Source organism: Alcaligenes sp. AB3, from assembly GCF_031844565.1.
GTDB classification, from domain to species: domain Bacteria; phylum Pseudomonadota; class Gammaproteobacteria; order Burkholderiales; family Burkholderiaceae_B; genus Alcaligenes; species Alcaligenes faecalis.
The window spans coordinates 1-56,654 of the sequence record NZ_JAUZVM010000008.1 but is presented as its reverse complement, the minus strand read 5'-3'; the positions used below and the strand labels follow the sequence as shown (position 1 = coordinate 56,654).

Annotated in this window: 51 protein-coding genes and 1 tRNA gene (1 of these 52 running past the window's edge); 26 read left to right on the top strand and 26 right to left on the bottom strand. The window is 56.9% G+C overall.

Features of this window, described 5'->3' with window-relative positions; all coding sequences use genetic code 11:
• The 4 genes in view from Q9R35_RS15035 to Q9R35_RS15020 are tightly spaced (at most 55 nt apart) and all read left to right on the top strand, a layout consistent with a single transcriptional unit that may run on beyond the window.
• Positions 1–659 carry the 3' portion of a tripartite tricarboxylate transporter substrate binding protein gene (locus tag Q9R35_RS15035; protein ID WP_086061529.1) on the top strand. Its footprint begins 340 nt before the window's first position, so the window shows 659 of its 999 coding nt (coding positions 341–999); its start codon lies off the left edge, out of view; its stop codon occupies positions 657–659.
• A 34-nt stretch (positions 660–693) separates the two neighbouring features.
• Positions 694–2,796: an acetate--CoA ligase family protein gene (locus Q9R35_RS15030; protein WP_311220068.1), complete on the top strand. Its 2,103-nt coding sequence runs from the start codon at positions 694–696 to the stop codon at positions 2,794–2,796.
• 43 nt (positions 2,797–2,839) lie between these two features.
• Positions 2,840–3,592, top strand: a complete 753-nt coding sequence (locus tag Q9R35_RS15025) for an enoyl-CoA hydratase/isomerase family protein (RefSeq protein WP_045929736.1) — start codon at positions 2,840–2,842, stop codon at positions 3,590–3,592.
• A 55-nt stretch (positions 3,593–3,647) separates the two neighbouring features.
• Positions 3,648–4,214 (top strand): cysteine dioxygenase, encoded by a 567-nt coding sequence (locus Q9R35_RS15020; RefSeq protein WP_086061527.1) that lies wholly within the window; start codon positions 3,648–3,650, stop codon positions 4,212–4,214.
• 1 nt (position 4,215) lies between these two features.
• Here Q9R35_RS15020 and Q9R35_RS15015 read toward each other — a convergent pair whose 3' ends face one another.
• The 5 genes from Q9R35_RS15015 to Q9R35_RS14995 all read right to left on the bottom strand — a co-directional run bounded on the left by Q9R35_RS15015 (position 4,216) and on the right by Q9R35_RS14995 (position 8,344).
• The gene (locus Q9R35_RS15015) at positions 4,216–4,977 is read right to left on the bottom strand and encodes a S9 family peptidase (RefSeq protein WP_063693326.1); all 762 of its coding nucleotides are present in this window, start codon (positions 4,975–4,977) and stop codon (positions 4,216–4,218) included.
• Entirely contained in the window at positions 4,974–6,098 is a 1,125-nt protein-coding gene (locus tag Q9R35_RS15010; protein WP_311220067.1) for a DUF3182 family protein, read from the bottom strand. The genes Q9R35_RS15015 and Q9R35_RS15010 overlap by 4 nt, the downstream gene beginning before the upstream one ends.
• A gap of 45 nt (positions 6,099–6,143) precedes the next feature.
• Positions 6,144–6,938: a trehalose-phosphatase gene (otsB, locus tag Q9R35_RS15005; RefSeq protein ID WP_052695585.1), complete on the bottom strand. Its 795-nt coding sequence runs from the start codon at positions 6,936–6,938 to the stop codon at positions 6,144–6,146.
• 1 nt (position 6,939) lies between these two features.
• Positions 6,940–7,911 (bottom strand): SDR family oxidoreductase, encoded by a 972-nt coding sequence (locus Q9R35_RS15000; RefSeq protein ID WP_045929738.1) that lies wholly within the window; start codon positions 7,909–7,911, stop codon positions 6,940–6,942.
• 85 nt (positions 7,912–7,996) lie between these two features.
• Entirely contained in the window at positions 7,997–8,344 is a 348-nt protein-coding gene (locus tag Q9R35_RS14995; protein ID WP_063693338.1) for a KGG domain-containing protein, read from the bottom strand.
• Positions 8,345–8,481: 137 nt separating this feature from the next.
• On the opposite strand from Q9R35_RS14995, the gene Q9R35_RS14990 reads away from it, so the two are divergent.
• A complete protein-coding gene (locus Q9R35_RS14990) occupies positions 8,482–9,543 on the top strand; it encodes a mechanosensitive ion channel domain-containing protein (RefSeq protein ID WP_311220066.1) in 1,062 nt (353 codons plus the stop codon).
• Here Q9R35_RS14990 and Q9R35_RS14985 read toward each other — a convergent pair.
• Together Q9R35_RS14985 and rpoN are read right to left on the bottom strand one after the other, a co-directional pair.
• Positions 9,488–10,888, bottom strand: a complete 1,401-nt coding sequence (locus Q9R35_RS14985) for a trehalose-6-phosphate synthase (protein WP_311220065.1) — start codon at positions 10,886–10,888, stop codon at positions 9,488–9,490. The two genes, Q9R35_RS14990 and Q9R35_RS14985, sit on opposite strands and share 56 nt — an antisense overlap.
• 63 nt (positions 10,889–10,951) lie before the next feature.
• The gene (rpoN, locus tag Q9R35_RS14980) at positions 10,952–12,322 is read right to left on the bottom strand and encodes an RNA polymerase factor sigma-54 (RefSeq protein WP_311220064.1); all 1,371 of its coding nucleotides are present in this window, start codon (positions 12,320–12,322) and stop codon (positions 10,952–10,954) included.
• A gap of 235 nt (positions 12,323–12,557) precedes the next feature.
• On the opposite strand from rpoN, the gene Q9R35_RS14975 reads away from it, so the two are divergent.
• Complete coding sequence (locus Q9R35_RS14975; protein WP_226348433.1) at positions 12,558–13,094, top strand: DUF4142 domain-containing protein; 537 nt, start codon at positions 12,558–12,560, stop codon at positions 13,092–13,094.
• Between the two features lie 40 nt (positions 13,095–13,134).
• Here Q9R35_RS14975 and Q9R35_RS14970 read toward each other — a convergent pair whose 3' ends face one another.
• Positions 13,135–14,163 (bottom strand): sigma-54-dependent Fis family transcriptional regulator, encoded by a 1,029-nt coding sequence (locus Q9R35_RS14970; protein ID WP_270117082.1) that lies wholly within the window; start codon positions 14,161–14,163, stop codon positions 13,135–13,137.
• Between the two features lie 353 nt (positions 14,164–14,516).
• On the bottom strand, positions 14,517–14,993 hold the full coding sequence (locus tag Q9R35_RS14965) for a YbaK/EbsC family protein (RefSeq protein ID WP_042486285.1): 477 nt from the start codon (positions 14,991–14,993) through the stop codon (positions 14,517–14,519).
• Positions 14,994–15,110: 117 nt separating this feature from the next.
• On the opposite strand from Q9R35_RS14965, the gene Q9R35_RS14960 reads away from it, so the two are divergent.
• Both Q9R35_RS14960 and Q9R35_RS14955 read left to right on the top strand, forming a co-directional pair.
• Complete coding sequence (locus tag Q9R35_RS14960) at positions 15,111–15,530, top strand: DUF411 domain-containing protein (protein ID WP_026485376.1); 420 nt, start codon at positions 15,111–15,113, stop codon at positions 15,528–15,530.
• A gap of 116 nt (positions 15,531–15,646) precedes the next feature.
• Complete coding sequence (locus Q9R35_RS14955) at positions 15,647–16,030, top strand: DUF4168 domain-containing protein (RefSeq protein WP_026485377.1); 384 nt, start codon at positions 15,647–15,649, stop codon at positions 16,028–16,030.
• 124 nt (positions 16,031–16,154) lie between these two features.
• On the opposite strand, the gene Q9R35_RS14950 is transcribed toward Q9R35_RS14955, so the two are convergent.
• Both Q9R35_RS14950 and Q9R35_RS14945 read right to left on the bottom strand, forming a co-directional pair.
• The gene (locus Q9R35_RS14950; RefSeq protein ID WP_081251563.1) at positions 16,155–17,108 is read right to left on the bottom strand and encodes a DUF3829 domain-containing protein; all 954 of its coding nucleotides are present in this window, start codon (positions 17,106–17,108) and stop codon (positions 16,155–16,157) included.
• Between the two features lie 211 nt (positions 17,109–17,319).
• Positions 17,320–18,423 (bottom strand): metal-dependent hydrolase, encoded by a 1,104-nt coding sequence (locus Q9R35_RS14945; protein WP_311220063.1) that lies wholly within the window; start codon positions 18,421–18,423, stop codon positions 17,320–17,322.
• 212 nt (positions 18,424–18,635) lie between these two features.
• On the opposite strand from Q9R35_RS14945, the gene Q9R35_RS14940 reads away from it, so the two are divergent.
• The gene (locus tag Q9R35_RS14940; RefSeq protein WP_311220062.1) at positions 18,636–19,643 is read left to right on the top strand and encodes a rhodanese-related sulfurtransferase; all 1,008 of its coding nucleotides are present in this window, start codon (positions 18,636–18,638) and stop codon (positions 19,641–19,643) included.
• Positions 19,644–19,791: 148 nt separating this feature from the next.
• Complete coding sequence (locus tag Q9R35_RS14935; protein ID WP_311220061.1) at positions 19,792–20,475, top strand: glutathione S-transferase; 684 nt, start codon at positions 19,792–19,794, stop codon at positions 20,473–20,475.
• A 73-nt stretch (positions 20,476–20,548) separates the two neighbouring features.
• Here the strand turns inward: Q9R35_RS14935 and Q9R35_RS14930 are convergent, their stop codons facing one another.
• Positions 20,549–21,940: a dicarboxylate/amino acid:cation symporter gene (locus Q9R35_RS14930; RefSeq protein WP_311220060.1), complete on the bottom strand. Its 1,392-nt coding sequence runs from the start codon at positions 21,938–21,940 to the stop codon at positions 20,549–20,551.
• 268 nt (positions 21,941–22,208) lie between these two features.
• Between Q9R35_RS14930 and Q9R35_RS14925 the strand changes: the two genes are divergently transcribed.
• Both Q9R35_RS14925 and Q9R35_RS14920 read left to right on the top strand, forming a co-directional pair.
• Positions 22,209–24,065 carry an ATP-binding protein gene (locus Q9R35_RS14925; RefSeq protein WP_042486835.1) on the top strand — a complete coding sequence of 619 codons (1,857 nt, stop codon included), beginning with the start codon at positions 22,209–22,211 and terminating at the stop codon, positions 24,063–24,065.
• 2 nt (positions 24,066–24,067) lie between these two features.
• A complete protein-coding gene (locus Q9R35_RS14920; RefSeq protein WP_042486267.1) occupies positions 24,068–25,408 on the top strand; it encodes a sigma-54 dependent transcriptional regulator in 1,341 nt (446 codons plus the stop codon).
• Positions 25,409–25,461: 53 nt separating this feature from the next.
• On the opposite strand, the gene Q9R35_RS14915 is transcribed toward Q9R35_RS14920, so the two are convergent.
• The 10 genes from Q9R35_RS14915 to gloB form a co-directional block, all read right to left on the bottom strand.
• A complete protein-coding gene (locus Q9R35_RS14915) occupies positions 25,462–26,022 on the bottom strand; it encodes a MarR family winged helix-turn-helix transcriptional regulator (protein ID WP_042486265.1) in 561 nt (186 codons plus the stop codon).
• 369 nt (positions 26,023–26,391) lie between these two features.
• Positions 26,392–27,186, bottom strand: a complete 795-nt coding sequence (locus Q9R35_RS14910) for an SRPBCC family protein (protein WP_311220059.1) — start codon at positions 27,184–27,186, stop codon at positions 26,392–26,394.
• Between the two features lie 15 nt (positions 27,187–27,201).
• Positions 27,202–29,562, bottom strand: coding sequence for a xanthine dehydrogenase family protein molybdopterin-binding subunit (locus Q9R35_RS14905; protein WP_042486262.1), 2,361 nt, complete (start codon positions 29,560–29,562; stop codon positions 27,202–27,204).
• On the bottom strand, positions 29,555–30,064 hold the full coding sequence (locus Q9R35_RS14900) for a (2Fe-2S)-binding protein (RefSeq protein ID WP_063693373.1): 510 nt from the start codon (positions 30,062–30,064) through the stop codon (positions 29,555–29,557). Before Q9R35_RS14900 ends, Q9R35_RS14905 begins: the two co-directional genes overlap by 8 nt.
• The gene (locus Q9R35_RS14895) at positions 30,057–30,932 is read right to left on the bottom strand and encodes a xanthine dehydrogenase family protein subunit M (protein ID WP_042486256.1); all 876 of its coding nucleotides are present in this window, start codon (positions 30,930–30,932) and stop codon (positions 30,057–30,059) included. Before Q9R35_RS14895 ends, Q9R35_RS14900 begins: the two co-directional genes overlap by 8 nt.
• Positions 30,933–30,944: 12 nt before the next feature.
• The gene (locus Q9R35_RS14890) at positions 30,945–31,937 is read right to left on the bottom strand and encodes an ABC transporter substrate-binding protein (protein WP_311220058.1); all 993 of its coding nucleotides are present in this window, start codon (positions 31,935–31,937) and stop codon (positions 30,945–30,947) included.
• Positions 31,938–31,946: 9 nt separating this feature from the next.
• Positions 31,947–32,918, bottom strand: coding sequence for a tripartite tricarboxylate transporter substrate binding protein (locus tag Q9R35_RS14885; RefSeq protein ID WP_052695592.1), 972 nt, complete (start codon positions 32,916–32,918; stop codon positions 31,947–31,949).
• 266 nt (positions 32,919–33,184) lie between these two features.
• A complete protein-coding gene (gene fabI, locus Q9R35_RS14880; RefSeq protein WP_045929754.1) occupies positions 33,185–33,970 on the bottom strand; it encodes an enoyl-ACP reductase FabI in 786 nt (261 codons plus the stop codon).
• Positions 33,971–34,003: 33 nt separating this feature from the next.
• Entirely contained in the window at positions 34,004–35,413 is a 1,410-nt protein-coding gene (locus Q9R35_RS14875; RefSeq protein ID WP_045929755.1) for a transglycosylase SLT domain-containing protein, read from the bottom strand.
• A 10-nt stretch (positions 35,414–35,423) separates the two neighbouring features.
• On the bottom strand, positions 35,424–36,233 hold the full coding sequence (gene gloB / locus Q9R35_RS14870; protein WP_063693438.1) for a hydroxyacylglutathione hydrolase: 810 nt from the start codon (positions 36,231–36,233) through the stop codon (positions 35,424–35,426).
• A 23-nt stretch (positions 36,234–36,256) separates the two neighbouring features.
• On the opposite strand from gloB, the gene Q9R35_RS14865 reads away from it, so the two are divergent.
• From Q9R35_RS14865 to Q9R35_RS14840, 6 genes are all read left to right on the top strand, one after another.
• Positions 36,257–37,018: a class I SAM-dependent methyltransferase gene (locus Q9R35_RS14865; protein WP_045929756.1), complete on the top strand. Its 762-nt coding sequence runs from the start codon at positions 36,257–36,259 to the stop codon at positions 37,016–37,018.
• Complete coding sequence (gene rnhA / locus Q9R35_RS14860) at positions 37,015–37,458, top strand: ribonuclease HI (protein ID WP_022983314.1); 444 nt, start codon at positions 37,015–37,017, stop codon at positions 37,456–37,458. The genes Q9R35_RS14865 and rnhA overlap by 4 nt, the downstream gene beginning before the upstream one ends.
• A gap of 99 nt (positions 37,459–37,557) precedes the next feature.
• Entirely contained in the window at positions 37,558–38,604 is a 1,047-nt protein-coding gene (locus tag Q9R35_RS14855) for an efflux RND transporter periplasmic adaptor subunit (protein WP_311220057.1), read from the top strand.
• Positions 38,605–38,613: 9 nt separating this feature from the next.
• A complete protein-coding gene (locus Q9R35_RS14850) occupies positions 38,614–41,691 on the top strand; it encodes an efflux RND transporter permease subunit (RefSeq protein WP_311220056.1) in 3,078 nt (1,025 codons plus the stop codon).
• Between the two features lie 86 nt (positions 41,692–41,777).
• Positions 41,778–42,503, top strand: a complete 726-nt coding sequence (dnaQ, locus tag Q9R35_RS14845) for a DNA polymerase III subunit epsilon (RefSeq protein WP_045929759.1) — start codon at positions 41,778–41,780, stop codon at positions 42,501–42,503.
• A 94-nt stretch (positions 42,504–42,597) separates the two neighbouring features.
• A tRNA-Val gene (locus tag Q9R35_RS14840) sits at positions 42,598–42,672 on the top strand.
• A 20-nt stretch (positions 42,673–42,692) separates the two neighbouring features.
• On the opposite strand, the gene Q9R35_RS14835 is transcribed toward Q9R35_RS14840, so the two are convergent.
• Both Q9R35_RS14835 and Q9R35_RS14830 read right to left on the bottom strand, forming a co-directional pair.
• Positions 42,693–43,673, bottom strand: coding sequence for a tripartite tricarboxylate transporter substrate binding protein (locus Q9R35_RS14835; RefSeq protein WP_042486230.1), 981 nt, complete (start codon positions 43,671–43,673; stop codon positions 42,693–42,695).
• Positions 43,674–43,699: 26 nt separating this feature from the next.
• Entirely contained in the window at positions 43,700–45,187 is a 1,488-nt protein-coding gene (locus Q9R35_RS14830; RefSeq protein WP_311220055.1) for a chlorohydrolase family protein, read from the bottom strand.
• A 117-nt stretch (positions 45,188–45,304) separates the two neighbouring features.
• Between Q9R35_RS14830 and Q9R35_RS14825 the strand changes: the two genes are divergently transcribed.
• Positions 45,305–46,207, top strand: a complete 903-nt coding sequence (locus Q9R35_RS14825) for a LysR family transcriptional regulator (RefSeq protein WP_042486224.1) — start codon at positions 45,305–45,307, stop codon at positions 46,205–46,207.
• Positions 46,208–46,267: 60 nt separating this feature from the next.
• Here Q9R35_RS14825 and Q9R35_RS14820 read toward each other — a convergent pair whose 3' ends face one another.
• A complete protein-coding gene (locus tag Q9R35_RS14820) occupies positions 46,268–47,581 on the bottom strand; it encodes a short-chain fatty acid transporter (RefSeq protein ID WP_086069147.1) in 1,314 nt (437 codons plus the stop codon).
• Between the two features lie 357 nt (positions 47,582–47,938).
• On the opposite strand from Q9R35_RS14820, the gene Q9R35_RS14815 reads away from it, so the two are divergent.
• The 4 genes from Q9R35_RS14815 to Q9R35_RS14800 are packed head-to-tail and all read left to right on the top strand — an operon-like array spanning position 47,939 to position 52,880.
• On the top strand, positions 47,939–49,984 hold the full coding sequence (locus Q9R35_RS14815) for a TonB-dependent receptor (RefSeq protein ID WP_311220054.1): 2,046 nt from the start codon (positions 47,939–47,941) through the stop codon (positions 49,982–49,984).
• Positions 49,985–50,023: 39 nt separating this feature from the next.
• Positions 50,024–51,103 (top strand): ABC transporter substrate-binding protein, encoded by a 1,080-nt coding sequence (locus Q9R35_RS14810; RefSeq protein WP_311220053.1) that lies wholly within the window; start codon positions 50,024–50,026, stop codon positions 51,101–51,103.
• Entirely contained in the window at positions 51,100–52,116 is a 1,017-nt protein-coding gene (locus tag Q9R35_RS14805; RefSeq protein WP_311220052.1) for an iron ABC transporter permease, read from the top strand. Before Q9R35_RS14810 ends, Q9R35_RS14805 begins: the two co-directional genes overlap by 4 nt.
• Complete coding sequence (locus Q9R35_RS14800; RefSeq protein ID WP_311220051.1) at positions 52,113–52,880, top strand: ABC transporter ATP-binding protein; 768 nt, start codon at positions 52,113–52,115, stop codon at positions 52,878–52,880. Before Q9R35_RS14805 ends, Q9R35_RS14800 begins: the two co-directional genes overlap by 4 nt.
• A 15-nt stretch (positions 52,881–52,895) precedes the next feature.
• Here Q9R35_RS14800 and Q9R35_RS14795 read toward each other — a convergent pair whose 3' ends face one another.
• A complete protein-coding gene (locus Q9R35_RS14795; RefSeq protein WP_042486210.1) occupies positions 52,896–53,456 on the bottom strand; it encodes a MarR family winged helix-turn-helix transcriptional regulator in 561 nt (186 codons plus the stop codon).
• Positions 53,457–53,746: 290 nt separating this feature from the next.
• Between Q9R35_RS14795 and Q9R35_RS14790 the strand changes: the two genes are divergently transcribed.
• The 3 genes from Q9R35_RS14790 to Q9R35_RS14780 all read left to right on the top strand — a co-directional run.
• Positions 53,747–54,718: an amidohydrolase family protein gene (locus Q9R35_RS14790; protein WP_042486206.1), complete on the top strand. Its 972-nt coding sequence runs from the start codon at positions 53,747–53,749 to the stop codon at positions 54,716–54,718.
• Between the two features lie 2 nt (positions 54,719–54,720).
• On the top strand, positions 54,721–55,545 hold the full coding sequence (locus Q9R35_RS14785; RefSeq protein ID WP_063693415.1) for an alpha/beta fold hydrolase: 825 nt from the start codon (positions 54,721–54,723) through the stop codon (positions 55,543–55,545).
• An 83-nt stretch (positions 55,546–55,628) separates the two neighbouring features.
• On the top strand, positions 55,629–56,654 hold a 1,026-nt coding region (locus tag Q9R35_RS14780), incomplete at its 3' end, for a 2,5-dihydroxypyridine 5,6-dioxygenase (RefSeq protein WP_311220050.1).

The following is a 56,654-nucleotide window of genomic DNA, read 5'->3' as shown; positions in this document are numbered from 1 at the left end:
TACGCGACGTGCCTTATGACCCGGTCAAGGGCTTTGATTTTGTGGGTAGCCTGGCAGGGTATCTGCCCATCATGACGGTGCGCAATGATTTGCCCGTCTCCAATCTGAAAGAGTTTGTCGAACTGGCTCGCAAGGAGCCCGGCACCCTGACCTATGGCTCGGCAGGTATTGCGTCTGGCGGTCATTTGGCGGGCGAGATTCTGGAAAACTCCCAGAAGCTGGACCTGTTGCACGTGCCGTTCAAAGGCTCGGCAGACACCATGACGGCCTTGATGGGCAATCACATCGATTTCTTTATTGATGGTGTCGGGCTGGAACTGGTGAAAAGCGGCAAGGCCAAAGCCTTGGTGACGTATGCCAGCGTGCGCCATCCCGAACTGCCGGATGTGCCCACACCGAAAGAAGCCGGTTTTGATCTGGCCTTGCCCTTTGAAGGGTTCTGGGGGTTGGCGGTACCGGCAGGCACGCCTGACGATGTCATGAAGAAGCTGGCCAAGGCTACCGAAGAAATCCTGGCCGAGCCGCAGACCCAGGAGCGTTTCCACCGCATCAGCGTCAGTGCCAGTTGGAAAGATGGCGATGCGTATGCCAAAGATCTGGAAAAGAGCCGGGCTTATTACAGCGAGCTGCTCAAGACCATCAAGATGAGCGATGACTAAACGCTCACAGAACCACCAACAGGAGACAAACGTGATGGAAACCGTCACTTGCGCCAGCACGCTGGACGCTTTGCTGGACCCGGCATCCATAGCTTTGGTCGGCGCCTCGGAAGATCAGTCCAAGTTTGGCGGGCGACTGTTCCGTATGCTGCTCAAGCACGGTTATGGCGGCAAGGTCCTGCCCATCAATCCCAGCCGTAGCAGTTTGTTTGGTTTGCCCGCTGTGCCCGGCCTGGCTGCACTGGACAGTGCTCCGGATCTGGCCGTGTTTACAGTGGGGGCCGATACCGTCCTGGAGCAGGCGCAGATTGCGGCTCAAATGGGGGTACGCGGTCTGCTGGTGATCTCGGCAGGCTTTGCTGATGCAGGCGAGCGCGGGCTGGAGCGTGAGCAAGCCTTGCTGCGTATTTGCCGTGATTCGGGCATGCGACTGATCGGCCCCAATTGCCTGGGCATGATCAGCCCCAGTCGCCATCTGGTGCTGTGCTCTTCGCCGGTGCTGGACAGAGACAGTCTGCCGGAGCGGCCTATTGGTTTTGTCAGTCAAAGTGGTGCCTTGATGACTACCTACTTTGATCGAGCCTGGGCCATGGGCGGCGGCTTTACCTATGGCTTTTCGGTCGGTAATCAGGCGGATCTGGACCTGTGCGATTTTGTGGATTTCCTGATCGATGATCCCAAGACGCAAGTGATCTGTACCTATATAGAAGGCATTAAAGATACCCAGGCTTTACGGCGCACCGCTCGCCGGGCGCAGGCCGCGGGCAAGCCCTGGCTGGCCGTCAAGGCTGGGCGCTCCAGTGCGGGCAAGGCGGCCGCCTTTTCGCATACCGCCAGCGTAGCGGGGGACCATGATGTGTTTGCCAGTGTCTGCCGCGATGAAGGCATCAGCCTGATGGACGATATGGGAGCCATGCTTCTGTTGGCAAACAGCATGGTGCGCTTTACCAGCAACAGGATCTCCAAAGTCGCGATTGTGACGCCTTCGGGCGGCGGCGGAGCCTTGGCAGCGGATGCGTTGGCAGAGCATGGCGTGGAGCTGTCCGGCTTTTCTGCTTCTACCAAGCAGGCTCTGGCTGCCCACTACCCGTCCGGCCAGGCGGATAACCCGGTGGATCTGGGCGCACGTCTGACCCAGGATTCCACCGAAGTGGCCCGCGCCACTTTGGATGCCTTGATGCAGGATCAGCAAAGCGATGCGGTATTGATTACGGCCTCCATGTGTCCGCAGGAATGGATGGCGGCTCTGATTGAAAAAATCATCCACCCTGAACCGCACTGGGCCAAGCCGGTCATGGTGGCGTTTGATGCGGGTGCAACGTCCGAGCCTTTGCGGCAGAAGCTGGCCCAGCACGGCCATGCGTATGCCAGCTCCAGTCTGGAAGCAGCCTTGGCCTTGTCGGCCTGGAAACGTCATGGGCAGTTTGTGCCGCGTCAGGCGGCTTTGCGCCCCAGCGCTTGCCAGGCTCCTACCGTGATGCCGCGTGGCGTCCTTAATGAAGACCAGTCCAAGCGCTTGCTGGCGCATTACGGCTTGCCGGTGAATCTGGGCCAAGTGTGCGAGGACGTGGAACAGGCCGTGGCGCAGGCCGAGCAGATTGGCTATCCGGTGGTGATGAAGATTGTCTCCCCCGACATCGTTCATAAAACCGAAGCGGGTGGGGTGGCGCTGGATGTGGCCGAAGAGGCCAGCTTGCGACGCGATTTTGCCCGGCTCTACGCAAATGCCAAAGCCTATAAAGCGGATGCCCGTCTGGAAGGGGTTTTGGTGCAGGCCATGGCCAAGGGCGATGTGGAGCTTCTGATCGGAGCACGTCAGGATGCGCAGTTTGGCCCGGTGGTGGTGTTTGGTGCGGGCGGCATTCTGGTGGAAATGTTGTCAGACCGGGTTATTGCGGCTGCACCGTTGACCCTGGCTGATGCGGACCGGCTCTTGTCCACCTTGATGATCGACAAGCTATTGAAGGGATACCGAGGGCGCATGCTGGATCGGGCCGGTGTGCTCGATGCGATTGTGCGTGTCAGCTTCCTCGCCCACGACCTGCGCGACACCGAGTTTGAACTGGATATCAACCCATTGATCGTGGCGGCCACCCGTTGTCACGCTGTCGATGCCCGCCTGTCCATAGGCACATAAAACCAATACTTATTCTTTGAAAAATACCCAGGAGGAGTAAACCATGTCGGATTATCAGTGCATTCTTGTAGAAAACCACGATGACGGTGTTTCCATCTTTACGATCAATCGACCTGATCGCCGCAATGCCTTGAGCGCCACCGTGGTCAAGGAGCTGCAGCAGGCATTTTTGGCCTTTGATGAAGACCCCACACGCCGTGTAGCCGTGCTGACCGGGGCAGGCAATGACGCTTTTTCCGCCGGTGCCGATATTAATGAGTGGCCCGAGTTGTGGCGTGCGATTCCCACGGTAGGCTTTGAAACCGACAAGCCCATTATTGCGGCTGTCAGCGGCTGGTGCGTGGGTGGGGCCCTGGTGATGGCCATGATGACGGACTTGCTGGTGGCCTCCGAGAGCGCCAAGTTCTCCTACCCGGAAGCCAAGCTGGGCTTTACTGGCGGCATTATCTCCGGCCTGGCCTCGCGCATTCCGCATCACGCCGCCATGGAAGTGATCCTATTGTGCCGTACCCTGGAAGCCCGTCGTGCTTATGATCTGGGTTTTGCCAATGAAGTGGTGCCGGTCGGTGAGCAAGTCCAGGCTGCCGTGCGCATGGCTCAGGATCTGGCCAAGATGTCGCCCCGTGTGTTGCAGACCCTCAAGCGCTTTATCAATAACGAGGTGCTGACACGTGGCCCGTCCGAGCAGATGGCGCGCACCATGCGGCACCTGAAAGCGATCGAGGATAGTTATGATGCCAAGGAAGGGATGAACGCGTTCAAAGAAAAACGTGCCCCGGTGTATCTGAACAAATAAGAACTGATTCACGAATTGGGCCGCAAGGCCCAGTCAACTATGGAGACATCCCCTTATGCACCCCCGTTTTGAGCGCTTTATCCAAGGGATGAATGAATTGACCGCCCGCCCCGCTGTAGGCGAAGCGGATATCTTGCGTGAGGGCCGCGCCCTGCTGGGCGAACTGGTGGCCCAGGACGATTGGCTGGCACCTGAATACACCCAGCCCCATCCGCAGTTCTATCAACAGTACTTGCTGTATTGCTGTCCGCAGGAACGCTTTTCCGTGGTCAGCTTTGTGTGGGGCCCCGGCCAGAAAACGCCCATTCACGACCATACGGTGTGGGGCTTGATTGGCATGTTGCGTGGTGCCGAACGCTCCCGGCCTTTTGACCGTGACCCTGATACCGGACGTATGACAGAAGAAGACACACAGACGCTGGAGCCGGGCGTGGTGGAAGTGGTGTCACCCACGGTGGGCGATATACACGAGGTCTCCAATGTGTATGACGACCAGGTGTCCATCAGCATTCACGTTTATGGCGCAGATATCGGCAAGGTACGCCGCCATGTGTTTGACCCGCAGACCGGGCAGGCCAAGGAGTTCGTCTCTGGTTATGCCAACCGGCCGGCTGTCGCGTGAATCAAGTGGCGTTGCTGGGCAGGTGTCCGATACGGGCACCAATAATCATTTCCTGAATCCAGCGATAGAGCAGCACGGAGTAATCACGCTGGGCGACTTTCTCGTCCAGTGCGTGGTTGCTTCCTTCCAGTACCCGATGTGTCAGGGAGTGGGCCTGGCTGAAGGCTTGTCGATATGTCAGCAATGTCTGGCGAGGAATCAGCTCGTCGTATTCCGCCTCGAACAGCAAAACGTCCCCGGTGAATTTGGAACAGGCTTGCAAGGCCCGGTTCTCTTGCGGAGTATGAGTATGCAGACGATAGTCCTGCAATAACTCTCGATTGAGTTGATCCTTCGGGGCCAGCCAGTTGTCGTCCGGGTACAGGGCAGGGGCCAGTAAACTGAGCCAGCGTACCGAACGAAACTCACTTAACAGACAGGCCAGGTAGGCACCATAGCTATGCCCCACGATAGCGATGGACTGGGAGTCCACCATAGGGTGGCTGCTCAAGGTGTCGAAGGCCGCACAAATGTCCTGAAAATTCTGTTCACGGGTGACTTTTTCCCGCTCGTGCTGATTGGCATTGTGCCCGGCCAGATCAAAGGTCAGGCAAATGCAGCCCATACCGGCAATGGTATGCGCGCGCTTCAGGTCAAAATGCTGGCTGCCGCCCCAGCCATGTACAAATAGAATCCCAGGGACAGGAGATTGAGGAACCAGCAGGCGGGCATCCAGTTGCTGGTGGGGCACTTTGATCGTGGTATTGAAGATTTCTGTACTCATGATGGCAGGGGACCTCCAAAGCGGGCCAGATAAGCCTCGCCTTCTTGGTCGAGGCTGTAGAGATGAGGGGAGTTCTCTATGGAGCTGGCATTGTCCAGATAACGCTCGCGTGTCCACGCGTGGGTGTGCTGGAGTTCAGGGTGCAATTGCAGGTTGCGTATGGCCAGAATCTCGGCAATGGAAGCCCCGCCGAAACGCCAGGAGTGTTCCAGCACGCCCGCCTTGTAATGGCCACGCGCATTCTTGCCCACGATGAGGTCATAGTTGCGACGTGAGGCATACAGTTGCGGAAAAGCCTGGCTGATGTTTTTTTCGTAGCTCATGGTCATCTCAACCAGGTGCGCAATGCGCTTCATGCCAGAGAGTTTCAGCAATTGCAGGAATCCGCCTCGAACCATTAGCAGACTGGTACCGCCGTATACGGATTCTTGCTGACAGTTACTCGTCTGCCGCTGCTGGCCGATATAGGAAAAAAGGTGTTCGCCCACCTGGGTCTGGCCAATGCTGAAGGTCTCACCATCGAGCAGGTTCTCTTCCAGTACCAGGCCGTGTTCCAGCTCACTTTGCCATTGAGGCAGGTTCAAGAGCTCTTCCAGCTCCTGACGGCTGTAGATCACCTTTTGCCCTTTGCCTGCATTGCCGCTGGCCAGCTTGGCCCGTATACCGGTTTGGCCTGCCTCATCCAGAAGGCTCATCGTGCGCAGTGCGTCGTTTCTTGAAAAGACGCTGTAGCCCGGCAAGACGGTATGGCGTAATGCCAGGCCCAACTCATTGTTCCAGCCTTGCGGGCGATCCATATCGTCCTGGGGAAGGGGATGAGCGACTGTTTTATGAGCCAGAAAGTCATACGGCACCACGCCCCCGTACAGCTGCGAGGGCTGTTCGATACCCAGTTGCTGCGCCTGCTCCAGTTTCAACGTATGCAGGGGCAGGTAGTAGGCATCCCCCATACTGGGCTTTAGCTGGTCTTCATAGTCAATACGGATGCGAGGCAGATCCAGGAATTGCGCCAGTTCTCTGGCCATGAATTCCAGACCCTGGAGCGTGCCTTTGTTGCAGCCTTTGCTGGGCAGGCTGATTTGCAAGGAGGTCTTGGGCGGAGAGGTGAGAATCTTGCTCATGGGGCCATCCTTCTGAGTAAAGAGAGTGTGGCAGGTGTCAGTGGCTCATGGCGCCACCATCTTGGCGCCTGATGGCGTTCGTTGTGCCAGGTCGGAGAAAAAACGTGTCTCCAGCAGGCTGGTTTGTAAAAGAGTCAGCAGGTCAGAGGGTTGTGGCAAGGAAAGCTGGGCCGCACTGGCCGGTTCCTGGGGACCGATCCGTATGCTCAGGCCGCCTTTCTGGTTCACAAACTCAAAGGCGGCCTCATCGGTCAAGTCGTCGCCGATCATGACGGGCTTGCGATCAGCGAACGCGGGCAGGCGTTGGGCACGGGCCAGGGCTTGGCCTTTGTCAAAGCCGCTCAGACGCAGTTCGATGACGCAATGCCCGCGGATCAGATCAAAACCGGGGTATTCCGAGCACAGCACACGCAGCTCAGCGCTCAAGGCATCGCCGACGTCGGGGCGTTGCCGAAAGTGCACGGCCACACCATGGGATTTGCGCTCCATCCAAACTAGGGAGTAGGGGTGGATCAAGGTAGCGACTGAGCGGGACAGGCTGTGGTGCTCAGCGGGGTCGATGGGAATGTTCCAGCATTCCTGCCCATCGGCGTCATACATGGCTGCGCCGTGGCTGCTGATCATGGCCAGTGGAAGCTTGGTGCAGGCGATATGCAAGCTGTCATAGTCGCGGCCTGAAACCAGAGCTACCGCGCCGTCGCAGGCAGCGTGCAGATTCAGCAGCAGGCCGGCGGTGCTGGCGGGCAGCAACACCTGATCGGGCCGCGCGGCCAAGGGGACCAAGGTACCGTCCAGATCCAGAAACAAGGCCGTTTGGTCCAAATGGAGAGCGTTATTCATGTCAGCTTCCTGGATAACCCGTGATGGGGAGCACGGTGCCGGTGATGTAGCTGGCGGTGATCGGGCTGGCCAGGTAGACATAGGCTGGGGCCAGCTCTTCGGGCTGGGCCGGGCGGCCAAAGACCGTATCGGCACCAAACTCGGGGATTTTTTCGGCCGGGGAGTCGGCGGGGTTCAAAGGGGTCCAGACGGGTCCGGGAGCGACCGCGTTTACACGTATACCTTTGGGCGCCAGGTTGGCCGCCAGGGAGTACGTGAAGGCAATAATGGCGCCCTTGGTGCTGGAGTAGTCCAGCAGATGAGCGGCCCCGCGCAAGGCTGTGACCGAACTGGTATTGACGATGGCATCGCCCGCGTGAAGGTGTGGCAGGCAGGCCTGGGCCATGTAGATATAGCCATAGATATTGGTATGGAAGGTTTCATTGAGTCGCTCCGGGGTCAGGTCCAGCAAGGACTGGGCGTGCTCCTGAAAGCCGGCATTGTTCACCAGAATATTCAGGTGACCGAAGCGGTCCAGTACTTGCTCAATCGCTTGTTGGCAAAATTCGGGGTCTTTTACATCGCCACGCAGTGTCAGGCATTGGCGACCTTCAGCTTCGACAGCCAGACGGGTACGCCCGGCATCTTCATCCTCGTGCAAATACACAATCGCCACATCGGCGCCTTCTCGTGCATACAGCACTGCGACGGCTCGACCTATGCCCGAGTCACCCCCAGTAATAACGGCGACTTTTCCTTCCAGCTTGCCGCTGCCCTTGTAGCTGGAGGCTTCATACCGGGGGGCAGGGTCCAGGTCACTTTCACATCCGGGCTTTTCCAGGTGCTGTTGGGGCAGGGGGGGAGTGGGGTAGTCGCTGCCTGGATGGGTTTTGTCATGCGTGACGGGCTCGTTTTGGCCGACCCCGTTCTTGTCCTTTTGGTCCTGCTGCTCTTGCAGGTGGCGTTGCTCTTTCACTGTTTGACGCGTTGTCATGACGGCTCCTTGGATAGGCAAAGAATGGAACAGGGCGCGGCGGCCCCGGAGGGGGCGCCGCGTCCACCTGGGGCTTGGCTAAGGCTTAGCGTCGCTGGTCCTGGGTAGCCTTGCCACCCTTGGCGCCAGCCTTGCGGGCCTCCTCGGAGTCAAACTCATGGGCCGTGCCTTTTTCATGGGCGGCGCGACCACCCTTGGCGCCGGCTTCGCGCGCCTCTTCGGAGTTGAACTCGTGAGCTGTGCCGCGCTCATGGGCGACACGGCCGCCTTTGGCACCAGCCTCACGAGCCTCTTCAGGGGTGAACTCGTGCGCTGTGCCTTTTTCGTGCGAGGCACGCCCGCCTTCTGCTGCGATCTCACGCTGCTTCTTGTCGTCCATGGAGGCAAAGCCACGTTGATCTTTATGATCCTGTTTGTCTGTGTGCTGGGTCATATAACTCTCCTTGAGAAAGAACACCAATCACGTGATTGGTTATGACTTACCCAGCACAAAGCGTGCCTGACGGCTTTGGCTCAGGCAGCGGCACACAAGTTGCTGTATCTGGAGACAGGTTTTTCAGGAGAGCAATCATGATGTCAATGACGTGGTGGATGTGGCTGCTGTTACTGCTGGGCGGCTGGGCGATACTGCTGCTGGTGCATTTTTTAGGCGGCAAGATCATTGAAAGGCTGGCCTCGCCAGAGCACTTTCTGCGTCTTTTTAGCGAGCGAATACGGTGGCCGTCACGGCTGTTTTTTCTGGCTGCGTTTTTGCGCGTGTGCATCCCCTTGGCTCCTATTCCGGCCAAGTGGCAGTCCTATCTGATTGTTGGAGATATGATCGTGCTGATTATCTGCACGACCTGGATGCTGATGAGTGCCGTTGAAGCCTTGTTCCAGCTTGTGGTGATGCGCCATCCCTTGAATGTGTCTGACAATTTGCGTTCGCGTCAGATCTACACCCAGGCACGGGTCCTGGCACGCAGTGTGCATTTTTTATTGGTCTTGCTGGGGCTGTCGTTTGCTTTGATGGTTCTACCCGGCGCACGGCAACTGGGCACCAGCTTGCTGGCATCAGCAGGGGTCGCTGGCTTGGTGGCCGGTATTGCCGCCCGGCCGGTGCTGGGTAACTTTATAGCCGGTTTGCAGATTGCATTTACCCAGCCCATACGCATTGATGATGTGGTGATTGTGGAGGGGGAGTGGGGCCGGATTGAGGAAATTACATCCACCTATGTGGTGGTACGTGTCTGGGACGAGCGCCGTCTGATCGTTCCCTTGCAATGGTTTGTAGAAACCGTTTTTCAGAATTGGACCCGTCGCAGCGCCTCGTTGTTGGGCACGGTGTTTTTATGGGTGGATTACAAGGTGGAAATGCAGGGCTTGAACGCGGCGTTCAAGCACCTGTGTGAGTCCTCTGAACTGTGGGATCGACGCGTTCAGGTCTTGCAAGTGACCGATACCAATGAGTGGGGTATGCAATTGCGGTTCCTGGTCAGTGCTGCAGATTCGGGCCGTTTGTTCGATTTGCGCTGTCTGTTGAGAGAGCGCCTGGTGGCCTATCTGAGTCAGCACCAACCGGATGCGTTTGTACGAGTCAGGATGCTGGAAGCTCAGCCAGAGGGTCATGGGCCTGATTCAAGCCCGAGCTGATGCCAAGATCATGCAGGAACTGTTCGCACCACTGCCTCAGGTCCTGCTGTCGCAGTTGCATCATTAAATGCTGGTGGCGTCGGCGTCGTTCCTCTAGCGGCATGTTCAAGGCTTGATACAGGCTGCGTGCGGTGGCGTCCGCATCAAATGGGTTGACGGGCAGGTAGCCGCCTTCCAGGGATTGTGCCGCGCCCGTAAAGGTGGACAGAACCAGGACACCGGGGTCGGCGGGGTCCTGGGCAGCGATATATTCTTTGGCCACCAGATTCATTCCGTCACGCAAGGGTGCGATAAAACCGACGCGGGCGCGGCGCAACATGCGCATCAGCTGGCCGGCCGGAAAGGCGCGGTTCATGTACACCACCGGACTCCAGCCTGGCGTGGCAAATTGACCGTTAATCTGTCCGGCCAGACTTTCCAGCTCTTCACGCATGACTTGATAATCGTGAATATCGCCGCGGGTAGAGGGGGCGATTTGGACATACGTTGTTTGCCCGTGCAGCGTCGGGTAACTACGCAGCAGCGTATCCAGGGTGCGCAGCCGATAGGCCAGACCCTTGGTGTAATCCAGCCTGTCCACACTGATAATGGTGTCAGGCCCGTTGACTGGCTCGATTGGTGTGGCGCTGTCGGTCCATGAGGGGGCCTTGGCCAGAGCCTGAACCAGATCCACGTCGATACTGATGGGATAGACGTCTGTGCTGACGGTACGGGCGCCTGACTCGCTCGTACGCGGTGGCACTAAGGTCTGGAGTGCGGCTGTCAGCGCATGATGGTCGCCACGGCTTTGGACGCCAATCTGGTCGTAATGGTGCAGCATGGGCAGCCATTGTTCATAGCGGGGAATGGAGCGCAGAATCTCCGGGCACGGAAAGGGGGTGTGAAAGAACAGCCCAATAGCCTGCTGCATTCCTTGCTCTCGGCAAAAATGGGCTAATGGCATCAGGTGGTAGTCATGGACCCAGATCAAGTCGTCCTCTTCGGCAATCTGGCGCAAATAAGCGGCAATTTGCCGGTTGATCTCCAGGTATTGCTGGAAGTGGTGGGTCTGGAAGTCCATCAGGTCCAGGCGGTAGTGAAAGGCGGGCCAAAGGCAGGTGTTCGCGTAACCGCAGTAAAACTGTTCGTATTGCTCCTGGGTGAAGGAGAAGGTGACGGCTTGGTAGCTGCCCCGGTCTTCGGTACGCAGCGAACCCGGCTGTGAATCACATTGACCATTCCACCCCAGCCAGATGCCCTGGGTCTGCGGGTGCTTTAACAATTGATCTACTGCGACGGCCAGTCCGCCTGTGCAAGGTTGATCGGAACTGGCCACGCGTACGGACACCACAATGATTTTGCTCATGCTGATTCTCGCTTTGTTTTATTAAGGGATCTTCGTTGGAGAATCAGCAAATTGCGTACCCGCTCAGTTCAAGGGGTGCACATCTTGCCCGCTGACAGCACGCAGGCGTGCCCGTTGCAAACGTTCGCGGGCATTGGGAATACCCAGTTGCAGGCGGTACTTGGTGACGGTTCGTTTGGATAGCTCCACACTGTTCTGACGCAGCGCCTGATGCAAGTCGACATCGCTTAAAGGCTGACGCTCTGGTTCGCTGGCAATCAGCCGACGTATCTGCTCCTTGACCAGGGCGGTGGAGCAACTGCCACCGAAATCAGTCTCCAGCTCGCCGGAGAAAAAATGCCTGAAGCTCAAGGTGCCAAAGGGAGTGCTCATGTACTTGTTGGCAGTCGCTCTGGAGATGGTGGATTGATGCAGATCCAGCTCCTTGGCCAGATCGCTGATGCGCAGGGGTTGCAGGCCTTGCTCACCCAGCTCGAAAAAAAGGATCTGGTGCCGGACGATGAATTCAGCGACACGGCACACCGTACTGCGTCGCATCGCCAGACTCTCGGCCAGCCAGCGAGCCTGAGTCAGGGCGCTGTGCAAAGGGCGGTTCTGTTGCGTGCGTGCCTGTTGCTCCAGGGTGGCGGCATATTCTTGATGCACCTGAACGCGTGGCAGGCTGCGAGGGTCCGCGAGCACACGCCAATGCTTGCCATCGCGGTAGACGTGGACGTCTGGCGTAATGGCCTGGCGTAACGGCTCCAGATAAGCCAGACCGGGGTTGGGGTCCAGGCTTTGCAGTTCGCGCAGCGCCTGATGAAAGTCTGCATCGGACAGATTCAGACGGCTCTGCACTTGTGACCATTCGCCTTGCGCCAGCGCGGGCAGCTCGGTAGCCACTAACTTGAGCAGTCTCTGTTTCAGAACCGGGTCTAGAGAGTGACGCGCCTGGATCTGCAAGCGCAACGCGTCGGACAGGCAGTGGGCGCCTGTGCCGGGAACAGACAGGGACTGGACCAGCGCCAGCGCGGTTTGCCATTCGGCAAGGGGGATGTGTTCGTAGCCGGCGGGGAGCAGGTCTTCAAAGTGATCGCGCAAGTAACCGTTGTCATCCAGTGCGTTCACGATCAGGGCACATAAGGCCTTGCAGCGCTCACTGGCGTGACTCAAACGTACATGCTCCAGGATCTGTTCGTCACGGCTGCGCGGAGCCGGGCTTATGTCGTGCTTATCGATCAGGTGAGCGCTTTGGCTGGACACAGGATGGGACAGGCCCTCTCGTACGGGGGCGGCGGGTTCTGGAGCGGGTTCCAGTAGGGGATTGTCTTGCAGGCTGTCTTGTACCAGCGTTTGCAGCTCCTGCGCCGAGAGCTGCAGGATTTGTGCGGACTGTTGCAGTCGCTGCGAGAGGGTTTGCTGCATGTGCAGCTGCGGAACCATTTCCAGCTTCATGGTGGCGTCTCCTTGTGGTTGGTGATGAGAACCGACAGTTCTTCGGACACAGTTGCCGGGATGATCCAGGCCCTGTGCTATCTACATAGCAAGTTCCGTTCCTGCCCCAAGGTTCAAGGCGCGGGTACGGTCCTTGCTAGGACACCGTCAAGGCTTTGCTGGCCATGCTGATTGGCCTCAGGTCAGCAAAGATGTTCTGGTTTCAGGCAATGACTGACGTTTTTGGAGGTGTGCGATGCGAGTAAGACATCTGATGTGTTTGGCACTGGCGGCGGGTCTGGTATTGGGTTTGAGTGTTCGCAGTGCTTCTGCCATTGAGCTGTTTTCTCCGGATAAAGGGTTCTTGAGAGATGCGGCACAATCGGGACATTTTGAAGTGAAGGCAGCCAAGCTGGCTCTGGAGCGCAGCAACAACGATAGAGTGGTCGAATTTGCACAAATGATGATCGACGACCACGAGCAGCTGGCCAAGGAACTGCAGACGCTGGCACAGGCCCGCAAGGTGGAGCTGCCCACCGAGCCCAGCCTGATGCAGCGCGGCAAGATTTCCATGCTTGAGGGCGCGGAGGGTGAACAGTTCGATGCGGACTATGCCAACGAAGCGGCAGTCAAAGCGCATGAGGACACCATCAAGCTCTTTGAGGACTACATCAAGGATGGTAAAGACAAGGAAGTCATGGGTTTTGCTCAGGACGCTTTGCCCATGCTGCAGCAACACTTGCGGCATGCTCATGCGCTGGCAGACTCCATGAAGCCTGCCGTTGCCCAGTAAGCTTTTGCCAAGCTTGCTCAGTTCCACACTGGGCAAGCATTTATTCCATGGGGTCGGCCTCCATATTGATTTCCACTTGATCGCTGTTGCTCATTACATAGCTGCGCAGTACCGCATTGCGTAGCTGGCGTATATTGCCCGGCCAGTGATAGCGCTCGATCTCCTTCATGCTGGCCAGGCTCAGTGAGCGGTTCTGCTGATGCTCCTGATTCAGCTGTTCTACCAAGTGCTGGGCGATCAGGACGGCATCGTCGCCGCGTTCACGCAGGGGGGGGATTTGAATCGGAAAGACCCCCAGGCGGTAATACAGATCTTCGCGCAGTTTCTTGTCCTCAATAGCGCGCATGGGCGGGCGATTGGTCGCAGCGATGATGCGGGCATCATGTTTGATCAACTTGTCGCCACCTACCTTCATGTATTCGCCATTTTCCAATGCGCGCAGCAGCTTGGTTTGGGCGTCTATGGGCATTTCGGTGATTTCGTCCAGGAACAGCGTACCTTGGTCCGCCAGTTCAAAGTAGCCCTGCCGATTACGTTCGGCTCCGGTAAAGCTGCCTTTTTCGTGGCCGAACAGCTCGCTTTCGATCAGTTGTTCTGAAATGGCTGAACAGTTGATGGGCACATACGCCTGTTCCTTGCGAGCGCTGCAGCGGTGAATAGCCCGGGCCGCCAGTTCCTTGCCGGTACCACTCTCGCCAATCAGCAGCACAGGCAGGTCGGTGCTGGCCACTTTGCTGATTTCTTCATAGAGTTTTTTCATGGGGGCGGAGCAGCCTACAAACTCGCCAAAGTCATGATGCTGCTCGGCTTGAAAAGCACAGGCACCGTTTTGATACTTGGCTTTTAATTGCTCCAGCAAGGTGCGCAATTGCGCCTGGTCTTGCCGGGTCGAGCCACTGTAGGCATGCAAGGTATAGCTTTCCACCGCATCCAGTCCGATGCGACGGCTCAAGTCCTGAGCCTGCAGCGCGCTTACGCTAGGACCAAACAGCAGGGCATCAGGAGTTTTCTGGTGATAACGGATCAGAATATCTTCTGGCGTATTTGCAGCGATGGCGGAAAAGTTCATTTGCCGCGCCAGCGCCAAAAAAAGGCTGATAAAAGCTGAATCTGTCTCCAGCAATAATAGGTGGGGCATTTTTTCCTCTGGGATAGACAAAGTTAATTTGAAACCCGATGTCTTATCCTAATCAGGAAAAAAAGTGCATCCGTAACCAGATATGGCAAGTACGAGCCCGCTTCTCTCCTGAAAATACCGTGTGGCCGCGTCCCTATGCCTTGGGCTCTTGTGGTGTTTTTTGTCGCCTGGTCATGTACGTATTCAACTTACACATCTGTTTACCAGTCGGGCATGGGCAGGCTTGCCTGTGCCTGGGAGACACAGGCAAGCAGGTCAAAATCTGACCCGATAACAGTGCTTGTTCAGGATTGGACTTGAGGCGGCTGGGTCACATCAATCCATTGCGCGCTGGTCAGCTCGGCCAGGCGTTGTGGGGTGATGCGTACTGCAGAATTGATAGAGCCTGCCGCAGGCAAGACCGTGTCGTAGCCCTGCAGGGAAAGGTCACAGTAGATCTCCAGTGGCGTGGCCAGACCAAAGGGACAAACCCCGCCTACCGGGTGGCCCGTCAAGGCTTCGGTACTTTCCAGATCCAGCATTTTTACGCGCGTGCCAAAGGCAGTACGCAGCTTCTTGTTGTCCAGACGGGCATCGCCCCGAGCGACCAGCAGCACCACTTTATCGCCCACTTTCAAGCTAAGTGTTTTGGCAATTTGCCCCGGTTCAACTTGGTGGACCTGGGCGGCCAGCACGACGGTAGCTGTGCTTTCGGTGGTTTCAATCACCTGGATATCGGCAGCGTGTTCGTTAAAAAACTGTTTGACGGAATCAAGACTCATGACGGATCAGGACGAATTAGTGTGTTTTGTTAAACTTTTTTGCGAGCACCTAGTCTTAGTCAAGAGCATGAGAGTGTCAACCAGAGCGCCGTGGCGCTGCAAAACAGGAATGTAATTGTGATTAAACCTTTATTGTTGACGGCCAGCCTGATGGCCTTCAGTTCCATGGCGTTGGCAGAGGGTCCCGCTATTACGATGTACCAGGATCCGAACTGTGGTTGTTGTGGAGGCTGGGCACAGCACATGCGCGATGAGGGCTTCGAGGTCAAAGAGGTCAAGGTCGTGAAGATTCAAGACGTGAAGCGGCTTTTTAAAGTCCCGGAGAACCTGGCGTCCTGCCACACCGCGATGATTGAGGAGACGGGGCAATTGATTGAAGGCCATGTGCCCGCCAAGGTCGTCAAACGCATGATGAACGATGGCAGTGTGCGTGGGGTAGCCGCGCCCGGCATGCCCGCCAATTCACCCGGCATGGGCCAGATGGACGGCAACCTGGTGACCGTGGACTTCAACGGGCGTCCTTATTCGCGCGACTGAAATTGGTAACGGGACGGGTGGCATGCGGATACACGAAACTACATCGAGAAACTTGTAAGCTGCTGCCGCTCTTGTCATGATGGGCGTTCATTGACTCTGTTTAGGAGGTTCTATCCATGCAGCCCTCAGTTAAAGCTTTTCTTGCTGCTACCGCAGTCGCATTTGGCATGTACAGCCCGTTTGCGATGGCCCAGGGCAATGCGGCTCCGGCCAACTCGGCAGCCCCTGCTGCCACCCAGATCGTTAAACCTACGGATTCTCAACTGGAGCAATATGCGCGTACCTACAAAAAGGTCGCCCAGACTGCTTCGGAATATCAGCCGCGTCTGGATGCGGCCAAAAGTGATGCAGAGCGTCAGGCTATTGTTCAAGAGGCCGACCAGCGCCTGGTAGGCGTGGTCAGTGCCAATGGCATGGATCTAGCTGACTACAACGGTATCAGTCTGGCTATTCAGCAGGACCCGGCTTTGCGCCAGCGTGTTGAAGGGATGCTGAAGTAAAGTTTTTGATCCTCGGGTTTGACAGAGCGCCGGGTGTCATTTTGTAGTGACCGTAGTGGGTAAATTTAAACCCTGGGCGATACCGCCCAGGGTTTTTTTTACCTGCCTGTTCCGAGCCAAGCCATTAGCAACGGGGATAGTTAAGCGATCCGATCATTGCATTGAATTTCAACTGCAAGCTGCTGGCGTCATTTTTGATCGGGTTATTGATCTGCCAGCTGATGGACCCTTGCTGCGGCACATAATTTCCTTCAGAGGCATGCTGGATGACGCTTCTGCCCTGGGCCAGGAACTCGTTCATTTTCGACATGATTCTGGGGCATCCTTGCGGCGTCTCTTCCTTGAACTTCTTGTCCCAGTTGCTAATCATCGCAGCTGCCTGGTCAAGACTTTCCTGGAAGGGGGGAATGCTCTCTTTCGCTCCCTGCTGCTCGAAAATAGCATCGACCTTGTTCATGGCCTGCTTGCTGAACAGCACCACTCCCAGACGGTAGTGCTCCACTGAGTCCTTAGGAGCTTTATCGAAAGAGGTCTGAATGTTTATCTCATCCTGTTTCTGGATGCCTTGAAGAAATGCGGCCTCTGCCTGCACGACTTGCGTCAAGGCACTGACGAAAGCCTCGTTATTGTCGGCTGCCTTTTTGCCGCCATCAGTCAGAAACTCTTTTGATTCGGCATAGTTGTTCAACTCGGCGTTAAGGGGGGCCAGCTTGCTCAAGGAATCGTCAAACTGTTTGGCAGGCCCATCTATTTCCGGCATGTCAGCTTCCAGTGCCAAGGCGGACTTCAGTTTTTCCTGCGTGTTTTTGATGCTTACCAGCGAGACTACCGAATAACTATCGAGCTTCTTTCCTGCCTGCACGGCCGGTTCGTAGACAGTTTGATAATCGGAAAGCTCACGGTAGAAAGGCGTATGCAAGTTATTGGCAACTTCAACATAGGCATTGTATTTCTGGATAAAGCCTTGCTCGGATGAGACTGCTTGGGGTGATGCTTCTGTCGCTTCGTCGCTGTTGCAGCCGGCAATAGCGATGCAAAGGCCCAGCGTGGTGACAACAGATATTTTTTTTAAGTTCATGATGAAAGTGGTTGATGCTCTTGATGCGTTTGCAATACGTTAAAACCCCTATCGGGTTGGACGTAATTCTATAAGCTCACCACTTCGTATTTTGTATCAAGCTAGGTCGTTATGTTTCAAGAGAGCTTGCCCCTGCTGCCGAGCGGGCTGGCAGGGGGCTGCTATGTCCATCCTATACGGGCAAGTCTCCCGCGTTGGCTTTAGGCTCTGCTTAATCCATATCCCGGAAGTCTGGTGTCGCCCGAGGAATAGGCACACCGGCATCAATGCGTTTGGCCCATTCTTGCAACGGCAGCGGCGGAACCGGTTCCCAAATACGACGCAGGACGGGCTTTAGCAATGCCATATTGTGGCCACTGGCCCAGCGATACGGGATCACCGGCAGCCAGGTATCGTCGGCAATGCGTTCGGCCACGACAAAGCGGAAACTATATTGGCCGGGGCCCAGGCTCATGCGTATATCACTGACCACCAGCAGGTCGTCAATGATGTCGTAGCGCAACCAATCGTCCGAAAACCAGCGCAACTGCTCCAGTTGCTTCAAGGGGGGGAACAGTTGGGTGTAGTCGCTGTGAACGGGCAGGCACAGGGATTCGTATTGATGCTCCTTGGGTGCGCGCAGACGGTCCAGCAGGCCCACAATGACTTCGCATTCCCGGTCTTGAGTGTCGCGCACCAGTACACGCCAGAGCAGGATGTTCATGGGTTGAGCGGCGGAATACACCCGCGCGATTTCTACCTGCTCTTGCTTGAGCTGTGCTGTCGCCTGCTGCTCGGCCCAGAATTTGGCACCGACCGAGGCCGCCAGATACAGGCTACTTAGCAACAGGGCCCAATTGCAGGCCCGTATCGTTGCGGGTACCGGTCCACGTATCAAGCCTATGATGGTGGCGATCAGCAAGGGCAGGGTGTAGAGCGGGTCAATAATGAAGATGCTGGACCAGGCGGCCGGGGTAGCGGCCAGAGGCCACAGCAGCTGCGTTCCGTAACTGGTAAAGGCATCCAGCAAAGGGTGGGTGATCAGCGTCAACCAGATCGCCAGACCTAAACGCCCGGCCGAGGCTCGTGCCTGCGGAAACAGCAGTCGCCACAAAATGGTGACCAGTATGCCCGCCGCGCTCAGCACAAATAAAGAGTGCGAGAAACCACGGTGGCTGACCATGGACGTAATGGGGTCGCCGTATTGAATGAAGACATCCAGATCGGGCAGGGTGGCGATGATGGCACCGGACAGGACCGCCTTGCGGCCATACTGCCGTCCCAGCAGGGAGCCGCAGATGCTGGCACCGAGGACTGCTTGTGTTACGGAATCCATAGCTCTCGTGCAAAGTAAAACAGATACCGGGGCCAGATGCGGCCTGACGGCTTTAGCGTTATGATTTTAAAGTTGAATCCCCAGCTTGCCTTGTTTTTTTGACAGGCGTCAAAGGCCCAAGGGGTATCAGTCGCGTATAGTGTACGACGGCCTGCGCTGTCCTATCGCCTGCGGGCTGCGCCACTGCTTCTATCCAGAGAATTCGTTTACCTATGTCTACCTACCTGATCGCGGCTTTATATAAGTTCGTGGAATTGCCCGATTTCGCCCAAATGCGCGACCCTCTGTTTGCTTTTTGCGAGCAGCATGAGGTCAAAGGCACGCTGTTGCTGGCGCGCGAAGGGATTAACGGCACCGTTGCCGGTCCTCAGGAGGGTGTCCGTGCCGTCTTGGCGTATCTGAACTCCGATCCGCGCATCTCTGGCCTGGTGCATAAAGAATCCTATGCCGACAAGGCGCCGTTTTACCGCCTCAAGGTGAAGCTGAAAAAAGAGATTGTCACCCTGGGCGTGCCGGATCTGAAAACCGCCGAGATGGTAGGCGAGTACGTTGCCCCTGAAGACTGGAATGCCCTGATCAGCGATCCGGACGTGGTGGTGGTGGATACCCGCAACGATTACGAAGTGGGGATTGGCACCTTCAACCGTGCCATCAACCCCAAGACCCAAAGCTTTACCGAGTTTCCTCAGTGGGTGGCCGAGCAGTCCAAGGAAGGCGGTGTCTTGCATGGCAAGCCCCGTGTGGCCATGTTCTGTACTGGCGGTATCCGCTGTGAAAAATCCACGGCCTTCATGCGCTCGCAGGGTTTTGATCAGGTTTACCACTTGCAAGGCGGCATTTTGAAATACCTGGAAGAGATTCCAGCCGCAGAAAGCCTGTGGGATGGTGATTGCTTTGTGTTCGACGAGCGTGTATCGGTGCGCCACGGGCTGGAACCGGGCGATTACGATTTCTGCCGTGCTTGCCGCATGCCCATCAGCGAAGAAGAAAAAGCTTCGCCCCAGTTCGAGGAAGGCGTCAGCTGCCCTTATTGCCATGGCCACAGCTCCCCCGAGCAGGTCGAGCGTTTCCGTGAGCGCCAGAAACAAGTGGCTCTGGCGCGCGAGCGTGAAGAGCGTCACATTGGCGTCAGCATGGACGAGTTGGCCGAGCGTCGCGAAGCCGCCCGTCGCAAGGCGGAAGAGCAACGCTTGCTGGCCCAGCAAGGCAAGAACGCCTAGCCCTGAACGGGCAGCTGTGTTACCTCTATTAGCTTGATTCTGACGCTGCGTCGTTTATAGTCCGCCCTTCTGCTGCAGAAGGGCGCTTTGCATAAACGCCAGCGCGTTAAGTCCGTGCCTGCGGCGCGGCTTTTTAACGGTATCGAGCATGTCCTTATCTGATCTGCCCATTTTGTATTCCTTTCGCCGTTGCCCTTACGCCATGCGGGCACGGCTGGCTATTGCGGCTAGCGGCGTCCGCTGTCAGTTGCGCGAAGTCGTACTGCGTGACAAGCCCGAGGCCCTGCGTCTGGCCTCTCCCAAAGCCACCGTCCCCGTGCTGGTCTTGCTCGATGGCAAGGTTATTGATGAAAGCCTGGACATCATGCGCTGGGCTTTGGCAATTCAGGATCCCAAGCAGTATTTACAGCCTGAACAGGGCGGTGCCGAGCAAATGCTGGCTCTGATTGCGAGCAATGATGGCCCTTTCAAAAGACACCTGGATTGCTATAAATACCCCGATCGCCATACCGAGGATGAACAATTCACCGACGCTGCCAGTTTTTCAGTCCTGCACAGAGCACAAGCCAGTGACTTATTGATGGGGCTGAATGCTCGTATTGAGCAGCATGGCTATCTGATGGGGCAGCGCCCTTGTCTGGCAGATTTGGCGATTGCGCCTTTTGTGCGGCAATTCGCACAAGTGGACAGGGCCTGGTTTGATGCGCAACCTTGGACGGCGCTGTCGGCCTGGTTGCTGAGTTTTCAGGCCAGCCCTTTGTTCCTGAGCATCATGGATAAATATCCTGCCTGGACGCCGGAAAGCGAGATTGTGCAGTTTCCTTCTGCTTGATCGATCACGCAAAGCAAACAAGAAAAAGGCCGGTTTTCAATTGAAAACCGGCCTTTCTTTTCAAGTGCCCGGATCAGGCCGTAGCAGTAGCGCGTGGCTCGCTGGCCTCGTGTGCGGGAATCCCCACCTCACCATGTTGATGCAAGGTGACGCTGGTATCCAACGGTGGCAACTCACCATTCATGGCGCTGTTGAGCTGATCGGCATCCAGTTCGCCTTCCCAGCGGGCAACCACAATGGTGGCAACGGCATTGCCCACCAGATTGGTCAGTGCACGGCATTCGGACATGAAGCGGTCAATACCCAGGATCAAGGTCATGCCTGCGATAGGCACTGAAGGCACCACGGACAGGGTGGCTGCCAGGGTAATGAAACCGGCACCCGTCACACCCGCCGCCCCTTTGGAACTGAGCATGGCAACCAGCAACAGCAGAATCTGCTGTTGCAAGGTCAGGGGAATATCACAAGCCTGAGCGATGAACAGGGCCGCCATGGTCATGTAGATATTGGTGCCGTCCAGATTGAAGGAATAGCCGGTAGGCACAACCAGGCCCACAACCGACTTGGCACACCCGGCACGTTCCATCTTTTGCATCAGGGTAGGCAAAGCCGCTTCCGAGGAGCTGGTGCCCAGCACCAGCAGCAACTCTTCGCGGATGTAGCGGATCAGTTTGGTGATGGAAAAGCCGTTGTAGCGCGCCACAGCACCCAGAATGATCAGCACAAAAAGCACAGAGGTGACGTAGAAGGTCACCACCAGCAACGCCAGGCTGGATACGGATTCAATCCCGTACTTGCCGATGGTGAAGGAGATGGCACCGAAGGCCCCGATGGGAGCGGCTTTCATCAGAATGGCCACCAGCTTGAATACAGGCGTCATCAAGGCCTGCAGCAGTTTCAGCACTGGCTTGCCGTGATCGCCCACAGCGGCCAGGGCAATACCAAACAGCACGGCCACAAACAGCACCTGCAGGATGTCGCCGCCGGTAAAGGGGCTGATCAGGGTGGCAGGGATGATGTTCATCAAAAAGCCCGTCAGCGTGCTGTCATGGGCTTGCTGCACGTAGCCCTGGATAGAGCTGGGGTCCAGGGTGCCGGGGTCAATGTTCATGCCATGACCGGGCTGCACGATATTGCTGACCACCAGACCCACAATCAGGGCCAGCGTGGAGAAGGTCAGAAAGTAAATCATGGCCTTGCCCACCACTCGGCCTACTTTTTGCAGATCCGTCATGGCGGCAATGCCGGTGGCTACCGTCAGGAAAATGACGGGCGCAATAATCATCTTGACCAGCTTGATGAAGGCATCGCCCAGGGGTTTCATGCTCTCGCCCAGCGAGGGGTAGAAATGGCCCAGCAAAATCCCGATAGTGATGGCGATGATGACCTGTACGTACAAAATCCGATACCACTTGATTCTGACGTTTTGCGGTACCGGACGGTCTCCTGTGCTTATATCCATCATGATGTCGTCTCCGTGACTTGATGTAGCCAACCTGGCAGTCGGCTGGTGACCTGCTTGGAATTTTGTGTAGGCAGGCGGTTTACGCTCGCCGGGATCCATGTCCCGGCCCATAAGCTCATGACTAAAGCAACATCCGTGCCAATCTGTGCGCAAAGGGGAAAGCAGTAAATAAGCGGCTTGCCGGCAGAAGACTTTCCCGCTTGCGGCTGATGTGTGCGAAAATCCGCACAGCTATTACTATTTTTTGGCGATATTTCGCACAGGTTTCATGAACTCCATTCCGGTTTCTTCGGGCATGCGGCGGCGCTTCAGGCTCGAATGGTTGCTGCTGCTGAGCTTGGCCGTCGTACTGGGGCTATTTGCCTTCTGGCGCTCGGCCGATTTGGGGACGGCTCGCTTGCTGGCACAAAGCGAGCAGCGGCTTGACTCATTGATGCGCGGCAATGCGGGCTGGATCAGGACGATCCGAGACAAATTTCGCACCCTGTCCTTTGCGCTGGCCCAGGACGAGGCGCTGCGCCAATACCTGATGGGCAATCCTGCCTATGGTGATGCCGAGGCTTTGAATCGCAAGTTCGAGCAATTGGCCGAAGATACGGGCGCTCCTGTTCTGTACCTGCTGGATATTCATTCGCAGACGCTGGTGTCCAGTAACTGGCAGGAGCCCGACAGCTTCGTGGGCAATCACTACGGTTTCCGCCCTTACTTCACCAAAGCCCTGGAGCAGGGGCATGCTGAATACTTTGCCTTGGGTACTGCCAGTGGCAAGGCGGGTTTATACATTTCACGCATGGTGCAAGATCAGGATGGCAAGCCGGTTGGTGTGGTCGTCATCAAGCTGGTATTCGATCTGCTGGAAAAAGAATGGGAAGGTTATGGCGATCGCATGTTTGTCAGTGATCCCAATGGCGTGATCCTGCTAAGCGGTGAACCGGACTGGCGTTTGCATAGTCTGGATCAAGCCGGGCCCGAGCAACTGGTCAAGCTGCGGGCCAGTCAGCAGTTTGGTAATGAGCCCTTGGACTCAGTGGGCTTGAGCATGTCGGATTCCGGCGAACGAGCCTCTTTCTGGACACTGGGGCAGGAGCGCTTTTTGCATGTGCAGCAGCCAGTCGCAGGCAGTGATTGGACTTTGCACGCGATGGCTCCTATGGATGCCGCGTTGCAGACCCAGGCCTTTCAATCCCGTCTGACGGTGATGGGACTATTATTCGCGGCGCTGGTGCTGACGGCCTTGGCGCTGCAACGCAGTCAACAGCGACGAGAAGCCCAGGCGCGGCAGGAGTTGCTGCGTGATGCACTTGAAGAAGCGGTGGAGTCCCGCACTGCCCAGTTGCAGGTGGCGCGTCGCCGCCTGGAACAGGAGATGCAGGCCCTGCAAGAAGCCCGGTCGCGTGCGCGTGATCTGCGTGAGCAATTGGAGCAGGCCGAGAAACTGTCCTTTCTGGGGCAAGTGACGGCTGGTGTCGCTCACGAAATCAACCAGCCCGTGGCGGCGATTGAGGTCTATGCCGACAACACCTTGCGTTTGCTGGATCAGGGCCAGACGGAAACGGCCCGGCAGAACCTGTCTCGTATCCAGACATTGACCCAACGCATCGGCAGCATCACCTCCCAGTTGTGTCATTACGCCCGCAAGCCCCAGGAGCAGGAGGGCCCGGTACGGGTACGCTCAGCCGTGGACAGTGCCTGGCAGTTGCTGGAACACCGGGCAAGGGCACAGGGCGTAGATCTGGAGCTGGAAGGCGTGAACGAATCTGTGCGTGTATGGGCTTTGCCGGTGCGCCTGGAACAGGTTCTGGTGAATTTACTGCGTAATGCACTTGATGCTCTGGAAGGGAGCCGTCAGGGGCGCATTCGTATTGAAGTGATGAGCGAGCAGTTGCATGTGCGCATTGTGGTTTCCGACAACGGCCCCGGCCTGAGTCCGGAAATCCGCCAGCGCCTGTTTACCCCCTTTAGCTCCAGTCGCCGGCAAGGCGTGGGCCTGGGGTTGGTGATCTCGCACGATATTGTGGCGGCCCTGGGTGGCCGTTTGGAAGAAGGGCCTTCGCGCCTAGGTGGTGCCACATTCCATATCGTGCTGCGCAATGCCGATAGCGAGCTGGACCAGGGAGAGAGATAAGAATGGAAGTTGCGTTTGTTGATGATGATGCGGATCTGCGTGCCGCAGTGGTGCAAAGTCTGGAACTGGCGGGCCTGAAAGTGGTGGCCTGTGCCAGCGGGCAGGAGGCCCTGAGCCGCTTGCCCAAGGATTATCCCGGTGTGGTGGTGACGGACATTCGCATGCCGGGCATGGATGGTCTGGCGCTGATGCAAGCCTTGCATGCTCGTGATCCCGAGCAGCCGGTCGTGCTGATTACCGGCCACGGTGATATTGATATGGCCGTGCAGGCCATGCACGATGGCGCTTTTGATTTTCTGACCAAACCCTATCAGGCCGAACGCTTGCTGACGGTGATACGCCATGCCGCCATGCAGCGTAGCCTGGTTCTGCAAAACCGTGCCTTGCGCGAGGAACTGGACGAGGACGGCCAAGGCCCGGCGCTATTGGGTAATTCAGAGGTCATGGTCAATTTGCGCAGCACTTTGCGGCATCTGGCTCAGTCCGATGTGGACGTGCTGGTGGAAGGGGAAACCGGCACAGGCAAGGAAGTAGTGGCCATGTTGTTGCACCGCTGGAGCGCCCGAGCCCAGCATCGTTTTGTGGCGCTGAACTGTGGCGCACTGCCCGAAACCATTATTGAAAGCGAGCTGTTCGGTCACGAAGCGGGGGCCTTCACCGGCGCGCAGCGCAGACGCGTGGGCAGTGTGGAGCATGCACATCAGGGCACGCTGTTTCTGGATGAAATCGAAAGCATGCCCATGATTGCGCAGGTGCGTTTGCTGCGTGTGCTGGAAACCCGTTGCGTGACTCCTTTAGGTTCCAACGAAGAGCATCCGGTCGATATCCGCGTGGTGGCGGCCAGCAAGGTGGATTTGTCCGATCCTGCCCAGCGTGCCAATTTCCGCGCCGATTTGTATTACCGACTCAATGTGGTCACCTTGCGTCTGCCACCGTTGCGAGAGCGCAAGGAGGACATCCCCATGCTGTTCGCCCACTTTGCGGCGCTGGCTGCCAAGAAGTACGGCATGCCGCAAAAGATGCCTGATGCGCGCAGCCTAGCCTATATGCAATCACACCATTGGCCGGGCAATGTGCGCGAGCTGGCGCACTTTGCGCAACGTGAGGTATTGGGTGTGCAGCATCCGGAGATCAAGGAGCTGGACAGCGAGGACTTGAGCCTGCCCGCCCGCATGGAGCAATTCGAGTCGCAGCAGATACGTCAGGCGCTGGCGCGTCACCGTGGCGATATCAAGGCGACCTTGCAGGATCTGCGCATCCCGCGCAAAACCTTTTACGACAAGCTGCAACGGCATGGGATTTTGCGCAGCGACTTTGTGGAAGAGGGGGCGCAGGGCGAGTAAAGACTGGGATAAAAGTGAGCTAGATCGGGGTTTTGCTCAAATTTACGATCAGGCTACATATTCCTCAGGGCAGCGCGCCCATATTGATTGTTGTGCTCCACAATGCGGGTCAGCATATCCATGAATACCTGACGTTGCTTGGTGGTCAGTGGGTCCAGCAGACGTTCCTGTGCCTTGTTCATGCCAGCGCTCAGTCCTTGCATGACGGCCAGGCCAGCCTCGGTAATGTAGGTTTGACGCGAGCGGCGATCATCAGGGTTGACGCGTCGTCCCAGCAGTCCTTTCTCCTCCAGACGGCGGATGACTTCTGCAGAGGTCGTGCGGTCCAGGCCAAGCTCATAGCCTATGGTTGTTTGGTCTAGCCAGGGTGAGCCCATCAGGACGGACAGTACCCCGTGCTGGACAGGGGTGATATCGCTTTTGCATTCTTCGTAGAACATGGCGTAATGGATTTGGTTCAGACGTCGAACCAGAAAGCCGGAACGCGACCACAGCTTTTGCCGGAATAATTCGGCATTTTCTTCTTTTACTGGGCCGAGGGATTCGGCCTCGCCGGATTTCGGTCCTTTCTCTTGCTTTAACTCGGTGTGATTCTTCATGCTTAAGCCAGACATCAAGAGTGTGGTCAGTAAGCTGTGACTTGTGAGGCCCCAGCTTGATGGCAGGATTAGCCCCAAGGGGGCAGTAGTAACAAGGTCGGCGATTATAGGGAAGACAGCGCCAGACTTGGGAAGGCAGGCGCTGGATTCTTATTTTGTATTCGTTTCCACCTGGTGCTGTCCATGCTCAATCTCTCAGTTATTTCCCGACTTGCTGAAAAAATATAATCAGTGTGCTGCTTTATTGATTTTTCTTGGTGAACTATTTTCTTATTTAAATCAAGAACTTGTTGGGCGTTTTAATTGCTGCTTGCAGGCGGCTGATTTGTAGTTGCAGTGGCAATCTAAGCGCCGGGCATGAGGCGCTTAGATTCTCCGTGGTCTTTACGCGGGATCCTTGCGCCCGAACAGTCTTCCCACTCGATAGCGTATCTGCGACCAGAAGGCTTTGAGCCCGATAGATAGCATATTGAGCTCGCCTGCAGCGTCATCATCCTCGCGGCCTCGTGATTGCAGCCTTAGCAGGGTTTGTTGCATCTGGGCCTGTAGCTGTTGGGTTTGAGCGAGCACGGCTTGGGATTGATAGAGGATGGCCTGGGCTTCGATAGTGGAAACTGGCGTGGCAGCTATTGGGGGCATGTTGACAGCTGTACCGCCGGGTGCGGCCGTCATGCCCGGGTGGTTCGGGGGGGCGGGGATATCAGCCCCCTGTGCAGGGGCGGCGTCACCCCGCACCATGCGCGCAAGGTTGCGCTCGAACTGGCCCAGGATCTGTCCAGCTACTTCGGCAATCATGCCGCTGCCGCGTCCATATTGGGCCACAGCTCCTGACAAGGTCAGTTCTGTACTGACCTCCACGTCTGTCCCGCCTTCTGGTGACGGTGTCAGCGCAAAGCTGAAGTCCGAGCTGGCTGAGCCGCGTCCTTTGGGGTCCAGACCGGCGCCACGCAGATAGGCAATGTGGTTTTCCTCGTCGGTGTTGACCAGTTCCGCAGTTCCATCGAAAGAAAGTTTGATCGGGCCGAGTTTGATTGAAACCGAACCCTGGTACTTGTTGCCGTCCAAGACATCAGTCAGTTTGGCTCCGGGCAGGCAGGGCATGATGCGCGGTACATCCAGCATTAGCGCCCATGCCTGATCCAGCGGTAGAGGAATATGAAACCGGTTTTTGAAATTCATGGCAGCTTTCCTGTTTTATTGTGTCGGTTGCGTGGCCTGATCGATCAGTTCCAGTAGTCGCATAGGGCTCAGCGGGAACTCGTTGATGCGCACATTCAGTGGTGACAGTGCTTGCTCCACGGCGGAGATCACGACGGCGGCGACGGCGATGGTGGAACATTCGCCCACGCCTTTGACTCCTAGCGGATTCAAGTGCGTGGGGGAGGGACAGAACAGCACCTCGATATTTGGTACTTCGGGAGCGGTGGGTAGAAGATACTCGGCGCACGTGGTGGACAAAGGCTGGCCTTCGGCGTCGTAGGCCATTTGTTCGAGCAGGGCATTGCCCAGGCCATGGACTACACCGCCGACGACCTGACCTTCCACAATCATCGGGTTGATGAGCGTGCCGCAATCTTGCACAGCCAGATAGCGTGTGATGTGGATAGCGCCAGTGCTGGCATCTACCTCCACTTCACAAGCATGCGTGGACCCGGCATAGGTTTGCTCGTCGCAGTGAAAATGGGCGGTGCTCTCCAGGCCCGGGTCCGTCTTTATAGGCAGGCTGTAGCCCGGCACGCCCTTGAGCTCCATGGCCAGCCTGGCCAGACTGATGGTCGTGGTAGTTGCACTGCTGCTGACGATGCCATAAGAAATATCCAGAGTATCTTGAGGGACCTTCAGGACAGCGGCCGCTGCTAGCAATACTTTATGGCGTAGTTGCCGCGAAGCTTGTTCAACGGCTGTACCGGCCATAATCGCCTGGCGACTTGCGAAACCGCCCATCCCAACGCCGATGTGACGTGTATCGCCGGCGTGAACGTCTATGCCTCCTGGTTCTACCCCGAAATGCGCCGCGCAAATCTGCGCCAGGGAGGTCTTGATGCCTTGGCCCATGGCCAGGGCTCCAGTGAAAACGGCAATCCGGCCTGATGGGAAAATCTTGACGGTGGCGGACTCATAAGGGCCGCGACCCGTTGGCTTGACGGCATTGGCCAGGCTTTGGCCCAGATAACGGCCTTGAGCAAGGGCAGCCTGTCGTCGTTGCTCAAAACCGTCGCGGTCCATCGCCTGCTCTGCCATGGCTTGCATGCGGGGGAAGTCACCGCTGTCGATAACCAGTGGTATACCCGCCCTGGATTTCAGTGGCTTGGTATAGGGAATTTTGGCGGCAGGAATCAGGTTCAGTTCGCGGCAGCGGATGGGGTCCATGCCGATATGTTGCGCAAGCCGATCCATTAGTCTGTCCATGACGAAAGCGGCCTGCGGATAGCCCGCGCCGCGCACGGTAGCGACTGGTACCTTGTTCGTGTAGGCCACGTCAGCAGTCAGACTGAAAGCCGGAACTATATAGGGGCCCGTCATGGATGAGGCTGCGTTGTAGGGGACGTTGGTTCCCTGCGGGGTGTAGGCTCCATGGTCATGGATAAAATTGCCGCGCAGGCCGCGTATGCGCCCGTTTTTATCGGCCGCCAGAGATACTGACCATAATTGGTCGCGCTCCTGAATAGAGGTCAGGAAGTTCTCGCGTCTGTCTTCTACCCATTTGACGGGACGACGCAGCAGGCGGGCGACAGCTGGAATGACGATTTCTTCGGGGTAAATCATGAACTTTGCCCCAAAACCGCCGCCCACATCAGGGGTGATCACACGCAATTGATCTTCGCGGTGGCCCAGCATCAGGGCCAGGGTATAGTGCAGTTCGTGCGCCATCTGGGTGGAAGACCAAACGGTCAACTCGTTGCCGGCAGGGTCCAGTCGCGCAAGCACGCCTCGCCCTTCGATAGGGTGAGCACAGCCGCGGTGGGCTGAAAATGACTCTTCGATGGTGATGTCTGCCTCAAGGAAGGCGGCATCTATATCGCCATAGGCCAGTGTGTAGTTTTGCAGGCTATTGCTTTGCAGCTCGGTGCGTACCACCGGTGCGTTCGGTTCGAGAGCCTGACGCAGGTCAGAAATCGCTGGCAGAACTTCGAAGTCGATAGCCACTAGCGCCGCCGCATCTTCGGCCACGTGGCGGGACTGGGCGACGATCACGGCAATCGCTTCGCCAACGAAGGCAACTTCCTCGCGAGCCAGGACGAAGGGGACGGTATTTTCTGGCAGTACGGCAAAGGCAAAGCCCAATGGCATGCGCCAATGAGTTAATTCGCCCATCAGGTCCTGTGCGGTAAATGCTCCGTGTACGCCGGGTAAGGCCCGGGCGGCCGACAAGTCTATGGAACGAATGCGTGCGTGCGCGTGAGGGCTACGCACAAAGCACGCATGCAATACACCCTCCATGGGGATGTCATCAAGAAATTGGGCCTGTCCGGTTAACAAGGCCTCATCTTCCAGGCGCAGAAAGGAGTGCCCCAGTCCGCAGGCGGCTTGTTCCCGCTGGTGAGGATCATTCATGAGCATGGCTGGCCCTCATGGCAGCAGCGGCTTTCTGTACCGCACGCACAATATTTTGGTAGCCGGTACAGCGGCATAGATGCCCGGAGAGCACGTCTCGTATCAGCTCGGGGCTGGGATCGCTGTGGTTCTCCAGCAGCTCGACGACGGACATCAGGATGCCCGGCGTACAGAAACCGCATTGCAGGGCGTGTAGTTCGCGAAAGGCTTCCTGGATGGGGTGCCAGCAACCTTGCTCATTGGCAAGGCCCTCAATGGTGCGAATATGCTTGCCTTGGGCTTGTACCGCCAGCATCAGGCAACTACGGGCGGAGTGGCCGTCGATCTGCACGGTACAGGCACCGCAGACGCCGTGCTCACAGCCCACATGGGTTCCGGTCAAACCCAAGTCGTGGCGCAGGAAATCGGCCAGATTGACGCGAGGTTCGGCATGGGCTGTCAGGTTCTGGCCATTGATACACAGTGTGATGGGGCGACTGCCCGAAGGAAGGGGATTACTCATGCCGTTGTCCTGTACGAGAGAGCGCTAGCCGCAGGGCGCGCGCGGTATATTCTTTGGCCAATCGCTGGCGATACCAGCCCTGGACATAGCTGTCACTGGAAGCATCGACCTGGCCACATAGTTCAGCGGCCAGTTCAATATCTGAGGGGCTGGCCGGGGTGCCCAGCAGGGCGTTTTCTGCCTCTGTCATACGAAGGGGAAATGCACCTACTCCGCCCAGAGTGATGCTGACGCGACTAACCAGACCTGCTGCGTCCAGCAACAGCAAAGCCGCGCAAGACACGATGGCAAAGTCGCCATGACGACGGGAGAATTCCAGGAAAGCCCAGCCGTGACCGGCGGGCCACGGTTGGACCTGGACGCGAATCAATAGCTCGTCAGCCTGCATGTTGGGAGTCATGTAGGCTGCCGGAAAATCGGCCATTGAAAGTGTTCTTTCTCCACGTGTGCTGGCTACGGTCAACACAGCATCCATCGCCATGCTGACTGTCGGTATTTCGGCAGAAGGGTCCAGCTGACAAAGACTGCCGCCCACTGTTCCTCGGTTACGAGTCTGGCGATGCCCGACGTTGAGGATTGCATCCTTCCAGAGCGGCAGACGTGTTGCCACCAGCTCAGAGAATTCGATGTCGCGTTGTCGTGTCATGGCACCCATCGCGATATCGCCATTCTCTTGCTCTTGCAGGTAGGACAGTTCGGGCAACTGGTTGATATCAACCAGCGTGTCCGGAAATGCAAAGCGCATATTGAGCATGGCCAGCAAGGACTGGCCTCCAGCCAATACACGAGCGTTTTCCTGATTGGCCAGCAACCCCAGTGCCTGAGCCAGCGTTTCGGGGGCGTAGTAATTGAAAACGGGAGCCTTCATGCCGGGTTTGCCTTATATCTTGGAGAGATCCAGCGAGGAGGCCGCGAACAGTTCCTCGGGTTTGACCAGGCGCTGCGACATGCCCTGATCGTGGTGGTACTGCGCAAAGGTCTGGATGGTGTGGCGATTTGCCTCCAGGCCATAGGGCCAGTAGTCCTCTCCCATCAAGGCTTTGGCTTCATTGTGATGGTGCACCATCCACGGAAGGGTGACGGCCAGATGGCACAGCTCGTTCAGTTCATGCACGGCCAGCTCTTTGGCCTTCAGAAAGGACTTGTACACACTGACCGGCAGCCAGGGGTTGTCCTGTACCAGAGACTTGCGGATGCCAACCATATGCATGATGGGGAAGATGCCCGTGCGGCGGAAATAGTCTTTCTCTACTTCCACGTACTCATCTCCGAACAGACGGCCTACATTGGGGGTGTTGCGCAGGAAGCATGAAGGTGCCCGTGCGCCTATGTAGCCATCGATTTCGCCTTTTTCCAACATGTCCGACAAAGTGCGGTCATCCGGGATCTGCTCCAGGCTGATGTCATCTGGCAGGTCAATGGGAGCGCGCTCGCCCCGGCCTGGTTCTTCGATTCCTCCCCGTACCCATTTGATCTGATTGGGGCGGATACCGAACTCATCTTGCAAGATGCCCCGGATCCAGACATTGGCCGTGATCTGGTATTCGGGTACGCCAATGATTTTGCCTTTCAGGTCTTCTGGCTTGCGGATGCGGTCGGTACGCACATAGATGCCGGAATGGCGGAAGACGCGTGACAGAAAGGCTGGAATACCCACGTACTGATTGTCGCCACGCGCGGTAGTCATCATGTGGCTGCTCATGGAGATTTCCGTGACATCGAACTCCTCGTAGCGAAATGCACGATGAAACGCTTCCTCAGGCTCCAGGGATACGACATTGATATCACAGCCCTCAATTCCGACACGTCCATCTTTCAAGGCCAGGGTACGGTCGTAATTGCCAATCGATACGCTTAACTTCAGTTTGCTCATGGTGGATCCTTAGTTGATTGTTAGTCCAATTTTTTGTGCCAATTCGCGAAACCGGTCGATGTCGGCATTGATCATCGCCTGGAACTGGGCGGGGCCGTCGTGGGCAACGGTGTAGCCCAGGCTTGTCAGCTTGGCTTGCACATCTTCGCGCGCAATGATTTTTTCGATCGCCTCGTGCAGTCTTTGCACGACAGGCTCAGGAGTGCCAGCGGGAGCCAATAAACCGTGCCACTGGTTCAGCTCGTAGCCTGGGTAGCCAAGCTCGGCGATCGAGGGCACATCGGCCAGCAGGGGACTGCGCTCTGCCGAGGTCACAGCCAAGGCACGTACCTTCCCGCTTTCAATGAACGGCAGGGTGCTGGACGCAGTGACGAAGGCTGAGCCCACCTGATCACCCATCACATCGTTCAGAGCGCCACCGCAGCCTTTGTAGGGGATATGCGCCATCTCCACGCCTGCTGCTTCGTTGAGCATTTCGCCGGCCAGATGTTGCGGAGTGCCGTTGCCGCAAGAGCCAAAGAACACTTCACCCGGTTTTTCCTTGGCAGCCGTGAGCATGTCTTGCAGTGTCTTGTAGGGCGAGTTGGCCGGCACGATGACGACCGATGGAACAAAGGCGAAGTTGGAGACGGCGGTGAAGTCATTCTTGGGATCAAATGGCAGCTTGTCGAACACGGCCGGGTTGACGGCAAAGGAGCTGTTGACCATCAGCAGTGACTGACCGTCGGCCGGGCGCTGGGCCACCATACGGGCGCCAATATTGCCGCTGGCACCGGGACGGTTGTCCACAATTGCGGGCTGGCCGAGTTGTTCGTTGAAGTAATTCCCGACCAGGCGGGCCAGTAAATCCGTGCCCCCTCCTGGTGGGAAGGTGACGATAATTTCGATCGGTTTATTGGCACTGGCGGTGGCGGGGGCCAGCATTGCACAGCTCAGCAAAAGCCCAGCCAGGGCCAGCAGACGCGGTTGGCGTTGGAACATTGTGTCTCCTCGAGAATCGAGTTCTGTGATTGATTTTTTATGCTTTAATAGTCAGTGCACTGACATAAATATTATTCACAGATTATTTTTTATAGCCTACTAGGGAAAACGAGAAAGTCAGTGTACTGATTTATTTATGTTTTTTATTGCTTATATAAGAAGCCAGTAGCGTAAATTTCAGCTGATTCAAGGCCAAAAAAAAGGAACAGAGCGAAAGCCTGTTCCTTTTTGTCATCATGATGCTTGTTGGCCTCTGATGTTAGCCGTTACTCCTGCATACCCGGAACGATGCAGTTAAAGCCGGCGTCAACGTGCGTGATTTCGCCCGTGATACCGCTGGCCAATTCGGACATCAGGAAGGAGGCGACATTGCCCACTTCTTCGATGGTGACGTTGCGCTGCAAGGGAGCGTGCGTCTCTACGAATTTCAGAATGGTGGAGAAGTCCTTGATGCCGCTGGCAGCCAGGGTCTTGATAGGACCGGCCGAGATGGCGTTGGCACGAATGCCGTACTCGCCCAGAGCGACCGCCAGGTAGCGCACGGAGGCTTCCAAAGCGGCTTTGGCCACACCCATGGTGTTGTAGTTGGGGATGGCTTTCTCAGCGCCCAGGTAGGTCAGGGTCAGCACCGAACTCTTGCGGCCCTTCAGCAAGGGCAGGGCAGCCTTGGCCAGTGCGGGGAAGCTGTAGGCGGAAATGTCGTGGGCAACGCGGAATGATTCGCGCGACAGGCCGTCCAGAAAGTTGCCGGCAATCGCTTCGCGAGGGGCAAAGCCAATGGAGTGCACCAGACCGTCCAGGCCGTCCCAGCGCTCGCCCAGCAAAGCCATGGCTTGTTCGATCTGATCGTCTTCGGACACGTCACAGGGCAGGACGATATCTGTGCCCAGTTCTGCGGCAAAGCCTTCAACGCGTTCCTTGAAACGCTCGCCCACATAAGTCAGGGCAATATCAGCACCTTGTTGGCGACATGCTTGCGCAATCCCGTAAGCAATAGAGCGGTTCGAGAGGACGCCTGTGACCAGGATGCGTTTTCCTTGCAGGAAACCCATGCTGAAAATCCTTTATGTAATTAGTGGGTGGACTTAGCCACGAATATTGGAACCGGGAACACGCAAGCGTGTACCCCTGGAAAGAGAGCTGCCTTTGATATTGTTCAGGCGTCGCAGTTCAGCCACCGAAGTGTCGTACCGTTTGGCCAAGGCGTAGAGTGTATCGCCCTGTCGAACCGTATGGGTACGCACGTTGGCACCGCGACGCAAAACCACGGTATCGTTCTTGCGGTTGACGCTGGCCGTTTGCGTACGAGCACGACGTGTGCTTTGCGCTACCGGCGCGGCAGGTGTGTTGGTCAGAGAGGCCAGTTGCAGGCTGCCTTCACCCAGGGTGGTGCTGGGCACCAGCAGCGTCTGGGCGACCGCCTTGGTGCTCTTGCGGCTCAAGCCGTTAATTGAACGCAGTTGCGACAAGGTAATGCCGTGACGCTGGGCAATGGACAGATAACTTTCGCCGCGCTTGGACTGGTAGGCCTTCCAGTTGCTGAGCTTGCCTTGATAGGCCGCCAGATTGGCATTGAAAATATCTACCTTGTTGGCGGGCAGCAGCAAGGTGCCGCGATCCGCCGGGATCGTGGGGCGATTGTGGGCGGCGTTCAGGGCCTTGAATTCGTCCACGGAGATTTCAGCCAGCTCGGCTGCCAAGGCAACGTCAATATCCTTGTTCTTGCGCACGGCCGTGAAATAAGGCGTGTTGCTGACAGCAGGCAGGGTGATACCGTAACGCTCCGGGTTGGCCACAATATTCTTGATGGCTTGCAGCTTGGGGACGTAATTGCGCGTTTCGTCCGGCATCTTCAGTGATAAGTAATCAACATCCAGGTTGGCTTGCTCGTTGCGCTCCATGGCACGGCGCACGGAGCCTTCACCCCAGTTGTAGGAGGCCAGAGCCAAATACCAGTCGCCCTGGAATTCGTACAAGTACGACAGGTAATCCAAAGCAGCACGGGTGGATTCGACAGGGTCGCGGCGCTGGTCTACCCACCAGTTCTGCTCCAGCTTGTACTGGGTACCGGTGCTGGGGATGAACTGCCACAAGCCGGAGGCGTGGGAGCGGGAGTAAGCCACGGGGTTATAGGCACTTTCCACAAAAGGCAGCAAGGCCAGTTCGGAAGGCAGGCCGCGGGCATCGAGTTCGTCCATGATGTGATACAGATAGCGCGAGGCGCGCTGGCTCATGGTACGGATGGATTCGGGGTGCGAGGCGTAGTAATTGGTCCAGTAATCAACCAGATCGGTATGCAGGTTGGGGATGGAGAATCCCCGGCGCATCCGGTCCCACGCGTCTTTGGGTGGGTGGGTCAGATCAATGGTGCGAGACGTATCGGCGGCAATGCTGGTGGAAGTCTTGGCGGCTTTTTGAGGGCTGACCTTGGGGCCTGTGGCGCAGCCTGCCAGCACGAAAGCGCATAGCAGCGCAAAAAGTCTCATTAGGTTCATTGCGGAATCTTCAGAAATTGTTTTTCCAGTCGCGCAGGCTGGCAAATACCTCGACAGGATTATTCAGGGGCCGGGCGGCATGGCGCTCGGCGGCCTTGATAACAGCAGTCGTCTCGCAACGCAGAAACGGATTGGTAGCCAATTCTGTTTTCAGGGTGGAGGGCACCGTAGGCAAGTTTTGCTGACGCTTGAGATTATCCTGTTCCCAACGTTCATGCAGTTGGGGATTGTCCGGCTCTACCTGTAGAGCCCAGCGTAAATTGGATAAGGTGTACTCGTGCGCACAGCAGATCAGGGTGTCCGATGGCAGTTTCGCCAACTTGCCCAGGGAATCCGTCATTTGTGCCGGGGTGCCTTCAAAAAGACGTCCGCAACCAGCAGCAAACAAGGTATCACCACAGAAAACAAAGGGCTGTTTTACCTCATTTTGACCAAAGTACGCAACGTGTCCGGCGGTGTGGCCGGGGATGTCCAGGACTTCCAGCGTCAGTTCCAGCGCAGGTAATTCGACCTTGTCGGACTGGCCGACACGCACGTCACAGGTGGGCAGGCGCTCGTGGGCCGGGCCCCAGACGCGGGCCGGATGCCTGGCCAGGATATCCATGACACCCCCAACATGGTCACCATGGTGGTGTGTCAGTAAAATGGCATCCAGTTGTAAGGACTCGCGTTCCAGCCAATCCAGAACCGGAGCGGCCTGGCCGGGGTCTACAACCAGGGCGTGACCGTTTCGACTTAAAGCCCATATATAGTTGTCGTTCAGGGCAGGTAGTGGAATCAGGCGAACATCGCTTGGCACAGGCCAGGTAAATGCATTCATCATGGTAGAGGGAGAAAGCGCCAGTGGAGCAGACTTTGAATGATCAATTTGCCCAGTGGTTGGAAACCGTACCGGGGCGATATGTGCGGGCTTGGGAACAAGCCGGAATCGATGCGGAGGTGGTCAACACCTTCGGGTATCATGCCATACAAATTGGATTGCCGCATTGGGACCTCCTGGCGCATAGCCGCATCTCTTGCAAGGTATGCACGGCTCAGGCCGGCGTCTTGCCCGCTCAGCAGAAAAACCTGGTTTATGCCGAACCCGAGCATCTGCCCTTTGATACACAGAGCATTGATCTTTTGATCCTGCCCCATACGCTGGAAAGTGCCAGCGACCCGCATCAGGTATTGCGAGAGGCCGAGCGTGTGCTGGTGCCTGAGGGACGCATCATTCTGACGGGCTTTAACCCTTTGAGTTTATGGGGGGCTCATGACTGGATTCCGGGACTGGAGCGGGGTACGCCGACCTTGCCGGGCGATGTCATGTCTCCCTTGCGGTTGCGGGACTGGTTGAAGCTGTTGTCCTTTGATGTGCAGGGCACGCAGATGGGCTGTTATGCGCCCTTGTGTCGTCAACAGGTTTGGCTGGATCGCTGGTCCTGGATGGAGCAAAGCGGGGCGCGCTGGTGGAGCTTTGCGGGTGCTGTCTATATGATCAGTGCGGTCAAGCGTACGCCTGCCTTGCGCATGGTCGGACCCAAGTGGAAGAAAAACCGTCGGCGTGTGCGTCGGCCTATGGTGGTTGCAGGACGCGCTGCCGATGAAGGAATTAGCAAGACATGACTGATGTTGTCGATATCTGGACCGATGGCGCCTGCAAGGGCAACCCGGGTTTGGGTGGCTGGGGCGCCTTGTTGCGTCATGGTGGACGTGAAAAAGCCATTTGCGGTGGCGAGGCCAATACCACCAATAATCGTATGGAACTGATGGCCGTGATCGAGGCACTAAAAGCCTTGAAGCGCCCTTGTCAGGTGCGGGTGCATACCGATTCGCAATACGTGCAAAAAGGCATGAATGAATGGCTGCCCGGCTGGAAAGCACGCGGCTGGCGAACTGCGGACAAGAAACCCGTCAAGAATGCCGACCTGTGGCAGGAGCTGGAGCAGCAGGCGGCCAAGCATGAGCTGACCTGGTTATGGGTGCGTGGCCATGCTGGCGATCCTGGCAATGAGCGGGCAGATCAACTGGCTAATGAAGGGGTGGAAATAGCCAGGCAGTTATAAGATCTTGGGCAAACTTCAAGCCCGCTGATAGTACTATTAGCCACCCGTCATATTTTGTCAGACAGCTTCACCGGCCTGGCCGGTCAGGATAAGCCGCCCATGATTTCCACGCTGCGCCCCACGATTTTTTCTTTGTTCCTCGTACTGTTTGCCAGTGGTACGCCCAGCTGGGCGCAGTCTGACGCCACGCGGGTGGAAGTGTTGCCAGTGCGGCAAACCGAATTGATTCGTGATGTGGCGGCGGTGGGGACCCTGGTTGCCAGAGAGTCCGTCGTGTTGCGCCCCGAGATCAGTGGTCGTATTTCAGCCATCAGTTTTGAAGAAGGCCAGCCCATCAAGAAAGGGCAGGTGCTGATTCAGCTGGACCCGGCCATGGCGCAGGCGCAGTTAAATCAGGCACAGGCAAATTTGAATCTGGCCAACAGCCAGCACAAGCGCTCTTCGGAGCTGAGCCGTCAGGGCTTTATCAGCCAGCAGGCAAAAGATGAGTCGGGCAGTCGTTTGGCCGTCCAGCAAGCCGAAGTGCAATTGGCGCGCGTGCATCTGGACAAGACCCGTATTCGTGCTCCGTTCGACGGCGTCACCGGGCTGCGTAATGTATCGGTAGGCGATTACGTGGGGCCGGGCACGGATCTGGTGCAACTGGAAGCGGTTTCTACCTTGAATGTGGACTTCCGTATTCCGGAGCAATATCTGGCCGATGTCAAAGCCGGCATGCCGGTTGAATTGCGCTTTGATGCGTTCCTGGGCGAAATCCGCCATGGCTCGGTACTGGCTGTCAGTCCTGCCGTTGATACGGCGGGCCGGTCCATTTTGCTGCGGGCCCAGGTGCCGAATGACGATGGTGCCCTGCGCCCTGGTCTATTCAGCCGCGTGCGCCTGGAGCTGTCGCGCTACCAGGCCTTGATGGTGCCTGAAACCGCCCTGGCTCCTTCGGGGCAGGATCAGTACATCTATATTGTGAAAGACGGCCGGGCAGAGCGCCGTCAGGTACAGATCGGCGTTCGTGAGCAAGGTTGGGTGCAAGTGACGGGTGATCTGAAGGCTGGAGACAATGTGCTGGTAGCCGGGCTGCAAAAAGTACGTGATGGTGTGCCAGTCGATATTCAGGAAGTGATCGACGTCCAAACACAGCCGCAGCAATAGGACGGGATCATGGTTCTTTCTGATTTATGTATCCGTCGCCCGGTTTTCGCCACGGTTCTGTCTTTGGTGATTGTGCTGGTCGGTTTCATTTCCTATGAACGCCTGACCGTACGTGAATACCCGGCCATTGATGAGCCGGTGGTGTCCGTCATCACCAACTATAAAGGGGCCTCACCGGAGGTGATCGAGTCCCAGGTGACCAAGCCTTTGGAGGATCAACTGTCCGGGATTGAAGGCGTGAACGTGATGACCTCGCGCAGCCGTTCCGAGCGTAGCCTGATCAACATCAAATTCAATCTGGACCGAGCCCCCGATGCCGCTGCGGCAGACGTGCGTGACAAGGTTTCGCGCGCCCGCCGTTTCTTGCCTGACGAGGTGGACGAGCCCATCATCAACAAGGTGGAGGCAGATTCCACCCCGATTATTTATGTAGGGGTGGATACCGGCGACTACAGCATGCTGGAGGCCTCGGACTACATCAACCGCTATATCAAAACGCGCTTGTCTGTCTTGCCCGGTGCAGCAGAAGTGCGTGTGTTCGGTGAACGTCTGCCCGCCATGCGTATTGACGTGGACCGTACCCGACTGGGGGCGTACCAGCTGACCGTGCAGGATGTGGAAGATGCACTGCGCAAACAAAACGTGCTGATTCCGGCAGGCCGTATCGAGTCCGATGCGCGCGAGTTTTCTGTGGTGTCCTCCACTGATCTGGAAACCCCGGAAGAGTTTCGCAATATCATCGTTGCCCAGGCAGCGGGCTATCCGGTCCGTATCTCCGATATTGCCGAGGTGCGTATCGGGCCAGCCGAAGAGCGGGTGCTGGCCCGCTTCAATGGGCAAAACAGCTTGAACATTGGGGTGACCAAGCAGTCCACCGCCAATCCGCTGGATCTGTCCAAAGCCGTGCGCGCTGAAGTGGAACGCATCAACGAAAGCTTGCCGGGCAATATGAAGCTGGCCGTGTCCTACGACAGCTCCATCTTCATTCAGAAATCCATTGATTCGGTCTATACCACCATTGCCGAGGCCATCTTGCTAGTGGTGCTGGTGATTGTGTTTTTCCTGCGCAGTTTCCGCGCCAGTCTCATCCCCATCGTGACGATCCCGATCTCCCTGATCGGGGCCTTCGCCATCATGTACATGCTGGGCTTTTCCATCAATACGCTGACTTTGCTGGCCATGGTGCTAGCCATTGGTCTGGTGGTGGACGATGCGATTGTGGTGCTGGAGAACGTGTACCGCCACATCGAAGAGGGCAAGACGGCCATGCAGGCCGCTTTCCTGGGGGTGCGTGAAATTGCCTTCGCCGTAATTGCCATGACGCTGACCCTGGTGGCGGTGTACGCGCCGCTGGCTTTTGCCACAGGCCGTACCGGACGATTATTTATCGAGTTTGCCCTGACTTTGGCCGCCGCCGTGCTGGTGTCCGGTTTCGTGGCCCTGACCTTGACCCCCATGATGTGCTCGCGCATGCTGCGACCGCATGGCGCGAAAGTGGGCCGCGTCAGCCAGGGTATCGAGAATTTCCTGGTCTGGCTGACGCGTGGCTATCGTCGCGTTTTGATTCGGGCCTTGCGCTGGCGTTTCCTGGTCTTGTTCATTGGTGTGGCCGTGGCTGCAAGCAGTGGCTTGTTGTTTACGGTCATCAAAAGCGAACTAGCTCCGATTGAAGACCGGGGCGTGATCTTCGGGATTGTGAATTCGCCTGAAGGGGCCACGCTGGATTACACCTTGCACAATGTGGAGCGGGTGGAGGAACTGTATCGTGGCATACCGGAGACAGAGGGATATCAGTCCATTATCGGGTTCCCGACGGTAACCGATTCCTTTGCGATTCTGCGTTTGAAGCCTTGGGAAGAGCGTACCCGTAACCAGCAATCCATTGCGCGAGAGCTGCAGCCGCATTTTTCGGCCATTCCAGGTGCGCGTGCTTTCCCCACCAACCCGCCATCCCTGGGACAGCGCGCTACCTCCAAGCCGGTCGAGTTTGTGATCATGAGCCAGGCCCCATACCCGGAACTGGCCAGGATCGTGGATGGCTTCCTGGCCGAGCTGGCGGATTATCCAGGGCTCTTGAACGTGGATACGGACTTGCGCTTGAACACGCCGGAAATTCGTATTGATGTAGACCGTGACAAACTGGCCGACACCGGCGTATCGGTGGAAGCCGTGGGCCGCACATTGGAATCCATGCTGGGTGGGCGTCAGGTCACGCGCTACAAGAGCGACGGCGAGCAGTACGACGTGATTGTGCAGGTGGACAAGCAGGCTCGTTCCAGCCCGCAAAATATTCTGGATATCTACGTGCGCACCAAAGACGGTGGCATGGTGCAGGCTTCCAACTTCCTGAATGTGCGCGAAAGCGTATCGCCGCAATCGCTGAACCACTTCAACCGCTTGCGGGCGGTCATTGTGGAAGCCTCGGTGGCACCCGGCTATGCCTTGGGTGAAGTGCTGGAGCACATGAATGAGGTGGCTCGCAAGACCTTGCCGGAAACCGTGCAGACAGATCTGGACGGGCAATCACGAGAATTCCGGGATTCGTCGGGCAGCATCTATCTGGTTTTCCTGATGGCCCTGGCCTTTATTTATCTGGTGCTGGCCGCGCAGTTTGAAAGCTGGCGCAATCCGCTCATCATCATGCTGTCCGTGCCCTTGTCCATGACGGGGGCCTTGCTGGCCCTGTGGCTGTCGGGCGGGACCTTGTCCATTTATAGTCAGATCGGCTTGATTACCCTGGTAGGCCTCATTACCAAGCACGGCATCTTGATTGTGGAATTTGCCACTCAACAACGCGAAGCCGGGGCCAGTTTGTACAATGCCGTGGTGCGCGCTTGCGAGATGCGCCTGCGCCCCATCCTGATGACAACCGGCGCCATGGTGCTGGGCGTCTTGCCGCTGGCCTACGCCTCCGGGGCGGGTGCCGAATCCCGCCAGCAAATTGGTTGGGTCCTGGTGGGTGGCTTGTCCTTGGGTACCTTGCTGACCTTGTTTGTCGTGCCTGTGGCCTACACCCTGATCGCTGGCAAGAAAGGGGGGCAGGACAAGCAGCTGGAATTGATTGACAAGCCCGAGGCCACTGTCTGAACCTGTGGTGCTGGTCTCCGGGGACGCTGCTCGTACAGCCGCCTTGTCGAGTGCCATTACCGTGATTGAATTTGTAGGGAAAGTGAATGCGTCAAATTATTCTGGATACTGAAACCACCGGTCTGGAGCCACGCGAGGGGCACCGAATTGTTGAGGTGGGTGGGGTAGAGCTGTTCAACCGCAAATTGACGGGCCGCCACCTGCACCTGTATCTGAACCCGGATCGGGACTCCGACCCCGAGGCATTGGCAATTCACGGCCTGACCACGGAATTTCTGTCTGGCCATCCACGCTTCAAGGATGTGGTGGATCAGGTGCTGGATTTTGTGCAGGGCGCGGAAGTCATTATTCATAATGCTTCTTTTGACACGCGCTTTCTGGATGCCGAGCTGCAAAAGGTAGGTAAAGGCCCGTTCTCGCAATACTGCGACAGCATCACCGACTCCTTGCTGGTGGCGCGGGAAATGCACCCCGGCAAACGGAACTCTCTGGATGCCCTGTGCGAACGCTACGGCATTTCCAACTCTCACCGCACGCTGCACGGCGCTTTGCTGGACTCGGAATTGCTGGCCGATGTCTGGCTGGCCATGACGCGGGGGCAGGATGCTTTGCTGATGGACTTTGACGAGTCCGATGGGCAAGGCGGTGACGGCAGCAATCTGAGCCTGGGCAAGTTTGATACCAGTGTGCTGAAAGTACTGCGTGCCTCCGAAGCCGATCAGGCCGAGCACGAAAAGTACATGGACGTTCTGGAAAAACAGAACAAGAAGCCACCCATGTGGCGCGAGATGCTCAATCCCGCCGCGGAGTAATTATTCAGGAAAAATAGCCGGCCCAAACCTTGTGAATCGGGCAGGGCCGTGCTATAGTTTCTTTCTTCGCAGCTTTTCAGTTCTTGAAAGCTTCGGGCGGTTAACTCAGTGGTAGAGTGCCACCTTCACACGGTGGAAGTCACAAGTTCGAACCTTGTACCGCCCACCATCTCCATTCCCCTATTTCAGCTAGTCCAAGGCCAATTTCAGGTCGGCAATGATGCGCCCATAGCGATCGTAATCTTCGCGTATGGCAGCATCGAGCTGCTGTGGAGTGCTACCTATTCCTACCGTTCCTGAACTGGCTAGTACGCGATTGAGGTCTGTGTTGTCCATCACGTGCTTGAGGTCACGCGCGATTTTTTCGCGTATGGCTATGGGGGTGCCCGCTGGTGCCATCAGGCCGGACCACGAAATAAAATCGCCATACGTCTCGCCGGTCGATTCAGTCAGTGTGGGCGTGTCTGGCAATAGCGGACTGCGCTGCTGCGCGGCGATGCCCAACAGTGTCACTGTTTTTCCTTGGATAAAGCCCAAGGCGCTGGGTAGTTGCGCAAACATCAGATCGACATGGCCGCCTGCTACGTCAGTAATGGCCGCCGAGACGCTGTTATAGGGAATGTGGTTAAGTGTCAGCCCATGTTTGCGAGCAAATACTTCAGCGGCCAAATGTGCCTGACTGCCCACGCCAGGAGAGCTATAAGTCAGGGTTTGACCTGCTTGCTGAGCGAGCTTGATTAAATCGGCCGTGCTTTGCAGCCCTAGCGCCGGGTTCGTGATCAAGACGTTGGGTACTGAGCCTACCTGGCTGACGGGATCCAGATCCTTCAACACATCAAAAGACCGTTTCTTGTAGAGGTGTGGATTAACAGCCAAGTCAGATACGGGCACCGAGACCAGGGTGTAGCCGTCGGCCTTGGACTTGACCACGCTCATGATTCCAATCGTACCTATACCCCCTGGCTTGTTTTCTACGATGACGGTCTGTCCCCATAGTTGAGTCAGTTTGTCGCTGATTGCGCGTGCCAGAATGTCCGCGCTTCCGCCTGCTCCGTAGGGGACGATGACGCGTACAGGGCCTTGCGGAAAATCCGCCTGCTGCGCTTGTGCCATCGGAAGCGTGTTCAGTAAAGCCGTTGCGACAATAGCGAGAGCTGTTTTTTTGATCATGTCTTGTCTCCTCGTTGAGGGTGTTTTTATAGATGTGTACAGCGGCTGATGGGGCACATATCTTGTGCGCTGCGTTTGAGCTGATCCCAATCCTGCAGGCTGGGCCAGATGTCTTCGGCAAAGTCCTGAACCTGACGGCGCAAGGCTGGCAGGTCCACCTTTGGTATGTCGCCGTCTCGCATGCTGATTCTGCCATTGCAGATCACGGTGTCCACGTCGTCGCCGATGCCGCATTCAACCATGCTGCGGATGGGGTCCCAAATTGGGCCATAGCGCAGCACGTCGCTGCGGCCGATTCGGACCAGGATCATGTCCGCCCTGGCATTGGCAGCCAGTCGCCCCAAGTCCTCCCGACCCAGGGAACGCGCTGCTGCCACGGTGGCGGCTTCAAATACTTCAGCGGCACTGGCAGCGGTCAGGTCATGGCTCATGACTTTCCCGTGGTAGGACGCGGTACGCATGTTCATGAACATGTCGCGCGGGTAGGTATCGCTGCCGATGGTGATATTGACTCCTGCCTGGCGATACGCTTTCCAGTTATCCAGTGTGCGAGCTCGCCGCACAATATTGACCGGACAGTGCGAGATGGATACTTTTTTCTGCCCCATTAAACCCAGGTCGTCTCCACCTGAATAGTTCATTTTCGGGTTGTTGGAGATCAGGTTGGCATGCCCAATATTCAATGTGGGACGCAACATCCCGACATGGTTCAGCAGCTCGATAGGGGTCAGTCCGTGTTCGCGTACGGTCTCCATGAACTCGATCACGTTGTAGCCAGCATGTGTGGCCATGGGCAGATTCAACTCATCGGCCGCACGCACCGTTTGACGTAGCAATTCCAGGCTGCAGTTTTCAATTTCCCGAGGGACCAGGATGCCGTGAATCAGGTCGGATTCATGGGCTTGTGCACGGCGGATAAATGCCAGGGCATCCTGGAAAAGTTGCTCGCCCTGGTCCGGGTAAGGAATACGTTCGAGCTGGCCCTTGTCATCGGATTGCCATCGACCACTATCGTAGCCAGGGCCAAGGTATCCACGAATACCTAATTCCTCACATTGAGCCCACAATGCCTCTTGAACGAGTACATGTCCGCCCAGTTCTACAAAGGTGGTGACACCGTTGCGCAGCAGCTCGGCTGCGGTAAAGGCAGCATGCAGAGCAATGCCGGGATCTTTTGCTGCTTGCTCCTGATCCAGATAGTTGGGGTAGCCGCGTATTTGTGTACCTTGGCGTGCAATGGTCACGTCCATGTAAGGCTGGCCGAATAATGCAGGGCGACCACCGTCGGCCAGAAGCTTGTGCAGTGCCCGATGACCGGAGTGGACATGGGTATCAATAAAACCAGGAGCCAGCACGCTGTCAGGTGCTTCAATGATCTGGTCCACATGCCCGTCGTAACGAGTGCCCACGTATATGATATGTTCGCCTTCGTAGACGAGCTGGCCGTGGTCGATCACGCAGTGGCGTCCTTGTTCGAATGCAATGACCCAGCGCGCTTTAATCAGAGTCCTCATGGGGTTTCCTGTGGTAGTAAGTTGTTGAACTAGTGTCCGGGAGGCCTGAAAACGAGGCAATTCCGTATTGGAATGATTGATTAGGCTGAAATGGAAATACGTGAGCAGGGGAGTGAGATGAAGAATCTGGATTTGGTCCAGTTGCGTACTTTTCTTGCTGTGTTTCGAGAAGGAAATGTCAGCCGTGCCGCTTTGACGCTGGAGTCCAATCAGTCCACGGTAAGCAAGGAAATCGCGAAGCTGCGTTTGTATTTTGGTGACGCCTTGTTTTTGCGGACGGCACAAGGCGTCGAGCCCACCCACAAGGCGCGCGCTTTGGCGCCCCGTATTGAGCAGGCCTTGAGCTTGCTGGATGATTTGTTGCAGACCGACAAGGCGCGGCTTGAACCATCCAGTCTGGACGTACGTTTTCGGGTGGCGACGACGGAATATTTGTCTTATTTATTGATCCCGGCCTTGACAGCACATTTGCAGCTGCATGCTCCGCGGTGCAGCCTGGAAGTCTTGGATATGGCGGATTTTGGGGCTGAAGACTGGCTGTTGGGCGGGCGAGCCGACCTGGTGCTTTCATCGTCGGCAGCTGTGTCCTACCCGCTGTTTCGCCAGGAGCTTTTTCATGACCGTTATGTGGTGGTGATGCGATCTTGCGGGCGTAATGGCCAGGCGATGGCATTGGACGAGTTTTGCAGACGTAGCCACATTGGGGTGCCTGGCCATAACGGCAGCCGTGAGCGTCGTTTGGCTGACGCGTTGCAAACACGTCAGTTGCAACGTCAGGTGCAAGTGAGCCTGCCTCATTTTTTGGCAGTTCCCGGCGTGTTGGAACGTACCGACTTTGTAATCAGTTTGGCAGAGCGCATGGCTCGCCTGCTATGTGCCGGACACAAGCTGGATGTGCTGGAGCATCCTTTGGATTTAGCCCCGTTTTGTGTGTACCAGATTTGGCATGAACGCACGCGCGCCAGTTTTGCCTACGCATGGTTTCGGGAGCAAGTCAGTCACGTATGCCGTGAGCTTTAAATTGCAAAGGGCCCGCAGTTAGCGGGCCCTTTTACGTTTTACTTTTATTGCTTGGCTGGTTTACAACCAGGTCAAACCAATCGAAATCACGATACCCGAGACAATCAGCTGAATCAGGCAAAAGCCCATAATGTCTTTGGCTTTCAGTCCGGCAATGGCCAGTACTGGCAAGGCCCAGAAAGGCTGCAGCATATTGGTCCAGGAGTCACCCCAGGCAACGGCCATGGCGGTGCGGGCCATATCAGCATCCAGAGCCTGAGTAGCAGCAATTACGACCGGGCTTTGTACCGCCCATTGTCCACCGCCCGAAGGCACAAAGATATTGACCAGACCGGCGCTCATGAAAGTCCAGAAAGGCAAGGTGGTCGCCGTGGCAAAGGACACCAGCCATTCGGACAAGCTGGCCGCCAGACCGGAGTCGATCATGATGGCCATGATGCCGGCGTAAAAGGGGAACTGGATCACAATCCCGGCTCCACCGCGAATGGCTTCATCCAGGCTTTTCAGCAGACGACGGGGAGTACCGTGCAGCAAGATGGCCAGAATCAGGAAGGTGAAGTTGATCACGTTCAGGTTCAGGGTCGCACCGCGCAGCACGTAGTAGTCAAACAGGTAGGCCAGGCCAGCAACACCGATCACAATCGAGATCAGACGGCTGTTCTCCAGGCGGTCTGCAGGGCGATCGGTGGTTTGGTTGACATCGTCTGGAGTGTCTTCCAGCAGCTTGGGATCGACATAAATGCTTTCCTTGTCGCTGGGCAGCATCAAGCGGTTGACCAGCGGCACCAGGATGAACAGGGCGATCACAATGGCCAGGTTAAAGAAGGCAAAGATAGTGTCAGATGTACTGATTATGCCGATCTTGTCTTCAGAGAAGTGGCCCGAGGTGGCAATGGTCAGTGGTACAGAACCGGCCAGACCACCGTGCCAGACCAGAAAGCCCGAGTAGGCACTGGCAACCAGCAAGCGGTAGTCTACACGGACTTGACGGGCCAGCTCTTTGGCGAACAGGGCACCGACCACCAGACCGAAACCCCAGTTGATCCAGCTGGCGGCCAGCGACACCAGGGTCACTAGAATAATCGCCGAACCGGCTGATCGGGCCAGGGAGGCCAGGCCACGCAACCAGCTTTTTACCAGCGGTGTGCTGGCCAGCATGTGACCGGTCAGCAAGACCAGCAGCATTTGCATGGCAAAGGTCAGCAGCCCCCAAAAGCCATTACCCCAATATTGGATGATCTCCATGGGAGAGCGTTGCTCAAACGCCATTGCTGCAATGCCGGCAATCAGTGTGAGCAGGATGACGAAAATATACGGATCGGGTAGATAGCGTTCAACCAGGCGGACCGAACCGCGCGTCATGGCTTTAAACATAAATTGTGCTCCTGTGGATTTGCGCCAGTATTTGCGCGGGTCCTGATGTCTTGGGATTGTTTTGGTGCCCGTTTGTGCAGGCACCTTGCTGGCAGCATTTTGATGTCAATGCTCAGTACAGCCGTATTGTTGGCGAGAAGCCGCAAATTGGGAAGACGGGAAAACCTGAACCTTAAAGTTTTTGGCTAGTTGTTGTTCTTCGCTATATGCTCTAATATATAGCGGTGTTTTCGAAAGAACCATCACTCATCGCTCGATGATGGGTTCTATTTACGGGCCCCCTGGGGCCCGTTTTTTTTGCACCACCGTGTGGTGTCAGTTCATAAATCAATTAGAAAGATCGAATAGGGAAGTGGAATGAGACATCAGCCCAAACGCGCTATCGCGGCGCGTCATCAGTCCGTCTGTTTCGTGCCTCGCGCAGTGGTCTTGAGCTTGATGGGGGCCTTGGCAGTTGGCCAGGCTCAGGCTCAGGAAAACAATGATCGCGTGTTTCAGCTGGGCAAAGTGGTTGTTCAATCCAACCTGGATCGCGAGGCTCCGTTGGGGGAGAGCGCCGTCAGCCAGAAGGAAATGCAGGCTTTTGATTTGCGCGATGTGGGCGCCGCCGTTAGTGTGCAACCTGGCGTGACCGTTTCGGCGGGCGGTGCTCGTAACGAACAAATGGTCTATGTGCGCGGCTTCGATTCGCGTCAGGTGCCGTTGTTTCTTGACGGTATTCCACAGTACGTGCCGTACGACGGCTATGTGGACTTCACCCGTTTCACCACCATGGACCTGAGCGAGATTCGCGTGGCCAAGGGAGCAGCTTCCTTACTGTATGGCCCCAACATCATGGGCGGCGCCATCAACCTGGTGACCCGCAAGCCTGTCAAAGAGTTTGAAGGCGAGTTCCGCGCCGGTTACGCCACGGGCGATCAACGCTACAGTGCCTTGAACGTGGGCACCAACCAGGGATCCTGGTATTTGCAAGCGGGCCTGTCCTGGTCAGGCGAGCGTACCTTCCCCTTGGGCCGTGGCTTTGAAGATCAAAAAGAACGTCCTACCGATACCGGCGGCATGCGCAGCAATGCCTCGCAAATGGACAAGAAAGCGTCTTTCAAACTGGGTATCACCCCCAATGCGACGGATGAGTACGTCATTGCTTACGTGAACCAGAAAGGTCAGAAAGACAATCCGGTCTACACCGGCGTGAACGATGCCAAGCTGGGCCAACGTTACTGGCGCTGGCCCTACTGGGACAAGGAAGGCCTGTACTTCCTGAGCTCTACCCAGATTGGCGAGAGCAACACCATCAAGACCCGCGTGTACGAAGACAAGTACAAGAACGGTCTGGATATGTATAGCGATGGTCAATACGCGACCCTGACTGGCCCGACCAGCGAGTACACGGACCGTACCCGTGGTGCTGCCCTGGAGTGGGTCAACACCAGCCTGGACAATCACGAGCTGCATTTTGCCTTGCACTACAAGGAAGATCAGCACCGTGACCCCAAGTCATCGGGCACCGAGCACTACAAGGACGTGACCACGTCTCTGGCGTTTGAAGACCGCATCGCCTTGGGTGAGCTGTGGCAGTTGCGTGTGGGTGCCAGCCATGAGCGTCGCAAGGCCAAAGAAGCGCACAACTTTGAAACCGGCGATACCGATGCCACCAACGGCTTGCTGGAGCTGGGTTACGACTGGAGCGAGGCCATGCAGGTCTACGGCAGTGTGGCCTACAAAACTCGTTTCCCCACGATTAAAGATCGCTACTCCAGCCGCATGGGTTACGCCCAACCCAACCCGGATCTGAAACCCGAGCACGCCATTCATTACGAACTGGGCTTGCGTGGCCAACCCTGGGAAGGCGCACAGCTGGAATCGGCGCTGTTCCTGAGCCAGGTGCGTGGCATGATTCAAAGCACCGTCATCCAGGCTCCTGGTTGTGACAAGTACCGTCCAGTGGGTTTTTGTGATCAGGCCACCAACGTCGGCAAGGCGCGGCAAATGGGTCTGGAGCTGTCCTTGCAGCAGGAGTTTTCTGCTCATTGGTCGGCAGGCCTGGCGTACACGTATTTGAATCGCCGCAACCAGTCTGACCCGGACGTAAAACTGGTGGATACGCCCAATCACCGCCTGTTTGCTCACTTGAGCTGGAAGCCCACTGCGCAGTGGGAAGTGATGGGTTCGGTGGAAACCGAAAGTGGCCGTTACTACTCCTACGCAAACAATAAGGGTGATCAGATCTACGAAAAAACACCGGGCTTTGCCTTGTTGGGCTTGAAGGGTATCTGGCGTCCCAACTCGGACATCACCCTGGAAGTCGGTGTGCGTAACCTGGGCGACAAGTTGTACCAATACAAAGAAGGCTACCCCATGCCCGGACGTGTCTGGTTTGTGGGCGGAAGCTATCGTTTCTAAAGCCGTGCTGTTATTGGCAGTTAAAAGAGGAAGGGCGGGATGAAGCGTCGTGACATATTGCGTGCCTTGGCGGCACTGCCGGTTTTGGCGCCTCATGCCCGTTTGCTGGCTCGGCCTGAGCAGGCGGGAGCCAGCGCCCCGATCAATCTGCATATCAGCGTGGCGGGCAAATTGCCCGATCCGGCCCATGTTGGCCGGGTGGTGGCAGCCGGTCCGCCCGCTTCGGTGCTGGTGTATTGCCTGGCACCCCACACGCTGTCAGGTTGGCCTTTTCAGCTGGCTCCTGCTGCACGCAGCATGATGCAGGCCGCTGGTTTTTCCTTGCCGTATCTTGGCCGTCTGGCCGGTCGGGGCAGTACCTTGTCCCTGGAAAGCCTGCTGACCTTGAAGCCCGATATGGTGGTGGATATAGGCGATGTGAATCCCTATTACGAGTCTGCCGCCAAGTCCGTGCAGGAGCAGACGGGCGTGCTGTATGTCTTGCTGGATGGTCGTCTGAACGACAGCCCGGCGCAGTTGCGCCAGGCAGGTCATATCCTGGGGCAGGCCGAACGCGGCCAGCAATTGGCCATGCGTGCACAGGCTATTCTGGACAGCGCTCATCAAGCTGCCAGACCCCGAGCCAAAGGCTTGAAAGCCTATTTGGCACGCGGTAACGATGGTCTGGAAACCGGCATGGGCCAATCCATTCATACCGAGGTGCTGCGGCTTTGCGGCTTGACGGTAATGGGTGATGAGAAAACCGATAATCGTTTGGGCCGTATTTCCTACGAACAATTATTGGCCTGGGACCCGGATATTCTGTTTGCCCAGGATGATGCTTTCTTTGAACTGGCCCGTACCCAGGCGCCGTGGAGTCAGCTCAAGGCGGTGAGGGAAGGGCGTTTGTATCGTGTGCCAGCCCTGCCCTTTGGTTGGCTGGATGGCCCACCGGGAATCAATCGTCTGGCCGGTGTGATCTGGCTGAATGCCTTGTTGGAAGGTAGCGCGGCCATGCCACGCATGTACTCAGAGTTGCAGGCGTTCTATTCGGCCTTTTACGGCATGTCCCTGGACCAGATGCAGGTCAAGCGATTGGTACAAGGGCTGGACCCGCTGGGTCCGCAGCAAGGCGCATGAAAGCCAGTTTGCCTTACGGGCTATTGCTGCTTTTGCTGGGGCTGATTCTGGCCGTCTTGGTGGTGTTTGCCTTGGGGCAGGGGGCGTATCCTTTGTCCGGGACGGAAGTGCTGCGCGCCTTGGCCGCCGGTTTTGGTAACGATCCAGAAGCGGGGCAGAATCAGGCCGTACGCGTGGTCTGGGATTTGCGTCTGCCACGTATTGCAGCGGCTTTGCTGGTGGGGGCGGCGCTCTCGACCGCAGGCGCGGCGTATCAAACCATGTTTCGCAATCCACTGGTTTCACCCGATATTCTGGGCGTGTCCTCGGGCGCAGGTCTGGGGGCGATTCTGGCCATTTATTTGAATTTCTCCTTGTTCGGCGTACAGATGGCGGCCTTTGTAGGCGGCCTGCTGGCGGTGGGCATTGTCTTGAGTCTGGCGCGCATGTTGCTCCATCATCCACCTATCCTGATACTGGTTCTGGCCGGGATGGCGGTTGGCACCTTGCTGGGTGCAGCCTTGTCGCTGATCAAGATCCTGGCTGATCCATATTCCCAATTGCCTTCCATGACCTTCTGGTTGCTGGGTGGGTTAAGTGCTGTGCGCTCTTACGAAGTCTGGCCCGCCGCGATGATGGTGTTGGCGTGCATCGTCCCTGTATGGCTCTTGCGTTGGCGTATCAATGTCCTGGCGCTGCAAGATGAGGAGGCCCGCTCCCTGGGCATGCCCGTCTCTGCCTTGCGTTGCCTGCTGATCGTTTGCGCGACTTTGATGACGGCGGTGTGCGTGGCCCTGGCAGGCATTATTGGTTGGGTCGGTTTGCTGATCCCGCACGCGGCCCGTTTATTGGTTGGCCCGGACTTCTCCCGTCTATTACCCGTTTGCTTGTTGGTGGGCGCCGCCTTTCTCTTGTTAACTGATACCTTGGCACGCAGCTTAGGCACGCTGGAATTGCCCTTGGGCGTGCTGACGGCCTTGGTGGGTGCTCCCGGCTTCTTGCTGTTGCTGGCTCGTGGTGCGAGGCAGCGATGAGCGGGCAAGGCTTGGAAGCGATTGATCTGGCCGTAGGCTACGGGCGCAAGCAAGTCGCCAGCAATGTGAATCTGCGTGTACAGATCGGGCAGGTCGTCTGTTTGCTCGGGCCCAATGGCAGCGGTAAGTCCACCTTGCTGCGCACCTTGCTGGGCCTGCAGCCGCCTTTAAAAGGACAGGTGAAGGTGCAGGGCAAGCCTCTGGAGCAATGGAGTGCGCGTGCCTTGGCCAGACAACTGGCCTATGTACCGCAAGCGCAGGAGTCTGCCTTTGCCTTTACGGTAGAGCAATGGGTCTTGCTGGGTTGCGCCAGTGAGCTGGCCTGGTACACCCAACCGAGTGCAGCAGATCGGCAATGGGTTGGCGTTTGCCTGGAGCGTTTGGGCATCGGGCAGCTGGCTCAAAAACGTATTGATCAGATCAGTGGTGGAGAGCGTCAGCTGTGTGTGATTGCACGTGCCTTGGTGCAGCGTTCACAGTTCTTGATCATGGACGAACCTGCCTCCAGCCTGGACTTCGCGAATCAATTACGCGTACTGGATCAGGTCTCGCACTTGCGTCAGGAAGGTCTGGGTGTGCTCTTGTGTACGCATCAACCCGAGCATGCGGCCCGCGTGGCGGACTGGGTGATCTTGTACCGGGATGGGGGCATATTGGCGCAGGGTCAGCCCCGCGACATGCTCAGTCAGGCCAGTTTGCGCCAGCTGTACCAGCTGCCAGCGCATGCCTTTGAACTACCGGATTGGTATGCGCGAGGGGCCTGAGGCCCCCCGAATTTCTCACATGTTTTTCAGGGCAGCACGACCGTATTGGTTGTTGTGCTCCACCACACGCGTCAGCATGGTCATAAAGGTTTGACGCTGCTTGGCGGTCAGTGGATCCAGCAGCCGTTCCTGGGCGCGGTTCATGCCAGCGCTGATTTCCTGCATCGCCGCCAGGCCGGCTTCGGTGATGTAAGTCTGGCGAGAGCGGCGGTCTTCGGGGTTGATACGACGCCCCAGCAAACCTTTTTCCTCCAGCCTGCGGATGACATCGGCCGAGGTGGTGCGGTCCAGCCCCAGCTCGTAGCCGATCGTGGTTTGATCCAGCCAGGGTGAACCCATCAATACGGACAGGACACCGTGCTGGACAGGGGTGAGGTCACTTTTGCATTCCTCGTAAAACATGGCGTAGTGAATCTGGTTAAGACGGCGAACCAGAAAACCGGGCCGGGACCACAGTTTGCGTCGATACAGCTCGGCATTTTCTTCTTCCACTGGACCCAGGATTTCGGCCTCGTCGGCTTCCAGTCGTTCTTCTTGCTTTAGCTCGGCGTGATTCTTCATGGATAAGTCAGTCATCGATTGAGTGGCTTTCAGCCTGTTGCCAAAAAGGCAGCACACTGAAAGCGGGACGACCTGCAAAGGGTACGGCTGCAAGGTCGGCGTCTACAAGGAAAGCAGGGCTACGCTAGCGTGAACAGAAGCCCCGATTTCTGATTTGTAGTCTTGTCTACAGGCGCTGTCCACGCCCCAAAGTATATGTGATTTCCCGACTTGCTGAAAACAATAATAATCAGCATACTGATAGATATTGTTGGGGGGTCAAACGATTGACCTTATGTAAATCAATAATTTAGGGAAAATTTACGGTGAAACGTATTAAAAAAATAGCACTGGAGGAGCACTTCAACGCCGTTGGCTTTGAGGATTATTCCAAGGCCTTTGTCAAACATATTGACAGTGCCGACGCGCGTGAACTGATGGCTCGTTTGCATGACTTCGACGCGCAGCGTCTGGAGGTGATGGATCGTGCCGGTATCGAGTACGTTGTGCTGTCGCAGACCGGCCCTGGGGTACAGGTGGAAAAGGATGTGTCCGTCGCTATCGAGCGTTCACGTCAGAACAATGATTTCCTGGCGCAGCAAATTGCCCGCCATCCTGATCGCCTGGGCGGCTTTGCCACTTTGCCCATGCAAGACCCGGCTGCCGCAGCACAAGAACTGACGCGTGCGGTGCAGGATCTGGGCTTGAAGGGCGCGCTGGTTAACGGTCACACGCATGGCGTGTACTACGACGGCCGCGAATATGATGCCTTCTGGGAAACCGTGCAGAAGCTGGATGTGCCTTTTTATCTGCATCCGTTTGACGCCTATGAAATGCCACACGCTTACACGGGCCACCCGGAGCTGATGGGCGCGACCTGGGGTTGGGGTGTAGAGACTGGCACCCACGCGCTGCGCATGTTGTTCGGTGGTGTGTTTGATCGTTGCCCGGACGTGAAGCTGGTGCTGGGTCATATGGGCGAAGGCCTGCCATTCCAGCGCTGGCGCTACGACAGCCGTTTTGCGGTTTATCCGCACGGCGTCACCTTGAAGCGCAAGCCATCCGAGTATATCGGCAGCAATATTTTGATCACCACATCTGGTGTCTGTTCCGCCCCGACCCTGATGGGCGCGATTGGTGAAATGGGTGCTGAAGCCGTGCTGTTCTCGGTGGACTACCCTTACGAATCCACTGAGCTGGCGGCAGATTTCATCGAAGCAGCGCCTATGGATGACAAGACACGCGAGCTGGTTTGCTACGGCAACGCAGCCCGTCTGTTCAAACTGGACCGGAGCTAAGCATGAGCACATTTTTGTATGGCGCTCATGTGCACGCTAACGGTATTCGCCAGCATTACCTGCGTTTTGGTGGCTCCGTCGGAGGGCGTGACCAGCGTCCTGCCGTCATCATTGTTCCCGGCATCACCAGCCCGGCGGTGACCTGGGGCTTTGTGGGTGAGCAGTTCGGCAAGCACTTTGATACTTACATTCAGGACGTGCGTGGTCGTGGTTTGAGTGAAGCGGTTGAAGGCATGGATTACAGCCTGGATGCGCAAGCCGATGACTTGATCGCCTTGGCTCAAGGCTTGGGTTTGAAAGACTACATCGTGGTTGGTCACTCCATGGGTGCCCGCATTGGTTTGCGTGCGGCTCACAAGAACAGCGATGGGTTGAACCGTTTGGTGATGGTTGATCCTCCCGTCTCCGGCCCAGGTCGCCGTGCTTATCCCTCCAAGTTGCCCTGGTATGTGGATTCCATGGCCATGGCTCGCAAAGGCTGCACCGCAGAAGACATGCGTGCCTTTTGCCCGACCTGGACCGAAGAGCAATTGCAGTTGCGTGCTCAGTGGCTGCACACCTGCCACGAGCCTGCGATTCTGGCCAGCTTCGAGGGTTTCCACACCGACGATATCCACGTCGACTTCCCGCATCTGAAAGTGCCTGCCTTGCTGATGACAGCCGAGCGTGGTGACGTGGTGCGTGATGAAGATGTGGCCGAGATTCAGCAACTGGCCTCGGGCGTTCAGCACGTTCGTGTGCCCAATGCCGGTCACATGATCCCTTGGGATAACGAAGCAGGCTTTTACGAAGCCTTCGGTGATTTCCTGGGCCAACGCTTGGTGTGATGTTGAGCAGGGGTCGCCTAGGCGGCCCTGTCGTGATTAGGCATGTCGGTTTGAAGCCGAGGTGCCTCACAAGGAGAGACAAAATGGCAGTGAGTGATTATCAACTTATCGAAGCATGGCAAGAAGTGCTGCGCCTGTCCAAGCTGCAAGCGGGTCAAACCGTGACCTTGCTGACCAGCTCCACGACCAATCAGCAAACCATGCAGTGTGCGCAGATTGCGGCGCAGTCCATGGGTGCGGTGGTGAACCGTTTGGATCTGTTGCCCGTGAATGCAGAAAAGGCCCTGAGCCGGGATCCTTTGGCTTATTTGGGCACCACGCCTTTGACGGGCAATGAGGCGGCAATTGCGGCTCTGAAGGCCAGCGATCTGGTTCTGGACCTGATGACCCTGTTGTTCTCGCCCGAGCAGATCGACATTCTGAAGTCGGGTACCAAGATTCTGCTGGCTGTGGAGCCACCCGAAATTCTGGTTCGGACCGTGCCAACCGAAGCGGATCGAGCGCGTGTGACAGCGGCCGCTGGCCTGATTAAAGCGGCCAAGGAAATGAGCATTACCTCTCCTGCCGGCACTAATTTGCGTTGCCCGCTGGGTGAGTTCCCCGCGATTCGTGAATACGGTTTTGTGGATGAACCCGGTCGTTGGGACCACTGGCCTAGCGGTTTTGTGCTGACCTGGCCGAATGAGTTGGGTACCAACGGCACTATCGTGATCGATAAGGGCGACATCTTGTTGCCGCAGAAAAAGTACTCCTCCGAGCAGATTATTCTGACTGTGGAGAATGGTTATGCCACGAAGATCGAAGGCGGCATTGAGGCGCAATTATTGGACGAGTACATGAAGTCCTTCAATGACCCTGAAGGCTACGCTATCTCGCATATCGGCTGGGGTCTGCAACCGCGTTGTCATTGGTCCACGCTGGGTTTGTACTCGCGTGAGAACACCATTGGCATGGATGCCCGTGCGTTCGAGGGTAACTTCCTGTTCTCCCTGGGCCCGAACAACGAGGCAGGCGGCAATCGTACGACGGCATGTCACATCGACATTCCTTTGCGCAATTGCACGGTCAGCCTGGATGGCCGTGCCGTAGTGCGTGATGGCAAAGTACTG

Excerpts from the sequence above, each read along its gene's own strand:
- Q9R35_RS15030 (WP_311220068.1), top strand. The coding sequence starts at position 694 with ATGGAAACCGTCACTTGCGCCAGCACGCTGGACGCTTTGCTGGACCCG.
- Q9R35_RS15025 (WP_045929736.1), top strand. The coding sequence starts at position 2,840 with ATGTCGGATTATCAGTGCATTCTTGTAGAAAACCACGATGACGGTGTT.
- Q9R35_RS15020 (WP_086061527.1), top strand. The coding sequence starts at position 3,648 with ATGCACCCCCGTTTTGAGCGCTTTATCCAAGGGATGAATGAATTGACC.
- Q9R35_RS15015 (WP_063693326.1), bottom strand. The coding sequence starts at position 4,977 with ATGAGTACAGAAATCTTCAATACCACGATCAAAGTGCCCCACCAGCAA.
- Q9R35_RS15010 (WP_311220067.1), bottom strand. The coding sequence starts at position 6,098 with ATGAGCAAGATTCTCACCTCTCCGCCCAAGACCTCCTTGCAAATCAGC.
- otsB (WP_052695585.1), bottom strand. The coding sequence starts at position 6,938 with ATGAATAACGCTCTCCATTTGGACCAAACGGCCTTGTTTCTGGATCTG.
- Q9R35_RS15000 (WP_045929738.1), bottom strand. The coding sequence starts at position 7,911 with ATGACAACGCGTCAAACAGTGAAAGAGCAACGCCACCTGCAAGAGCAG.
- Q9R35_RS14995 (WP_063693338.1), bottom strand. The coding sequence starts at position 8,344 with ATGACCCAGCACACAGACAAACAGGATCATAAAGATCAACGTGGCTTT.
- Q9R35_RS14990 (WP_311220066.1), top strand. The coding sequence starts at position 8,482 with ATGATGTCAATGACGTGGTGGATGTGGCTGCTGTTACTGCTGGGCGGC.
- Q9R35_RS14985 (WP_311220065.1), bottom strand. The coding sequence starts at position 10,888 with ATGAGCAAAATCATTGTGGTGTCCGTACGCGTGGCCAGTTCCGATCAA.
- rpoN (WP_311220064.1), bottom strand. The coding sequence starts at position 12,322 with ATGAAGCTGGAAATGGTTCCGCAGCTGCACATGCAGCAAACCCTCTCG.
- Q9R35_RS14975 (WP_226348433.1), top strand. The coding sequence starts at position 12,558 with ATGCGAGTAAGACATCTGATGTGTTTGGCACTGGCGGCGGGTCTGGTA.
- Q9R35_RS14970 (WP_270117082.1), bottom strand. The coding sequence starts at position 14,163 with ATGAACTTTTCCGCCATCGCTGCAAATACGCCAGAAGATATTCTGATC.
- Q9R35_RS14965 (WP_042486285.1), bottom strand. The coding sequence starts at position 14,993 with ATGAGTCTTGATTCCGTCAAACAGTTTTTTAACGAACACGCTGCCGAT.
- Q9R35_RS14955 (WP_026485377.1), top strand. The coding sequence starts at position 15,647 with ATGCAGCCCTCAGTTAAAGCTTTTCTTGCTGCTACCGCAGTCGCATTT.
- Q9R35_RS14950 (WP_081251563.1), bottom strand. The coding sequence starts at position 17,108 with ATGAACTTAAAAAAAATATCTGTTGTCACCACGCTGGGCCTTTGCATC.
- Q9R35_RS14945 (WP_311220063.1), bottom strand. The coding sequence starts at position 18,423 with ATGGATTCCGTAACACAAGCAGTCCTCGGTGCCAGCATCTGCGGCTCC.
- Q9R35_RS14940 (WP_311220062.1), top strand. The coding sequence starts at position 18,636 with ATGTCTACCTACCTGATCGCGGCTTTATATAAGTTCGTGGAATTGCCC.
- Q9R35_RS14935 (WP_311220061.1), top strand. The coding sequence starts at position 19,792 with ATGTCCTTATCTGATCTGCCCATTTTGTATTCCTTTCGCCGTTGCCCT.
- Q9R35_RS14930 (WP_311220060.1), bottom strand. The coding sequence starts at position 21,940 with ATGATGGATATAAGCACAGGAGACCGTCCGGTACCGCAAAACGTCAGA.
- Q9R35_RS14925 (WP_042486835.1), top strand. The coding sequence starts at position 22,209 with ATGAACTCCATTCCGGTTTCTTCGGGCATGCGGCGGCGCTTCAGGCTC.
- Q9R35_RS14920 (WP_042486267.1), top strand. The coding sequence starts at position 24,068 with ATGGAAGTTGCGTTTGTTGATGATGATGCGGATCTGCGTGCCGCAGTG.
- Q9R35_RS14915 (WP_042486265.1), bottom strand. The coding sequence starts at position 26,022 with ATGTCTGGCTTAAGCATGAAGAATCACACCGAGTTAAAGCAAGAGAAA.
- Q9R35_RS14910 (WP_311220059.1), bottom strand. The coding sequence starts at position 27,186 with ATGAATTTCAAAAACCGGTTTCATATTCCTCTACCGCTGGATCAGGCA.
- Q9R35_RS14905 (WP_042486262.1), bottom strand. The coding sequence starts at position 29,562 with ATGAATGATCCTCACCAGCGGGAACAAGCCGCCTGCGGACTGGGGCAC.
- Q9R35_RS14900 (WP_063693373.1), bottom strand. The coding sequence starts at position 30,064 with ATGAGTAATCCCCTTCCTTCGGGCAGTCGCCCCATCACACTGTGTATC.
- Q9R35_RS14895 (WP_042486256.1), bottom strand. The coding sequence starts at position 30,932 with ATGAAGGCTCCCGTTTTCAATTACTACGCCCCCGAAACGCTGGCTCAG.
- Q9R35_RS14890 (WP_311220058.1), bottom strand. The coding sequence starts at position 31,937 with ATGAGCAAACTGAAGTTAAGCGTATCGATTGGCAATTACGACCGTACC.
- Q9R35_RS14885 (WP_052695592.1), bottom strand. The coding sequence starts at position 32,918 with ATGTTCCAACGCCAACCGCGTCTGCTGGCCCTGGCTGGGCTTTTGCTG.
- fabI (WP_045929754.1), bottom strand. The coding sequence starts at position 33,970 with ATGGGTTTCCTGCAAGGAAAACGCATCCTGGTCACAGGCGTCCTCTCG.
- Q9R35_RS14875 (WP_045929755.1), bottom strand. The coding sequence starts at position 35,413 with ATGAACCTAATGAGACTTTTTGCGCTGCTATGCGCTTTCGTGCTGGCA.
- gloB (WP_063693438.1), bottom strand. The coding sequence starts at position 36,233 with ATGAATGCATTTACCTGGCCTGTGCCAAGCGATGTTCGCCTGATTCCA.
- rnhA (WP_022983314.1), top strand. The coding sequence starts at position 37,015 with ATGACTGATGTTGTCGATATCTGGACCGATGGCGCCTGCAAGGGCAAC.
- Q9R35_RS14855 (WP_311220057.1), top strand. The coding sequence starts at position 37,558 with ATGATTTCCACGCTGCGCCCCACGATTTTTTCTTTGTTCCTCGTACTG.
- Q9R35_RS14850 (WP_311220056.1), top strand. The coding sequence starts at position 38,614 with ATGGTTCTTTCTGATTTATGTATCCGTCGCCCGGTTTTCGCCACGGTT.
- dnaQ (WP_045929759.1), top strand. The coding sequence starts at position 41,778 with ATGCGTCAAATTATTCTGGATACTGAAACCACCGGTCTGGAGCCACGC.
- Q9R35_RS14835 (WP_042486230.1), bottom strand. The coding sequence starts at position 43,673 with ATGATCAAAAAAACAGCTCTCGCTATTGTCGCAACGGCTTTACTGAAC.
- Q9R35_RS14830 (WP_311220055.1), bottom strand. The coding sequence starts at position 45,187 with ATGAGGACTCTGATTAAAGCGCGCTGGGTCATTGCATTCGAACAAGGA.
- Q9R35_RS14825 (WP_042486224.1), top strand. The coding sequence starts at position 45,305 with ATGAAGAATCTGGATTTGGTCCAGTTGCGTACTTTTCTTGCTGTGTTT.
- Q9R35_RS14820 (WP_086069147.1), bottom strand. The coding sequence starts at position 47,581 with ATGTTTAAAGCCATGACGCGCGGTTCGGTCCGCCTGGTTGAACGCTAT.
- Q9R35_RS14815 (WP_311220054.1), top strand. The coding sequence starts at position 47,939 with ATGAGACATCAGCCCAAACGCGCTATCGCGGCGCGTCATCAGTCCGTC.
- Q9R35_RS14810 (WP_311220053.1), top strand. The coding sequence starts at position 50,024 with ATGAAGCGTCGTGACATATTGCGTGCCTTGGCGGCACTGCCGGTTTTG.
- Q9R35_RS14805 (WP_311220052.1), top strand. The coding sequence starts at position 51,100 with ATGAAAGCCAGTTTGCCTTACGGGCTATTGCTGCTTTTGCTGGGGCTG.
- Q9R35_RS14800 (WP_311220051.1), top strand. The coding sequence starts at position 52,113 with ATGAGCGGGCAAGGCTTGGAAGCGATTGATCTGGCCGTAGGCTACGGG.
- Q9R35_RS14795 (WP_042486210.1), bottom strand. The coding sequence starts at position 53,456 with ATGACTGACTTATCCATGAAGAATCACGCCGAGCTAAAGCAAGAAGAA.
- Q9R35_RS14785 (WP_063693415.1), top strand. The coding sequence starts at position 54,721 with ATGAGCACATTTTTGTATGGCGCTCATGTGCACGCTAACGGTATTCGC.